At 68.0% G+C, this 53,555-nt stretch carries 67 protein-coding genes, 1 tRNA gene and 1 pseudogene (1 of these 69 running past the window's edge); 25 read left to right on the forward strand and 44 right to left on the reverse strand.

The genetic code is table 11. The annotated features are described in order from the left end of the window. Positions 1-496: 496 nt before the first annotated feature. Positions 497-794, forward strand: a pseudogene (locus tag KAH28_RS16630) (ATP-binding protein); the annotation flags it as partial. 647 nt (positions 795-1,441) lie between these two features. Here KAH28_RS16630 and KAH28_RS16635 read toward each other — a convergent pair. Then, the gene (locus tag KAH28_RS16635) at positions 1,442-2,002 is read right to left on the reverse strand and encodes a methyltransferase (RefSeq protein ID WP_290578580.1); all 561 of its coding nucleotides are present in this window, start codon (positions 2,000-2,002) and stop codon (positions 1,442-1,444) included. Between the two features lie 117 nt (positions 2,003-2,119). Here KAH28_RS16635 and KAH28_RS16640 point away from each other — a divergent pair, with 117 nt between their 5' ends. Next, on the forward strand, positions 2,120-3,124 hold the full coding sequence (locus tag KAH28_RS16640; protein WP_290578582.1) for an adenylate/guanylate cyclase domain-containing protein: 1,005 nt from the start codon (positions 2,120-2,122) through the stop codon (positions 3,122-3,124). A 46-nt stretch (positions 3,125-3,170) separates the two neighbouring features. Here KAH28_RS16640 and KAH28_RS16645 read toward each other — a convergent pair whose 3' ends face one another. From KAH28_RS16645 to KAH28_RS16660, 4 genes are read right to left on the reverse strand one after another with little or no spacing between them, the layout of a single operon-like run. Next, positions 3,171-3,503, reverse strand: a complete 333-nt coding sequence (locus tag KAH28_RS16645) for a P-II family nitrogen regulator (RefSeq protein ID WP_043764676.1) — start codon at positions 3,501-3,503, stop codon at positions 3,171-3,173. A gap of 14 nt (positions 3,504-3,517) precedes the next feature. Next, the gene (locus KAH28_RS16650) at positions 3,518-6,616 is read right to left on the reverse strand and encodes a CusA/CzcA family heavy metal efflux RND transporter (protein WP_290578586.1); all 3,099 of its coding nucleotides are present in this window, start codon (positions 6,614-6,616) and stop codon (positions 3,518-3,520) included. Between the two features lie 15 nt (positions 6,617-6,631). Next, entirely contained in the window at positions 6,632-8,017 is a 1,386-nt protein-coding gene (locus KAH28_RS16655; protein ID WP_052367351.1) for an efflux RND transporter periplasmic adaptor subunit, read from the reverse strand. An 11-nt stretch (positions 8,018-8,028) separates the two neighbouring features. Further along, positions 8,029-9,297 (reverse strand): TolC family protein, encoded by a 1,269-nt coding sequence (locus KAH28_RS16660; protein WP_084191251.1) that lies wholly within the window; start codon positions 9,295-9,297, stop codon positions 8,029-8,031. A gap of 213 nt (positions 9,298-9,510) precedes the next feature. Between KAH28_RS16660 and KAH28_RS16665 the strand changes: the two genes are divergently transcribed. Continuing rightward, positions 9,511-9,972 carry a hypothetical protein gene (locus KAH28_RS16665; protein WP_290578590.1) on the forward strand — a complete coding sequence of 154 codons (462 nt, stop codon included), beginning with the start codon at positions 9,511-9,513 and terminating at the stop codon, positions 9,970-9,972. A 199-nt stretch (positions 9,973-10,171) separates the two neighbouring features. Here KAH28_RS16665 and KAH28_RS16670 read toward each other — a convergent pair whose 3' ends face one another. The 35 genes from KAH28_RS16670 to KAH28_RS17495 form a co-directional block, all read right to left on the reverse strand. Continuing rightward, on the reverse strand, positions 10,172-10,702 hold the full coding sequence (locus KAH28_RS16670; protein ID WP_290578592.1) for a phage virion morphogenesis protein: 531 nt from the start codon (positions 10,700-10,702) through the stop codon (positions 10,172-10,174). Beyond that, positions 10,699-11,838 carry a phage minor head protein gene (locus KAH28_RS16675; protein WP_290578594.1) on the reverse strand — a complete coding sequence of 380 codons (1,140 nt, stop codon included), beginning with the start codon at positions 11,836-11,838 and terminating at the stop codon, positions 10,699-10,701. Before KAH28_RS16675 ends, KAH28_RS16670 begins: the two co-directional genes overlap by 4 nt. Next, positions 11,828-13,405: a DUF935 domain-containing protein gene (locus KAH28_RS16680; RefSeq protein WP_290578596.1), complete on the reverse strand. Its 1,578-nt coding sequence runs from the start codon at positions 13,403-13,405 to the stop codon at positions 11,828-11,830. The genes KAH28_RS16675 and KAH28_RS16680 overlap by 11 nt, the downstream gene beginning before the upstream one ends. Then, positions 13,405-14,802, reverse strand: coding sequence for a terminase family protein (locus KAH28_RS16685; RefSeq protein ID WP_290578598.1), 1,398 nt, complete (start codon positions 14,800-14,802; stop codon positions 13,405-13,407). Before KAH28_RS16685 ends, KAH28_RS16680 begins: the two co-directional genes overlap by 1 nt. After that, entirely contained in the window at positions 14,799-15,308 is a 510-nt protein-coding gene (locus KAH28_RS16690; protein ID WP_366918222.1) for a phage protein Gp27 family protein, read from the reverse strand. Before KAH28_RS16690 ends, KAH28_RS16685 begins: the two co-directional genes overlap by 4 nt. Positions 15,309-15,336: 28 nt before the next feature. Further along, positions 15,337-15,633, reverse strand: coding sequence for an ArsR family transcriptional regulator (locus tag KAH28_RS16695; RefSeq protein ID WP_290578600.1), 297 nt, complete (start codon positions 15,631-15,633; stop codon positions 15,337-15,339). Beyond that, the gene (locus tag KAH28_RS16700) at positions 15,630-16,013 is read right to left on the reverse strand and encodes a DUF2730 family protein (protein ID WP_290578602.1); all 384 of its coding nucleotides are present in this window, start codon (positions 16,011-16,013) and stop codon (positions 15,630-15,632) included. The genes KAH28_RS16695 and KAH28_RS16700 overlap by 4 nt, the downstream gene beginning before the upstream one ends. Further along, complete coding sequence (locus tag KAH28_RS16705; protein WP_290578604.1) at positions 16,010-16,417, reverse strand: hypothetical protein; 408 nt, start codon at positions 16,415-16,417, stop codon at positions 16,010-16,012. Before KAH28_RS16705 ends, KAH28_RS16700 begins: the two co-directional genes overlap by 4 nt. Beyond that, a complete protein-coding gene (locus KAH28_RS16710) occupies positions 16,407-16,727 on the reverse strand; it encodes a hypothetical protein (protein WP_290578606.1) in 321 nt (106 codons plus the stop codon). The genes KAH28_RS16705 and KAH28_RS16710 overlap by 11 nt, the downstream gene beginning before the upstream one ends. After that, positions 16,717-16,980 (reverse strand): hypothetical protein, encoded by a 264-nt coding sequence (locus KAH28_RS16715; protein WP_290578608.1) that lies wholly within the window; start codon positions 16,978-16,980, stop codon positions 16,717-16,719. Before KAH28_RS16715 ends, KAH28_RS16710 begins: the two co-directional genes overlap by 11 nt. Then, positions 16,977-17,177: a hypothetical protein gene (locus KAH28_RS16720; protein WP_290578610.1), complete on the reverse strand. Its 201-nt coding sequence runs from the start codon at positions 17,175-17,177 to the stop codon at positions 16,977-16,979. The genes KAH28_RS16715 and KAH28_RS16720 overlap by 4 nt, the downstream gene beginning before the upstream one ends. A 14-nt stretch (positions 17,178-17,191) precedes the next feature. Next, on the reverse strand, positions 17,192-17,638 hold the full coding sequence (locus KAH28_RS16725; RefSeq protein ID WP_290578612.1) for a D-Ala-D-Ala carboxypeptidase family metallohydrolase: 447 nt from the start codon (positions 17,636-17,638) through the stop codon (positions 17,192-17,194). 156 nt (positions 17,639-17,794) lie between these two features. Then, positions 17,795-18,121 (reverse strand): hypothetical protein, encoded by a 327-nt coding sequence (locus tag KAH28_RS16730; RefSeq protein WP_290578614.1) that lies wholly within the window; start codon positions 18,119-18,121, stop codon positions 17,795-17,797. Then, positions 18,114-18,551, reverse strand: coding sequence for a Mor transcription activator family protein (locus KAH28_RS16735; protein WP_290578616.1), 438 nt, complete (start codon positions 18,549-18,551; stop codon positions 18,114-18,116). The genes KAH28_RS16730 and KAH28_RS16735 overlap by 8 nt, the downstream gene beginning before the upstream one ends. A gap of 4 nt (positions 18,552-18,555) precedes the next feature. Next, entirely contained in the window at positions 18,556-18,999 is a 444-nt protein-coding gene (locus tag KAH28_RS16740; protein WP_290578618.1) for a phage protein GemA/Gp16 family protein, read from the reverse strand. A 2-nt stretch (positions 19,000-19,001) separates the two neighbouring features. Further along, positions 19,002-19,226, reverse strand: a complete 225-nt coding sequence (locus KAH28_RS16745; RefSeq protein WP_290578620.1) for a hypothetical protein — start codon at positions 19,224-19,226, stop codon at positions 19,002-19,004. Beyond that, positions 19,223-19,411 carry a hypothetical protein gene (locus KAH28_RS16750; protein ID WP_290578621.1) on the reverse strand — a complete coding sequence of 63 codons (189 nt, stop codon included), beginning with the start codon at positions 19,409-19,411 and terminating at the stop codon, positions 19,223-19,225. The genes KAH28_RS16745 and KAH28_RS16750 overlap by 4 nt, the downstream gene beginning before the upstream one ends. Continuing rightward, positions 19,408-19,776 (reverse strand): hypothetical protein, encoded by a 369-nt coding sequence (locus tag KAH28_RS16755; RefSeq protein WP_290578622.1) that lies wholly within the window; start codon positions 19,774-19,776, stop codon positions 19,408-19,410. The genes KAH28_RS16750 and KAH28_RS16755 overlap by 4 nt, the downstream gene beginning before the upstream one ends. Positions 19,777-19,793: 17 nt before the next feature. Further along, positions 19,794-20,315: a host-nuclease inhibitor Gam family protein gene (locus tag KAH28_RS16760; protein ID WP_290578623.1), complete on the reverse strand. Its 522-nt coding sequence runs from the start codon at positions 20,313-20,315 to the stop codon at positions 19,794-19,796. A 120-nt stretch (positions 20,316-20,435) separates the two neighbouring features. Then, positions 20,436-20,852, reverse strand: coding sequence for a hypothetical protein (locus tag KAH28_RS16765; protein WP_290578625.1), 417 nt, complete (start codon positions 20,850-20,852; stop codon positions 20,436-20,438). Position 20,853: 1 nt separating this feature from the next. Next, entirely contained in the window at positions 20,854-21,396 is a 543-nt protein-coding gene (locus KAH28_RS16770; RefSeq protein WP_290578627.1) for a hypothetical protein, read from the reverse strand. A 23-nt stretch (positions 21,397-21,419) separates the two neighbouring features. Further along, positions 21,420-21,800, reverse strand: coding sequence for a hypothetical protein (locus KAH28_RS16775; RefSeq protein ID WP_290578629.1), 381 nt, complete (start codon positions 21,798-21,800; stop codon positions 21,420-21,422). Further along, entirely contained in the window at positions 21,800-22,468 is a 669-nt protein-coding gene (locus tag KAH28_RS16780) for a DUF2786 domain-containing protein (RefSeq protein WP_290578631.1), read from the reverse strand. The genes KAH28_RS16775 and KAH28_RS16780 overlap by 1 nt, the downstream gene beginning before the upstream one ends. Beyond that, complete coding sequence (locus tag KAH28_RS16785) at positions 22,465-22,773, reverse strand: hypothetical protein (protein WP_290578633.1); 309 nt, start codon at positions 22,771-22,773, stop codon at positions 22,465-22,467. Before KAH28_RS16785 ends, KAH28_RS16780 begins: the two co-directional genes overlap by 4 nt. After that, a complete protein-coding gene (locus tag KAH28_RS16790) occupies positions 22,770-23,108 on the reverse strand; it encodes a hypothetical protein (protein ID WP_290578635.1) in 339 nt (112 codons plus the stop codon). Before KAH28_RS16790 ends, KAH28_RS16785 begins: the two co-directional genes overlap by 4 nt. Continuing rightward, the gene (locus KAH28_RS16795) at positions 23,105-23,416 is read right to left on the reverse strand and encodes a hypothetical protein (RefSeq protein WP_290578637.1); all 312 of its coding nucleotides are present in this window, start codon (positions 23,414-23,416) and stop codon (positions 23,105-23,107) included. Before KAH28_RS16795 ends, KAH28_RS16790 begins: the two co-directional genes overlap by 4 nt. Then, entirely contained in the window at positions 23,413-23,850 is a 438-nt protein-coding gene (locus KAH28_RS16800; protein ID WP_290578639.1) for a hypothetical protein, read from the reverse strand. The genes KAH28_RS16795 and KAH28_RS16800 overlap by 4 nt, the downstream gene beginning before the upstream one ends. A gap of 17 nt (positions 23,851-23,867) precedes the next feature. After that, positions 23,868-24,608: an ATP-binding protein gene (locus KAH28_RS16805; protein WP_290578641.1), complete on the reverse strand. Its 741-nt coding sequence runs from the start codon at positions 24,606-24,608 to the stop codon at positions 23,868-23,870. Then, positions 24,605-26,401 (reverse strand): Mu transposase C-terminal domain-containing protein, encoded by a 1,797-nt coding sequence (locus KAH28_RS16810; protein WP_290578643.1) that lies wholly within the window; start codon positions 26,399-26,401, stop codon positions 24,605-24,607. The genes KAH28_RS16805 and KAH28_RS16810 overlap by 4 nt, the downstream gene beginning before the upstream one ends. Positions 26,402-26,404: 3 nt before the next feature. Next, complete coding sequence (locus KAH28_RS16815) at positions 26,405-27,427, reverse strand: hypothetical protein (RefSeq protein WP_290578645.1); 1,023 nt, start codon at positions 27,425-27,427, stop codon at positions 26,405-26,407. A 67-nt stretch (positions 27,428-27,494) separates the two neighbouring features. Continuing rightward, positions 27,495-27,773: a hypothetical protein gene (locus KAH28_RS16820; RefSeq protein WP_290578646.1), complete on the reverse strand. Its 279-nt coding sequence runs from the start codon at positions 27,771-27,773 to the stop codon at positions 27,495-27,497. Positions 27,774-27,791: 18 nt separating this feature from the next. Next, positions 27,792-27,965, reverse strand: a complete 174-nt coding sequence (locus KAH28_RS16825; RefSeq protein WP_290578647.1) for a hypothetical protein — start codon at positions 27,963-27,965, stop codon at positions 27,792-27,794. A gap of 137 nt (positions 27,966-28,102) precedes the next feature. Next, positions 28,103-28,465, reverse strand: coding sequence for a hypothetical protein (locus KAH28_RS16830; protein WP_290578648.1), 363 nt, complete (start codon positions 28,463-28,465; stop codon positions 28,103-28,105). Continuing rightward, on the reverse strand, positions 28,462-28,959 hold the full coding sequence (locus tag KAH28_RS16835) for a hypothetical protein (protein ID WP_290578650.1): 498 nt from the start codon (positions 28,957-28,959) through the stop codon (positions 28,462-28,464). The genes KAH28_RS16830 and KAH28_RS16835 overlap by 4 nt, the downstream gene beginning before the upstream one ends. Beyond that, entirely contained in the window at positions 28,956-29,165 is a 210-nt protein-coding gene (locus KAH28_RS17495) for a helix-turn-helix domain-containing protein (protein ID WP_366918223.1), read from the reverse strand. The genes KAH28_RS16835 and KAH28_RS17495 overlap by 4 nt, the downstream gene beginning before the upstream one ends. An 85-nt stretch (positions 29,166-29,250) precedes the next feature. Here KAH28_RS17495 and KAH28_RS16840 point away from each other — a divergent pair, with 85 nt between their 5' ends. From KAH28_RS16840 to KAH28_RS16925, 18 genes are all read left to right on the forward strand, one after another. Continuing rightward, entirely contained in the window at positions 29,251-29,760 is a 510-nt protein-coding gene (locus KAH28_RS16840; protein ID WP_290578652.1) for a hypothetical protein, read from the forward strand. Between the two features lie 11 nt (positions 29,761-29,771). Further along, positions 29,772-30,611: a hypothetical protein gene (locus KAH28_RS16845; protein ID WP_290578654.1), complete on the forward strand. Its 840-nt coding sequence runs from the start codon at positions 29,772-29,774 to the stop codon at positions 30,609-30,611. 173 nt (positions 30,612-30,784) lie between these two features. Beyond that, positions 30,785-31,768 carry a hypothetical protein gene (locus KAH28_RS16850; RefSeq protein WP_290578656.1) on the forward strand — a complete coding sequence of 328 codons (984 nt, stop codon included), beginning with the start codon at positions 30,785-30,787 and terminating at the stop codon, positions 31,766-31,768. Between the two features lie 671 nt (positions 31,769-32,439). Beyond that, on the forward strand, positions 32,440-33,438 hold the full coding sequence (locus KAH28_RS16855) for a phage protease (RefSeq protein WP_290578658.1): 999 nt from the start codon (positions 32,440-32,442) through the stop codon (positions 33,436-33,438). 37 nt (positions 33,439-33,475) lie between these two features. Beyond that, positions 33,476-33,883: a hypothetical protein gene (locus tag KAH28_RS16860; RefSeq protein WP_290578660.1), complete on the forward strand. Its 408-nt coding sequence runs from the start codon at positions 33,476-33,478 to the stop codon at positions 33,881-33,883. A 50-nt stretch (positions 33,884-33,933) separates the two neighbouring features. After that, positions 33,934-34,830 (forward strand): Mu-like prophage major head subunit gpT family protein, encoded by an 897-nt coding sequence (locus tag KAH28_RS16865; protein WP_290578662.1) that lies wholly within the window; start codon positions 33,934-33,936, stop codon positions 34,828-34,830. 96 nt (positions 34,831-34,926) lie between these two features. Then, positions 34,927-35,190: an HI1506-related protein gene (locus KAH28_RS16870; RefSeq protein ID WP_290578664.1), complete on the forward strand. Its 264-nt coding sequence runs from the start codon at positions 34,927-34,929 to the stop codon at positions 35,188-35,190. A gap of 13 nt (positions 35,191-35,203) precedes the next feature. Next, positions 35,204-35,710, forward strand: a complete 507-nt coding sequence (locus KAH28_RS16875) for a phage protein Gp36 family protein (protein ID WP_290578666.1) — start codon at positions 35,204-35,206, stop codon at positions 35,708-35,710. Next, positions 35,710-36,144, forward strand: a complete 435-nt coding sequence (locus tag KAH28_RS16880; protein WP_290578668.1) for a hypothetical protein — start codon at positions 35,710-35,712, stop codon at positions 36,142-36,144. Before KAH28_RS16875 ends, KAH28_RS16880 begins: the two co-directional genes overlap by 1 nt. Next, positions 36,141-36,398 (forward strand): hypothetical protein, encoded by a 258-nt coding sequence (locus KAH28_RS16885; RefSeq protein WP_290578670.1) that lies wholly within the window; start codon positions 36,141-36,143, stop codon positions 36,396-36,398. Before KAH28_RS16880 ends, KAH28_RS16885 begins: the two co-directional genes overlap by 4 nt. Before the next feature lie 6 nt (positions 36,399-36,404). Beyond that, on the forward strand, positions 36,405-37,385 hold the full coding sequence (locus KAH28_RS16890) for a hypothetical protein (protein ID WP_290578672.1): 981 nt from the start codon (positions 36,405-36,407) through the stop codon (positions 37,383-37,385). Positions 37,386-37,436: 51 nt separating this feature from the next. Then, positions 37,437-37,793 carry a hypothetical protein gene (locus tag KAH28_RS16895; protein WP_290578674.1) on the forward strand — a complete coding sequence of 119 codons (357 nt, stop codon included), beginning with the start codon at positions 37,437-37,439 and terminating at the stop codon, positions 37,791-37,793. Positions 37,794-37,888: 95 nt separating this feature from the next. Continuing rightward, positions 37,889-38,170 (forward strand): hypothetical protein, encoded by a 282-nt coding sequence (locus tag KAH28_RS16900; RefSeq protein ID WP_290578676.1) that lies wholly within the window; start codon positions 37,889-37,891, stop codon positions 38,168-38,170. 84 nt (positions 38,171-38,254) lie between these two features. Continuing rightward, a complete protein-coding gene (locus tag KAH28_RS16905; protein ID WP_290578678.1) occupies positions 38,255-43,672 on the forward strand; it encodes a tape measure protein in 5,418 nt (1,805 codons plus the stop codon). Then, entirely contained in the window at positions 43,672-45,960 is a 2,289-nt protein-coding gene (locus KAH28_RS16910; RefSeq protein ID WP_290578680.1) for a hypothetical protein, read from the forward strand. Before KAH28_RS16905 ends, KAH28_RS16910 begins: the two co-directional genes overlap by 1 nt. Positions 45,961-45,969: 9 nt before the next feature. Next, positions 45,970-46,659: a hypothetical protein gene (locus KAH28_RS16915; RefSeq protein WP_290578682.1), complete on the forward strand. Its 690-nt coding sequence runs from the start codon at positions 45,970-45,972 to the stop codon at positions 46,657-46,659. Continuing rightward, entirely contained in the window at positions 46,656-47,432 is a 777-nt protein-coding gene (locus KAH28_RS16920; RefSeq protein ID WP_290578684.1) for a hypothetical protein, read from the forward strand. Before KAH28_RS16915 ends, KAH28_RS16920 begins: the two co-directional genes overlap by 4 nt. Positions 47,433-47,571: 139 nt before the next feature. Next, positions 47,572-48,588, forward strand: coding sequence for an SOS response-associated peptidase family protein (locus KAH28_RS16925; RefSeq protein WP_290578686.1), 1,017 nt, complete (start codon positions 47,572-47,574; stop codon positions 48,586-48,588). Positions 48,589-48,688: 100 nt separating this feature from the next. On the opposite strand, the gene KAH28_RS16930 is transcribed toward KAH28_RS16925, so the two are convergent. Beyond that, positions 48,689-48,764, reverse strand: a tRNA-Ile gene (locus KAH28_RS16930). 157 nt (positions 48,765-48,921) lie between these two features. Between KAH28_RS16930 and KAH28_RS16935 the strand changes: the two genes are divergently transcribed. The 3 genes from KAH28_RS16935 to KAH28_RS16945 all read left to right on the forward strand — a co-directional run bounded on the left by KAH28_RS16935 (position 48,922) and on the right by KAH28_RS16945 (position 51,076). Beyond that, complete coding sequence (locus KAH28_RS16935) at positions 48,922-50,514, forward strand: peptide chain release factor 3 (RefSeq protein ID WP_290578688.1); 1,593 nt, start codon at positions 48,922-48,924, stop codon at positions 50,512-50,514. A 164-nt stretch (positions 50,515-50,678) separates the two neighbouring features. Next, positions 50,679-50,885: a DUF1902 domain-containing protein gene (locus tag KAH28_RS16940; protein ID WP_290578690.1), complete on the forward strand. Its 207-nt coding sequence runs from the start codon at positions 50,679-50,681 to the stop codon at positions 50,883-50,885. After that, a complete protein-coding gene (locus KAH28_RS16945) occupies positions 50,882-51,076 on the forward strand; it encodes a type II toxin-antitoxin system HicA family toxin (protein ID WP_290578692.1) in 195 nt (64 codons plus the stop codon). The genes KAH28_RS16940 and KAH28_RS16945 overlap by 4 nt, the downstream gene beginning before the upstream one ends. 12 nt (positions 51,077-51,088) lie before the next feature. On the opposite strand, the gene KAH28_RS16950 is transcribed toward KAH28_RS16945, so the two are convergent. Continuing rightward, positions 51,089-52,441 carry an MATE family efflux transporter gene (locus KAH28_RS16950; RefSeq protein ID WP_290578694.1) on the reverse strand — a complete coding sequence of 451 codons (1,353 nt, stop codon included), beginning with the start codon at positions 52,439-52,441 and terminating at the stop codon, positions 51,089-51,091. Between the two features lie 5 nt (positions 52,442-52,446). Further along, positions 52,447-53,112 carry a hypothetical protein gene (locus tag KAH28_RS16955; protein ID WP_290578695.1) on the reverse strand — a complete coding sequence of 222 codons (666 nt, stop codon included), beginning with the start codon at positions 53,110-53,112 and terminating at the stop codon, positions 52,447-52,449. Between the two features lie 54 nt (positions 53,113-53,166). Between KAH28_RS16955 and KAH28_RS16960 the strand changes: the two genes are divergently transcribed. Next, on the forward strand, positions 53,167-53,457 hold the full coding sequence (locus KAH28_RS16960; RefSeq protein WP_290578696.1) for an acylphosphatase: 291 nt from the start codon (positions 53,167-53,169) through the stop codon (positions 53,455-53,457). Here KAH28_RS16960 and KAH28_RS16965 read toward each other — a convergent pair. Continuing rightward, positions 53,435-53,555: the end of an SDR family NAD(P)-dependent oxidoreductase gene (locus tag KAH28_RS16965; RefSeq protein ID WP_290578697.1), read on the reverse strand. It continues 716 nt past the right edge of the window; the window shows 121 of its 837 coding nt (coding positions 717-837); its start codon lies off the right edge, out of view; the stop codon is at positions 53,435-53,437. The genes KAH28_RS16960 and KAH28_RS16965 overlap by 23 nt on opposite strands.

Genomic DNA, 53,555 nt, shown 5'->3' on the forward strand with positions numbered 1-53,555 from the left:
CACCACGTCGTGGGACACGACCCCGTCTGGCTGCGTCGCTACTATCGCGCTGCGTCCAAGCGCTATCCAACTGCGAAGAACCTACTTTCGCTTCTGCAGCAGTCGGATGATCCGGTCGCGCTACCAAGGGCGCTTCGGGATCAAGTCCATCAAGAGTTTGCCGAGGATCCGGAGATGGCAAGGAGCTATCTGAACAGGCTCGAAGCATGGGAGCGAGCGTTTACTGAGCGTCACTCCGCGGGCAGACGCGGAGGCCGGCGCGTCGGCGCCGGCCGCAAACCAGGGGCCAAAGGTGGCTCGGAATCTACCGCGTAAGTGGAAGTGAGCTCCCTTTCGTGTCCCGGTAGATCCGGTCGATGGGCGTGAGCGCCGGTGCGAAGCTGCCCCATTGCGTCGAGGTAAATCTGACCCACGTAGGCGAAGCTGGCGGCCGGATTAGCCATCGGCAGTCGGGCTGTCAGCCAGTACTAACTTCCGCACGTTGTGAGGTTGCTCCAGACTGCTGGTCATCGACGAGTTGGGCTATCTACCCTTCGGGCGAGACCAGACCAACCTCTTCTTCCAGGTCGTGATCCGGCGCTAGGAGCGCGGCGCCATCGTGCTCACTCACCAGCAATTTGCCCTTTTCCCAGTGGTTCATGACCCTGGACGACGACAGCACAGCGACCGCCGCGCCGCGCGCCCACCTGCTGGATTCCAGCCACATCGCTCAGACCAGCGGCGAGAGCTGCCGCCTCAAAGACAAGCGCGAGGCCAGGCACGTCCAACGGTCTGCCGCCAAGACTATCGAATGACCGTCTTGCTGGGTCAGATTTACTTCGGTGCCCAACACCGAAAGTGGGTCAGCTTTCAGTCGGCGTTGAACATTACGCAGCCCAAGCACCTCCATGATGCGCTTTATGTCGTACTGCAGCATCGTGTTTGGCATCTTTCGTGGCGTTACCGAGGCTTTATTTCCGGTGCACAAAGGGTGAAGATGGGTTGGGTCCGGGCGCAAGAACAGGAACGCTGACAACGGTGTTGCCGTCCCCTTGAACAGGGCGCGCACCATTGCAATCGCGCTCTCTACCGGCCGCGAGTGAGGGCACCCGTGACCTATGGAGGCTGTGAATGACTAATACGGGCAGCACCAAGCCGGGAGCTGGCAGGTCTCAAGGTCCAAGCGTCCCTGAAGAAGACGCTTTCGACCGTCTGTACCGGCACTTGAACAGTCCTCGTCAGCGACAGGCGCAGGAAGCCCTTCGTGACGTCACTGTTGAGGATCTTCGGCAGAATTACCAGCCTGGCGGGACTGAGACGGGGGGGCAACTGATCCAAGAATGATCGTACGTCTTTCCTCCGAAAGCTCGCCGCCGGGCGCTACCGACTCTTGCAGGGGCAGCGGCTGAAGCCGCTCGTGGCCGCATTGCGTGACGACCCCAGCCATCGGCGCCAGCGAAGATCATTCCGACGCGGACGGCAAGCCGAGATAACGGGGCACCGAACGCAAATAACGTTCGTAAGCGGCGCCGTGGACATGCCCCAGAAACCGTTCCTCTGAGGGTATATAGGCGACGAACAACGCCAAGGCTACCGACGTGCCCGCTAGCGCGAAGGCGCTATCGCCGGCAATCGCCGCTCCCAGCATCGCAAGGCCCCAGCCCACGTTCTGTGGGTTGCGACTTAAACGATAGACGCCGCCGGTCACTAGGGTCTCCAACTCGCGCCCGGACATCCGGCTGAGCGACGCCATGCGCCCGATGCCGGCAGCAGCCAGCAGCACGCCTACCGCGAGCAGACTGCCGCCGGCAAGCCCACGCAACCAGACCGGAATGTCCAAAGGTGCTATCCCAAGCCACGCCGCGAGGAAGGCGAGCGCCGTGAGCCAGACGTAAAGCGCCCACACGACGATCACGGTTGGAAACGACAACGGCTGTAGTGCCAACTGCTCGCGCAACACGCGCTGAATCGCGTAGCCCCCAAGCAACGCGCCCGCTCCCAAAGCCAACAACCACAAGATCATTTTTCCACCTCCTATTCAATCCAAAGTTTCAGGTATTGAGCTCCCGCATACATGTGAACATGTGAATATATGTTTGTACAATAATGCGAAACCCTTAATCCTTAGAGGCGACTGGTGATGCCGCACCCCATTGCTCGTCTGACATCGGATGCGCTGCAGGCGCAGTTGCAAACGCAACAGCCCCCACTGTTGTTGGATATACGCCGCCGAGCGGCCTTCGCTCACGTCCCGTTGCGCTTGCCAGGCGGCATACCGCTGCTTCTCGATGCTGAACCGATCCGTATTCCGGACGCAGAGCGGATGCGCCCAGTCGTCACCTACTGCCTGTGCAGCGGGGAGGCCTCCAGCCTGCGCGTAGCGCAATGGCTGGTGGAAGCGGGCTACGAATCGGTGGGCGTCCTCGCCGGAGGGCTGCCCGAGTGGCGACGCGCCGGCTACGAAACGCAGGCGGTCGATCTCTCGGCTGGTGCAGCGCTGGCGTGGCAGGACCTGCCCGGCCCAGGCAGCCACGGCGGTCTGGACGCGCACAGCGCACTCGTCCCGCTGGTTGCGGAACAGACGCTTCTGGCGGGCGTCACGCTACCAGTGCGGCGCGAAATGGCCGTGTTGTTCATCGACATGGTGGACTCAACCCGGCTGATCATGAATACATCCGCGGAGCGCGCCTTGTCCCTGGTACAGACGTTCATGGCCGCCGTGACCGAGATAGCCCTGCACCATTGCGGCGACGTACACGACTTCGCGGGCGACGGCGCGCTGCTCTATTTCGCCGGCGCCGGCGAGGCGGTACCCGCGGCATTCGCGCTGCGAGAGCGCCTCGCCCTTGCTCGGCTCGACGAACCCGAGCTCCCCGAGGCGCGCATCTCAGTCGCTTCCGGGCCGCTATTGATCGGCCGCATCGGAGGCGCGCATCGACAAGGCCTTTCCTTCCTCGGCCTCTGCGTCAATATCGCGGCGCGCAGCCAGACCCAGGCACCGCCGGGAGGAATCGTCATCACGGACGACGTCTACCGGGAAACCGAAAGCACCGATCCGGATCTCGCCGGCTGCTTCAAGCCACTGCCAACGACACGGCCCCCGAAAGGGATCGAAACGCAGATGCCGGCGCTGTACCTGGCATAAGTCAGGATCCGCCTTGGCCTACGCGCTCCGCATGCCGCCACGCCGATTATCGTCGCGTCACCGCTGCCTCGCCACGCGCACCATCCGAAATGCGCACCGCCTCGCCCAGGTTGGAGACGAAAATCTTGCCGTCACCGGCATGTCCGTCGCCGGTACGCGCATGGCGAAGGATCGTATCCACCACTGGCTCGGCAAGCGCATCCGGAACATCCAGCTCAAGCTTGGCCATCTCTGCCTTGGCGAGACCGCCGTCATCGGCCGCGTGGCCGTATTCCCGCAGATGCACGACGGCGATCCCGGGCAACCCCGGGATCGCCGCGAGGGCATCCATTACGGCATCACGCATGTTCTCGCGCACATATGCCTTGATTTCCTTCATGACCGTCTCCTTTGTCAGAGCTGCACTTCGCGCCGGGGCTCAGCGAACCAGCGGTAGACCGCCGGCAGCACCAGCAGCGTGAGCAGTGTTGAAGTGATAAGCCCTCCGACCACGACCGCCGCCAGCGGTCGCTGGACATTGGCGCCGATGCCGTCTGCCAGCAGCAGCGGCACGAGACCGAAGATCGAGGTCACGGCCGTCATCAGCACCGGTCGCAGCCTGTGCTCGGCGCCGGTGCGCACGGCCTCGGTGATGCCCATGCCCTGTTCGCGCAGCTGATTGATGTAGGAGACGAGCACCACGCCGTTGAGCACCGCCACGCCGAAAACGGCGATGAAGCCGACGGCGGCCGGCACCGAGACGTAGAGCCCCGTCAGCCACAGCGTCACGATGCCGCCGGTGACCGCGAAGGGCACATTGAGGAAGATCAGCGCCGCATAGCGCAGCGACGAGAAGGCCGAATAGAGCAGCAGGAAGATCAGACCCAGCGTGACGGGCACGACGAGATAGAGTCGCTGCATCGCGCGCTCCTGATTCTCGAACTGGCCGCCGAATTCGACGAAGTAGCCCGGCGGCATGTCGATCTCCGACTCGATGCGTCGGCGCAAATCCTCGACCACGCTGCCCATGTCGCGGCCGCGGACATTCATCTGCACGTAGATGCGCCGGCTGGCGTTGGAGCGGGAGATTTTCTTCGGCCCGGTGTAGAGCGAGATGTCCGCGACCCGGCTCAGCGGCATGAGCGCACCGTCCGACGTTCGCAACTGCAGGCGCCGTATCTCTTCGAGGCCCTTGCGCTGGCTCTCCTGCAGGCGCAGGAAAATGTCGAAGCGCCGCACGCCGTCGAAAACCTGCCCCACGGCGTCCCCACCCACGCCAACCGAGAGCGTACTCAGCACCTCGTCGACGCTGATGCCGTAGCGCGCCAGCGCATCGCGATCCGGCTTGACCACGATCTGGCGCTTGCCGGACTGCTGCTGCATCCGTACGTCGGTAGCGCCGGGCACCTCCCGAGCCAGTGCCTCGACCTTGCGACCGACGGAAGCCAGCTCGTCCAGATCCTCGCCGAAGATGCTGGCCACGAGTTGCGCCTGCACGCCGGAGAGCAGCTCATCGGTACGCAGCTGAATGGGCTGCGAGAAGTTGTTGGCGAGCCCCGGGATGCGTTCCGAGACGCGCTCGGCCATGGCCGACTGCAATTGCTCGTAGTTGCGGCCGCTTTTCCATGCGCCCAGTGGCTTGAGCGTAATCACCGTGGCCACGACATTGACTGGCTCGGGATCGCCGCCCACCTCGGCACGCCCGACGCGCGAGTAGGTGCCGGTGACTTCCGGAAACTCGCGCAGCACCGACTGGATGCGCTTGCCGTACTGTATGGCCGAATCGAGGCTCGCGCCCGGCGGCAGGGTCGAGCGCACCTGGAAGGTGCCTTCGCGCAGCGTCGGCACGAACTCCGAGCCCAGCAGCGGAAACAGCAGCAGGCTGCCCGCGAAGAGCAATACCGCCCCGCCAAGCACAGCCGCCGGCCAACGCATCGCGCCATCCCGCAACGGTCGATAGCCGGCCTTCAGCCAGTGCACCAGCCTCGGTTCGGCCTGGGCGGCACCCTTGCGGAACAGCAGTGTGACCATCACCGGAACCAGCGTCAGCGCCAGCAGCAAGGCGCCCAGCAGCCCGAAACTGATGGTGTAAGCCATGGGCGTGAACAGCTTGCCCTCGACGCCCTGCAGGGTGAACAGCGGCAGGAAGACAATGATGATGATGCCGGTGGCGAAAACGATCGGCCTCGCGACCTCCCGCCCAGCTTCGCCGACGATGCGCAGCAACGGAACGTCCTTGCCCCCCTGTCGCGCCTCCAGATTGCGCAGCACGTTCTCCAGCATGACGACCGAGCCGTCCACCATCATGCCGATGGCAATCGCCAGCCCGCCCAGGCTCATCAGGTTCGCGGAAAGCCCCACGAAGTACATGGCGATGAAGGCCGCCAGCACGGACAGCGGCACGCTGGCCACGACGATCAGGGTAGAGCGGAAGTTGCCGAGAAAGAGGTAGAGGAAGAACAGCACCAGCACCGCCCCCAGCAGCAGCGCCGACTGCACCGTGCCGATTGCCTTGCTGGTGAGCTCGGCCTGCGAGTAGAAGGGCTTGATGCGCAGCCCGTCCGGCAGGGACTGGTTGATGTCGGCGATCTTCTTCTCGACGTCGACCAGCACCTGCTGGGTATTGGTGCCGATCAGCTTGAAGACATAGCCGCCGGCCGACTCCTCGCCATTGGCGATCTGCGCACCACGGCGTATGGCGGCGCCATGGGCGACCTTTGCCACATCGCCGACCGTGACGGGGTTGCCACCCTGCTCGGCGACGATGATGTCGCGGATGTCGTCGAGCCCAGCCTCGCCGGAATCCACCCAGCCGTAACCGCGGATGATGTATTCCTCGCCGCCGCGATTGATGAAGGAGGCGCCCACATTGCGGTTGTTGGCGGCGAGCGCGCGGCGGACATCGGCGACGGTCAGGTCACGCGCCAGCAGCGCGTTCTGATCGAGCCGGACCTGGTACTGCTTCTCGAAACCGCCGATGGAGAGCACGCCGGTCACACCGGGCACGGTGCGCAGCTGCGGCTTGACGATCCAGTCCTGGAAGGTGCGCTTCTCCATCAGCGAGAAGCCCTCGCCTTCCATCGTGTACATCAGGATGCGGCCAAGCCCGGTGGTGATCGGGCCGAGCTGCGGCTCGCCCAAGCCCGGCGGAATCTCTCGCCGGGCCTCCGCCAGTCGTTCGTTGACCAGACGCCGGGCGAAATAGATGTCGGTGCCGTCCTCGAAGTAGACGTCGACGCGCGACAGCCCGAAGATCGATGTCGACTGCACCTTCGCCAGATTCGGCAGTCCGTACATGCTGATCTCGATGGGATAGGAGATCAGCGTCTCCACATCCTCGGGGGACAGCCCCTCGCTGGAAGTGAATATCTGCACCATGGTCGGCGTGGCATCCGGGAAGGCATCCACCGCCAGCCGCTGGAAGGAGAAGTAGCCGCCGATCGCCAGCCCGATGACCGCGACGACGACCAGCACCCGATTCTCGAGCGCAAGTCGCAGGATTGCGTTGATCATGATGTCCGCCTCGCGCTAGTGGCTGTGCGCGGCACTGCGGCCACTGGCAGTGAGCGCGGATTTGAGGTCGAAGGCGCCAATCGTGACGACGCGATCGCCGGGGGACAGTCCCTCGCGAATCTCGATGCGACCGTTGCCTTCGGCGCCGGTGACGACCGGGGCGGCGCGAAACGCACCTTCCTCATCCCCGGGCACGAAGACGAACTGCTCACCGTCGATCGTCTGCACGGCATCCACGGGTACCAGTGCATAACGCGCGCTGTCGCCGGTGGCGATGCGGGCGGTGCCGAACATGCCAGCGCGCAATGCACCGTCCGGATTGGTCACCTCGGCGCGCACTCGCACCGTGCGCGCAGCCTCGTCCAGCTCCCGCGACACCCAGTCCGTGACGCCCTCGAAGGGGCGTCCCGGCAGGGCGCGCAGCGACAGCGTCACGGGCTGGCCCGGTGCCAGACGAGGCAAGTCCTGCTCGTCGGCCTCGATCATCACCCACATGCGCTCGGTATTGACGATGTGGATGGGGGTGTCCTGCGCGGACAGGGTCTGCCCCGGGACCAGATCGCGCTGCTGAATCGTGCCGGCGATGGGAGCAGTCAGTGGGTAACGCGACAGCGGCGCGTCACCGCCGGCGGCAATGCCCGCGATAGCGGCCTCGCTGAGGCCGTAGAGGCGCAGCTCGGCGCGCGCGGCGTCGCGCTCGGCCTGCGCCTGCAGGTAGGTCGCACGCGAGCTCAGCAGCTTCTCCTGACTGATGATCTGCTGCTCGGCCAGCTTCTCGTGCCGCTGATAGTTCGCGCGCTCGGCCGAGAGCTTCGCGCGGGCAGTCAGATACGCCGCCTTGGCGCGTCCCAGGGCGACACTGTCCAGAATGGCAACTGTCTCGCCGGCGCTGACGCTTTCACCGAGATCCCGGGTCACCTTCAGCACCTTGGCCTCCAGCCGCGGCCCGACGCGGGCAATGCGATCCGCGTCGAAAGCCACTGTCGCTGGCGCCTGCACACTGTCGGTCGCCGTGCCGGCCTCGGCTGGCGCAATGCTCAGCGACAACTGATTACGCTGGGCCGGCTCCAGATGTATTGCGCGCTCTTCCTGGGTGTGACTCGCACGGCCTTGCTCTCCACCTTCGTCATGTCCGGCTTCGCCGTGGCCTTCCGTTGCCTCTTCGCCATGCTCGGCCTCGCCGTGTCCGGACGCCTGCGGGCGCCCCGCCTCGCTGCCTCCGGCTTCGTGTCCGCCACTCTGGTGCTTATCCTCTGCGCCGTGCGCCTTGTCTTCGTGGCCGGCATGCGTATTGTTTCCGGCAGGGGCGCTCTCGGCGCTATCGGTACTGCCACCGCAGGCAGCGGTAGCCATCAATGCGCCGGCCACCAGCAGCAGCGCGGCGTTATGTCGTGTACGCATTCGGTATTCCTCTATTCGTTGGCTGGCGCGTTACCGAGGGCGATCAGGCCCCCGGTTGCGCGCTCCAGTTCGGTGCCGGTGGCAACCAGCTCGCGCAGGGCGTCGAGATGGTCGCGCCGCGTATTGATCAGGGTGTCCTGCGCTGTGGTCAGCGCCGGCGCGCCCAGCTCTCCGGCCTGGAAGGCGCGCTGAGTCAAGGCGAAGTTCTCGCGCGCAGCGGCCACCACCTCTTCGCTCATGGCCTGCACCCGCTGTCTCGCGGCCTGCATACCACTGAGCGCGGACAACACTTGCAGCCGGACCTCGCGCTCCAGGGTTTCGCGGTCGAGGCGCGCCGCATCCAGGCCGGCGACGGCTTGCTGGCGCTCCCCGCCGTAGCGGTGAAGCACCGGAAGTGGCAGGGAGACGCCGCCACCGGCAATGCGCGCCCCTTCCTCTTCTTGGTAGAAGCCGAAGACCGTGAGATTGGGGATGACCTGGCGGCGAGCGAGCTGAAGCTCCTCGCGCGCCGCCGCCACGCGCGATGCGGCAGCCGCGAGGTCGTCGCGCTGGGCGACCGCGCGCTCGATCAGGACCTGCTTGTCCGGCATTTCGGGCGCCGTGGGCCTCAGCCGGCCTTCGAGCTGCAGCGGTGCATCCGGTGCCAGCGCCAGCAGCTCGCGCAGCCGGATACGGGCCTGCGCCCGTTCCGACTGCGCGCGCGCAAGCAGCGCCCTGGCGCGCCCCGCACCAATGCGGGCGACATTGGCCTCCATGCGCGTGCCCTGACCCGCATCGAGACGGCGCTGCGCGTAGTCGGCAAGGTCGCGGTTGACGGCCACCACCTCCCGCGCGGTGGCCACGGCGCGCTCCGCCACGAGCGCATCGAGAAAGGCGGCGCGCACGCGCGAACGCATGGCAACCTGCAGAAATCGCAAGTCGGCTTCATCGGCGCTCAGTCGCGCCTGCGCGGCGCGCTGGCGCAGCCCGCTCTGCCCGGCGATCCAGAATTCCTGGCTCAGGCGGATGCCGATATCGGTACTGGCCGATCCGTCCGGTGGATCGCGATCGGCAGCTTCGAGCCCGAGTTGGGGATTGGCGGGCACCGCCCGCTCGGCGTGGACCAGCGCACCCTCGCGCTGGCGCAGCCCGATGCGCGCGGCAATCAGTGTGGGGTTGTTGCGCTCGGCCCAGTCCAGGGCCTGGTTCAAATCAAGCGGTGACGGCGGCTGTGCCGCAGCCGCCCAGCAGGGCGCGCCGGCCAGCAACAGGCCGGCAAGGCGCATCAATCGGAATGCCATCGTGTGTCCTCATCGCGAAAAGCGGTCGCGCCGCGCTTGGCGCGACGCGTTACGGGCGAATAAGGCTCAGGCGATGGGCGGTGTGAAGGGCGGTTCGAGCGCCGGCGGCCGTATCCCGGCGGGGACTGTTGCGTGATAGTCCCCGGCGGGCACGGAAACGAAGAGCGGGATATTGCTCGTCAGTGCCACTAGATGGGCCGAGGCGTGACAGCAATGATCACAGCCCGAGACGAGTTTCCCGCCCTCTGCGTGCGCGTGCGTCTCGGCAACCGTGCTGTCGTGATCAACCGGCAGATCAAGATGCGCAGACCACGCCACCCCGCTCAGCAATACGCTGAGCGCGACGAGCATCGCCATGGTGGGCAGAAAAGAATTGCGCACCTCTACACTATAGCAGCGCTTCCGCCAGCCCTGCTCGTTAGCTGCGACACGCGTTACTCCCCAGCCATCGACGGGCCGGGGCGCGGACGCGTCTCAGTCGTGTACCGGCGCGAAGGACTGCATATAGGAATTGTTTTCGTGGTGCTCTATGCGGATCTAGCCGCAAGCGCTGAGCCTTCAGCAAAAATTTCTGGCCTTCTCGGTAAACCGATTGTGGGACATGCGCCAGGTACAGCGATTGCGCGCTATTTCGACGGCCTTATCGTTTACTGTGCATCCCGACGTTTAGGTTGATACAGACCAAGGTGGCGGGATTTAGCGAGATATAGGGGGAAGAATCGAGACGTGGCGCGGGTTTCCGGCCGGATCGGGGCGCGCGGGCCGGTGAGGTGGTTGCGACACTTGAGTTGCAACAATTGCCGGCATTTTTAGGGTTCAACGCTGGAAAAATTGCTCGTCGAACTGCCAGTAAACGCGGCTCGAACGGCGGGTGCTAGCTGCCCAGGAAGTCCAGGAGCACGTCGCGGATCATCGCGCTGTCGGACTCGCTGATTCCGAGGAACGGGCGTGCCGGGATGTCGCCCCACGGGATTGGCGCGCCGCGCCTGGTGCTACCGAACTCCCCCTTGCGTGCGCCAAACTGATGGACTGGTGCGTACTCCATCGGGCTACCGATCTCGGCGACGTTGCCCGCGACGCGGTAGTTGATCGTCGTCGAGAGCGCGCGGCTCTCACCGATGAGGGGCTTCTTGCCCGCCATGCGCCGCGAGCCGCGCGCGCTGAGGCCGCCGTCGCGCCGGTAGCTGCCGCCGAATCGCCCGAGGTGCGCGAATAGCGTCGACGGCCGGTTCGGCTCCCACTGAGACCCGTCCGGGGCGCGCGACGTCTGGAACCGCTGCTTTGTCGAGTCGACGACCAGCTCGCTGATCTGCTTCAGCGCGGGCGCTGGGTTCCCGGCATCGTTCTGGATGCGCGCGAGGAACTCCTGGGCGCGACGATCTTCGAGCTGCAGATCGACTCTCACAGTCCACCCTCCTCGAGCAGCCGCATCACGTTCTCGTCAGCCCGTGCATCGTCGAGCGATAGGCGCTGGAGCGAGGTCAGCGCCAAACCGCGCCCCGTTGCATTCGTCTGCGCAACGAGAATGTGCGCGCCCGAATCAGCCTCGCCGCCAAGCAGGCGCCCGTACAGGATGCTCCGCTCGCTGACGCGCAGCCGGTGTGTGGCACGGTCGATCACGCTCTGTGTGTCGGCGTAGTCGGTATCGCGCAGTTCAGGGCGATCGCGATCCTGGCGTCGGATGGTCGGGGATGTGAGCATCGCCACACGTTCCCGGGACGAGATCGCGTCCGCATCCTCGTCGGGGATCCGCGCGAGCGGCCAACCGCCATCCGGCCTCTCCCGCCACCGCCGGAAGCGACCGGTCTCTGCGGCCTCGCGGTTCATCGCCGCCAGCAGCGGCGCCGCGATGTCGTACGGACGTCCGGACATCTTCTCCGCCACTGCCGCGCGGATATCGGCTGCGACCGTCTCGCCGGGCATGTAGTCCCAGCCCGGATCGATGGTGCCCTGCGGATCCGGATCCTCACCGGGCTCGTCGAACCGACCGCCCATGCGGCGCGCCTGGGCTTCCGACACCGCGACCACGTAGCAGGAGCAGCCCCAGCCATTCGGCGGGTAATGGGTCTGCCACCACGGATCGTCCGCCGGCAGCACCTGGCGATCGAGCGCCACGTGATGCGGTCGCGGTTCCGCGCTGCCGCCGTGCCGATACATCCAGTACGGCGCCACTTCCTGCAGCTCCGGATCACGCAGCTGCGCCAGGCGCCCGGCCGCATAGCTGGTGCGCATGTTGGTGCCGTAGATCACGCGCGTGCGCCAGTTGCGCTCGCCCGTGTAGGCCCAACCGTGCCGGCCGACGATCTCGTCGAACTGCTGCCGGAACCAGTCGAGCGACCGACCCTCCGCCACCGCTTCGTCGATCGACGCCGCGAAGTCGGCCAGCAGATCGGCTTTCGCTGCGCCAGCGACCGCGAATGCGCGGTCGTGACTGTTGCGCATGAGGTCGGTCCAGCGCTCTGTCGGCACCAGGTTGCCGGTGCGCTCGCGGATCGCCTGAATCTGCTCAGCGAAGGGGAGGCCGACGTCCTCACCCGCCATCGTCGATCTGCTCCGATTCTTCGATGACCGCCTCGCGGCCGTGCGCTCCGGCCGCGGCGAAGGCAGCGGCCATCAGCTCGCCGAGCTGCTGTGTCGGCAGGTCGCCGTAGGCTTCCAGCACCAGGTCGCGCAACTCCTCCAGGCTGCTCGCCTGGTCCACCAGATCCCGCACATCCTCGATCCACTCGCGCATCGGCGCCGCGGCCTCCGACCCCAGCTGGTCGGCGAGCGCCGGTACCGGCGAGGGATCCGCGATGCGCTGCCGCTCCTCGGCATTGCGGGCGCGGCTGAGCGGCGGCGCGGGTTCCGGCGCCGGCGCCTTCGCCGGCGGCGTCAGCAGCTCCTCGTCGTCGTCCGGATCGGGCAGCCCGATCTTGTCGCGGATCGTCGACATGCCCACTTTCAACCCGAACGGCACCAGCCGCGTGACGGCGTCGACCAGCTTTGGCACGTCCTCCTGCTCCGGTACCTGGATCCGGATCCGCGGATAGGCCTTCTGCGGACCGAAGTTCAGGTCGATCAGCGGTCGCACCAGGTCGCGCGTCAGCGTGGCTGACAGCTGCTTCGCGTCGGCCGTCAGCAGGTCGATGCGGACCTCGTTGTGCACCTTCGCCTGCGCCATCGACGATCCGTCGTCGGTGGTCATCGTCTGGCCCAGCACTGCCTTGCTGATCTGCTTGTCCAGGTACGTGCACAGGCGCTCGAACAGCTCCGCGCCGCCGGTGACGTTGCCGACCTGCTCGAACTCGATCTTCATGCTCTCCGGCATCACGGCGGCAGCGTCCGTGCCCAGGTTCGCCACCGCGCGGCGCAGCGCAGCGATATCCTCGCGCTTCGCGTTCGGACCGTACTTGCCCAGGCGGAGCGGCATGCCGAACACCTCCGCAAACGCCAACCAGTCCTTCAGCGCGTAGGCCTTGCAGATCCACGCGAACGCGACGATGCGCGCCAGCCCGCTCTTCACCGGCAGCGCCGTGCGCAGGCGCGGCTGGTGCACCACGAACTTGTACGGCTTCAGCGGCACCCCGAAGGTCGGGTCATCCTCGTGCAGCAGCCGGATCTGGCGCCGCGTGTCGCGGTCCCACGTGAACCACCGCGGGTCCCGGAACTCGTAGCGCTCCGGTACCCACTCCCGGCCGCTGCGGTCCCAGACGATCTCGTTGACAGCGTAGCCCTTGCCCAGGGCATCGAGCTGCTCGGAGAGCATCACGTCGAACGCGTCATCGCGCACCACTGCGCGCACCAGGTCGGCGTGCCGCTGCTCGGCCGCGTCGTCCGTCGCTGCCTCCACCGTCACGTCCAGGCTTTCGATAGCCAGCTTGCGCGTGCCCAACACCGAGTAGTAGTGCTGGTCGCGCTCCTCCATGTCATCGGCGAGCGTCAGATAGTCGTGCGAGCGCCCATCGGCGGCAGCCTCCAGCAGGGTTACCAGCTGCGACGGCGTCAGTCCGCTGGCCGCGCTCTCCGTCCACACCTGGCGAATGCCGGTCAGGCTCGGACCGGCGATCTCCTCCTCGAGGACGTCGAGATCCAGCGGCTCGCCGTCCGGTCCGACAATGCGTCCCATCAGATCACCCCTCGATAGCGGTTGAAGCCGGCCGTGGTCGCAATGCGATCGTCGTCTTCGTCGTCGTCCTCGCGCCGCCGGCCGACGCGCACGGGCTCATAGCGAAACGGCTGGTAGGGCGAGCTGCCCGCATACAGCGCCAAGAACTTCGCCCATGCGCGGTCGGCGTGGCCATCGGTGTCGCCGTCGGCGTCGAAGCGCGGCGCGCCGGTCGGCGTCACCAGCTTGCGCAGGCTGTGCAGATCCGCGCGGATCAGCTGGTCGCCCAGCGGGATCCGCGTCTTGCGGTCCTCGAACACCTGCTTGCCGTTGGTGGCCAGCATCAGCTTGTTCGGGCCGGTGAACTGCACCCCCTCGACCACGTACTCGCCGTAGCGCCGCTGTGCATCCTCCACCGGCTTCTCGCCCATGCCGGTCTGGTCCATGCACAGGCGCATCACCCGGTACCGGCGCATCACCTCGTCGAGGAGCTGATCCTGCTCGCGAAAGCTGATGCGCTGCTTCGCGATCACCTCGCGCGTCCAGAACACATCGCCGATCAGCTCGTCGACCCAGACCACCCACAGATCCTTGCGGCGGCCGATATCGTTGCCGACGTAGCACGGGCCGCCGGTGTAGTGATCCGGATCGCCGGCCTTGTCGTGCTCCACCGCGTTGATCAGGTCGTAGTCGAGCCAGGCGCTGGCCTCGTCCAGCCATTCCAGCAGGTACTCCTGGCGCCATAGATCGTCGTCGCCCAGGCCCTCCCTCAGGTCATCGGCATCGCGATCGAGACCACCCGCGATGGCGTCGTGGATATTGCACAGGTGCAAGCTCCAGCGCCCGGCGGTCGCATGGCCGGTCGCGCGCAACTCATCCTCCACGCCGCCCTGAGTGAGCAGCTCGTAGAACTTGTTGCTCTTGCCGTTGGGCGTGCTGATCACGCGCAACAACAAATCCTTGCGCGAGATGACCGGGAACAGTGCGCCCCAGATCTTCCGGCTGTCGGCGTGGAACGCGAACTCGTCGAGGAGCACGTTCGCCGTGAAGCCACGCGCGGTATCGGGATTGCTCGGCAGCCCGGTGATGCGCGACCCGTTCGGCAGCTTCACCTCCAGCGCCTTGTCCTCGCAGCCGTCCCACTGCACCTCAAGCGCATCGAACGTCGCGCCGTAGAGCTGGAAGTGCGCCTTGATGCCTTCCTCCATAGCCTCGCGCGCCTGGCGCTCGCCGCGCGACAGGATCACCCAGCGACGCTTGCCGCCATTGACCTCGGCATCGAGACAGTCGTCGACAATCTCCAGTGTCGATCCCCAGGTCTTGCCGGTCTGGCGCGCCATCATCCCGGCCTTGAAGCGCGAGTGATCGTCCACCCACGCCTTCTGGCGATCGTGCAGCCGGATGATCGGCTCGCTCATGCCTCGCCCCGGATGACGCTCCGTGCGTAGTCCAGCGTTGGCTTATCCAGCTTGCGCGGCCCCTGCTTCGCGGCATGGCCTTCGTCGAGCTTCTCCAGCAGCTGCTCGCGGAGGCGCTCTTCGACCTTGACCGTGACCTCCTCCGCGCTGGCCAGTCGCTTCATCGCCAGCGCCAGCGCGCTCAACGCACCCACATCCGGCTCCGCATTGGCGCTGATCTGCTCGGCGACCTCGTGCACGGACATGCGCAGCATCTCGATGATGCCGCGGCTCATCTGGCTGTTGCCCGCACCGAACTCCTTGACGAACACCTTCATGATCTCGTTCGTCTGGCGGTGCTTCGCCACGATCTTGTCGAGGCGCTTCTTGCGGCGGCCCAGCGCCGCGCGCGACGGTAGCTCGGCCTCGTCGCCGAACTCTTTGTCGAGCTTGGTCAGGATCTGGTCGAGGCTCAGCTTGCCCTGCGCCAGCTCCTCATCGACAGCGACGCGGATCGGCTCGGGCAACTGATCGATGCTGGACCGGCGTCCCACACTACTCACCCGGGCTCGGGCGTCGGACCCCGGGCACGATGGCCGTCCCTTCAGCCACATCATGGCCGCGGCTGGTGATCACCACCACCTTCACCGAGCCCATCGGCTCCAGCTTCACCAGGCCCTGCTCCTCCAGCCATGCCAGCACGCTGTCGAGCTGGTCTCGTGACAACTTCAGCGCGTACGCCTGGAGCTGATCGCGCAGGATCGAGCTGTTGCTCTGGTAGCCAGCCGACTCGGTCAGCGTGCGCAGGACGCAGAGCCGGGCGTGCTCGACAATGAATGCGGAGTAGCTCACCTCTTGTCGCCTCGCTCGAGCAGGTACTGATTGATCCGGTTGACGGTCTGGTTGATCTGGCCGGTGAGCGCCTCCTGGTGCCGCAGCTGGCCGCTCAGCTCGCTCATGGTTTCACGCAGCTGCTTCAGGTCATCAGCAGTCGGGGCGAACCGCAGCTGCTGCTCCAGCAGCAGGATTCGGCGCTCGTGCAGCTCGTGATCCGCTTTCCGCGCCTGGTCGCGCTCCCTGGCCTCGTACTCCACGCGCTCGATCTCGCTGCTGCTCGTTGCATGGCGCTTCCGCACCCAGGCCCAGACGCTCAAAATCGCCGTCGCGGCAGCGGTGACGATCGTCACGCCGACCCCCCACGCGAACCGCGCCAGATCCCAATCGACGTTCACAGCGCGACCCCCAGCAGGGCCATGCCGAGCACACCCGAGACCAACCGCCACACCCAGATCTCGGCGGCATCGTCGGCCGCGCGCTCGGCGGCGGCCTGTCGGCACGCCGTTACGGCAGCAGCCTGCTCCGACGCCTCCGCATCCAGCGCGATCGCCGCGTCGCGGACATGCTCCGCCTGCTCGGCCAGCGCGAATGCGGCTTCCAGCGTATCCGCCAATCGCTCGGCCTCCGGCAGCGCGTAGCACGCTCGCTCGGAGCCGTCGACCGTCTCCAGCGCGGCGCGCGGCGGCGCGGGGATCTCGATCAGCTCGCCGATCGACACCGGCTCGCGCTCGGGCGCCGGTGGCGTGCTCGCGCACGCGCTCAGCTGCAGCACGAGGATGATGGCGAGGCTATTTCGCATGACGATTCAGCCGCTCCAGCACCTGCGCCGCATTCCGGTGGCCGCGGTCGGACAACGCCTTCTGCCGCTTGGCCAGCTCGCCCGCGACGCGGTCGGCTTGCTTCTTGGCGTCGCGCGCGTCCTGCTGGTGTACGCGTGCGGTGAGCTCCCGGCCAGACACCTCGTTGTACATCTGCTCGAAGGCGCTCCGGCGCGCGCTGCTCCGGAGCATGCGCACGCGCAGGTAGAGCAGCACGCCGACCACGATCACTCCGCCGGCAGCGATCATGGCCGGCAGCCCGCGCAGGAACGTCCAGACCTTACGCAGCACCGGTGCGCTCCGGATCGTCCGGCCGGCCGTGCTTGCACTCGCTGCCACGCCGCCATGCGTAGATCGCGCCCTGCGCGCCGAGCACGGCGGCGCAGTCGGTTCCGGAGAACGTCACCGCCCAGGTGAACCACTCGGTCGTGATCGTGATGCCCTGGAACGTCAGCTGCACAAGAAACACGATCGCGAACGCCGTCCAGACGGTCTTCGTTGCGGAGAACCGGCCGTACTCGGAGATGAAGGCGCGCCAGGTCATTGCTCGCTGACTGCCTCCGCCAGCGTGCGGAAGCCGCTCCGCAGCACCCCGCGCGCCCGCGTGGCCCGCTCGTGGTCGATGCCGGGACCCTCGACGATGGTCCCGACCAGCTCGTCCACCAGGGTGCCGGTCTGCCGCACGATATCGGCGAGCGATTCATCGTCGTCGTGCACGTCCTGCTTCGTTTCGTCCGACATGCGCACTCCTGCGGCTACAGCCGCGCTGCGTGAAGACCGGCGCGCGTGCCGTGCCGGTCGATGGTCAGGAGCTGGCGGCGTGGCACGTCGCCCGCGGCCGCGACGCTGACGTGCGTCCAGCGGCCGAACTCGTGGATCAGCTGGTCGAAGGGCAGCGAGCTGCCCGCGATCCACTCGCAGATCTCGACGGGCTCGTGGTCGACGATGACCAGGTCCGCCGCGAGTGCCTGCATGTGCTGCGAGCGCGGGCTGCCGCCGACGTAGCGGTTCAGCGCCGGGCAGCGGTAGCCGCTGGTGATCTGCACCGGGCCGAACTCGTCGCGCAGCGGCTGCAGCACCTGGTCGACGAGCCGTTGCAGGTTCGGCAGCAAGTCACCGGGGACGGCATTGTTCACACCTCTCCGGGCGGCCGTCTGCGAGCGCTCGAACTCCTCCAGGGCGAAGTTTCGGCTCAGGCGCATCGGGAGGCTCGGATGCTGCTATCCATGCCCCGCATCGTGCCCAGCCAGCGCAGCGAATCCGATGCTAAGTGTGCTTGGCAGGAACGAAAAAGGGCCGGTGTGGCCGGCCCTTCATGCTCGAATGTAGTGGCGCGAGATCGCGCCGTCCAGTCCCGCCTACAAGTCCAGCTTCACGAGTCGCCACAGGTCGTCGCCGCCTTGCTGCACCATGCCGCGGTACTCGTGGCGCACCGTTGCGCCGAATCCGTTCTGCGCGTCGACGTAGCCCGTGATCCGGTAGTGGTGCTCTTCCAGTCGCTCCACCCGCACCTTATTGATCAACGGGAAGTCGGCGGTCGACGGGCTCCTAAGACGCCGCTCGACGTAGCCCTGCATCACCATGTAGGCCTTCACCGAGTTGTCCCGCTCGTGCCACGGCTCGGACTCTCCACATGCCACCAAGATGCTGCACAACAGCGCAGCGGTCATCGTCCAGTTACGCATCGTGCCCCCCCTTGCTTTCGAACAGATCCCCCTGCCGCCGCTTCAGCTCGCGGGCTCGCAAGGCATAGACATGATTCTCGTGCACCCCGTAGCGCAGCGCCACCGCGCGCCCACTCGCGCCTCGGTCCATCTCCGCCATGATCTGCGCATTGCGTAGCGCGCGAGCGTACCGGGCAGCCTTCGGCACCGTGATCGTCTCCGGGGCATACCGTTTGCTGAGCCGCTCCGCAGCGACCAGCCCGATTGCGAGGGCGATAGGGTGCCTGGCATGCATGCCGTGCGGGATGTGCAGCCGCACGCCCGGGTAGTGCTCGGACAGGCGGATCGCCGCCTCGTAACTGCCGACAACCTCGGCGATCTCGAGCAGCTTCGGCGGCAAGAACTGGCGCAACAGATCGGCCTCCTCTTGCTTGGCGGGCGCGCCAGCCATCGCGTCAGCTCCGCGCCTCGCGCTTCGCCCGGCGCCGGGCATCTACCACCAGCGCGGAGATCAACGCGCGCAACTGGTCACGGCTCGCCCATTCCAGACGGGCCGGCGCGGCGTGGCCGTACATCTGGCGCAGCATCCCCAATGCGTACTCTTCGCCACGCTCCTCCCCGAGCAGCTTGAGCACCTTGCCGATCATAGGCGCACGGTCGTCGCCGACGCGATCCCGCACCTTGCGCTTCTTCGTCGCCGTGATCCCGAGATCGCGCGCGCGGCGCTCCATGTGCTGGATCACCTCGCCCCGGCCGTGGGCGTCCAGATCCGCGCTCGAGTGCGCGCGCGCCACCGTCCACAGCACCGCCTCGTACTGATCGCGGTCCATTCCGAGCTGGGCCTTCAGGATGTGGATCCGTGCCAGCTGCTTGCGACGGTCGGGGGCGCGGGCGGCCATGATCAGCGGATCACGCTGTTGGGGTTGCCGGTGGTGCGGGGCGCCTCGCGCTCCAGCTCCGCGACACGCAGGGCCGCGGCCTCGTCGGACCGCAGGAAGCCGGCCACGCACTGCGCGAACGGCTCGGCCTCGTCCGCCGGCAGCGCGCCCTCGGCAACCAGGCGCTGCGCGTAGGTCGCCAGCGCGCGCTCCAGCGTCGGCTCGTCGAACACCCAGGCCCGGCTCATCGCTGCCGCTCCGGTACCGGCCCGCGGTCGCGCAGGCACTGCCCGTAGGGTGAGCGCAGGAACGCGCGGACCGCGACGGCGATGCCCTCACGGACCTTGGGGTGCCCCTCGCCCTGACGCTCGTACGCACCCAGCGCCTCCTCGAGCTCCGCACGGTCGAACGTCCAGCGCTCCGGCGTCATCACGCGCGCCCCTGCCGGCGGGCGTTGCGATCGCGGCGCTCGATGTCGCGCTCGCGACGGCCGGCGATGATCTGGTCGATCTGCGCCTGGCGCCGCGCCTGGACGTGCGGGCGGGGATCCGGCGTCGTCGGGCGGGCGTCGCCGTACGCCAGGTGCCGGAACCAGGCTTCAAGGTCCTGACCGACCTTCGCGGAACCAGCGAGGATTCGAGCAGCGCGCTGTTCGTGCCAACAGCGCGGGCGGCTGGACTTCCTGCCAAGCATCGGGCGGGTTCGGCGCAGCGGAGAAGCGAGGCCGTGCGCGATCACCGCATCGTCGGCGCCTCGATTCGAGGTCGCGCCCAGCGCAGCGAACAGCTTCGCCAGCATCCCGTCTCTCGCGCCGGTCACGCTGCACGCTCCTGGCCGTCGTCCTCGCCTTCCTTCAGCAGCGCGTTGACCAGCTTGTCCGTGCTGCTGTCGGTCGGGCGGATCACCAGCTCGTCTCCGGTCTCGGTGACGCTGCAACCGATGCGCCGGAGGTCGGCCGTCGGCAGCTTGGCGATCGCTTCCTTGACCGGCTCCTCCTTGGTGCGGATGAGGTCGGGGGCACGGTCCGGCAGGTGCTTGCGGATCAGCTGCAGGACCTGCCCGACGCTCGACCAGCTGACCTTGCCCTTCGCCTTCTGGAAGCCGACCTTCACGCCATGCAGCACGCGCGTGCGGCGCTTGGCGAACTGGTCGCTGTGCTCTTCCAGCGTCGCGGCCAGGCGGTCGCGGGCATCGTTGGTGGCGGCCACCGATTGCTTGATGCCGCGCAGGTGCCTGCGGCGGGCGGCAGCGTAGTCCGCCTCCAGCGCCTGCACGCGCTCGGACAGCACCGCGCGCTTGTCCGCGTAGGTCTTCGTCGCGCTTTCGATCTGGTTCATTGCATCCATCGTTGAAGCCTCGATAAACGGAGTTGGTAGGGCACGTGACGTGGACTAGCCGGCGGGATCACGCCCCAGGAGGAGACCTCAGGGGGTGGAGCGCTCCCGCTGCAGGTGTTTTCACGGCACCGCCTGCTGGCCGGCCGGCGGCTCGTGCGGACCGCCGGCTCGCTTGCTCGGGGGATGGGCATCCGGATCCGGCAGCCGGAGCTGGCCGCGGAGATCCGGGAGGGACACGCGGCGCATGGCCGCGACCTGGATGAGCGTCGTCATCGCGCGGTCGGTCAGGTACGCGCAGGTGCGGACCAGTTCGCTCTCATCGGCGGCCATGAAGTAGCCGCTGCTCGGGTGACCGCAGATGTGCTGACCCGCGCGGCGCAGCTCCTCGATGCGATGCCGGAGCTGGCGCTCGTGGCCGGGCGTGGTCGTGCCGCGGATCTCGGTGACAAGGGCAGCCGCGCTGGCGCCCTGCTCGGATCCGACGTGGCGCCGCAGCGCCCACAGCACATCGTCCTGGGATATCGCGTCGTCACGCATGTCAGTCCTCCTGCGGCGAAAGGCCGTACTTACGCCAGATGGCGGCAATGTCTTCGGTGGTGGGCGGCGCCATCCGGAGCTTTTCTGCACGCTCCCGCGCGCCCGCGATCTCCTGGCGGGCGTTGCGGATGCGGTTGCGGCGCTTCTCGCCGGCGGCCTTGACCTCGGCCTCCTCCTCGCGCTCGGCCTTGGCCTCCGCTTTGTCAGCGGAGCCGGTCACGATCTCCGCCAGGTAGCCGTGCCCACTGAGCGGTAGCCGGAGCTTTTCGCGGTTGTCCAGCATCTGCTGCATGGCGGATGCCCATACCTCCGGCGGCGCCGGCCAGAACCGGCCGTGCCGCTCGACGCCGCCGGCCTCGACGAACTCGACCAGCTCCGTCAGCAGCTTCCGCGCGCGCGACCAGGCCAGCGCGCGCTGGCGCGGGCGGAACAGGCCCAGGTAGCGCAGCGCGAGCGGGCCCACCTGGTGCGGCAGCCGCGCACAGAGCTGTGCGACCTCACGGGCATCGGCATCGCTGGTGAACGCATCCAGCGACGCGCTCATGCCGCAGTTGGGGCACACCAGCTTCATGCGTCACCCCCGAACAGATCGCCGACCGCCTTCCCGGCGCGCCGCGTCATGTACGCGTGCTGCGCCCGCATCGGGCCGTCGAGGCGGTTGTGGCAGCGCTGGCAGAGAGCGGCCAGGTTGTCGTCGTCGCAGTTCGCCGGGTCCGGGTCATCCAGGTGCGCGATCGTCAGGACGATCCGCGCCACCTGGTGGCCGTCCACCAGCTCCCAGCTGTCGGCGAGCAGCGGGTCGCTGGTCAGCGTGTCGTCGTCGCGGCGGTAGACGTGATTCGGCACGCCGCAGCGCTCGCAGCAGTGGTTTGCGCGAGCGAGGATCCGCTCGCGGATCTGCGGCCAGTCGGCCGGGTAGCGTGCGCGGTTGGCGGCTGCGATTGGCATCAGCTGCGCGACCCGCCAGAAATCGCGTCGGGCCGATCGCTGCTTCGCACCGCGTTCTGCAGACGGACCTGGCTGCCGTGCGCGATGCCAGCGACCGCAGCATCGGCGTCCCTGTGCGCGATCTTGGTCGACTTCGCCTCAACCGATACCAGGACCGGGTGGTAAACCGACTTGTAGGCTGCAATCAGCTTCTGATCCGCTTCGGTACCAGCGAACGACCGCACTTCAGCGCGCACGGCGCGGACCCAGCCCTCCGCAAACACTCGGCCGCGGCGGATCTTGGTCGCGCGCTTGCAGCGCTTGAGGCCGGTGACGAACGCCGCGCGGTCGCGCTCCAGCTTGCGCACCAGCACGCTGAACGCGTAGGCGGCGATCTCCGGCTTCGGATCCACGCCAACAAACACCCGCTCGTCGCAAGCGCGGAACGTGTCGCAGGCGAATGCATCGGCAACGGTGCGCGCCAGCAGCACGATGTGGCCACGCGGATCGGAGCCGGAAGCGGCCCGCGCTTCGGTGGCGTAGGCAGCCTGCACTTCCGCCTCGCCGATGTTGTGCGCACGCATGAGTGCGCGCGCCTGGCGCAACGCGGTCGCGGCCTCGTGCTCGTTGCCGGAATTCGACAGCGCCAGGCACTTCTGCACGCGTTTGATGGCCTCGGCGCGGGTCACGACAGCACCTCCCGCACCTCGGCCACCGGATAGGCCAGCGGCTCGGCGTCAGCGAACGGCTCGTCGCGCGGCACGATCATCAGCGTGTGGCCGGCGCGCAGGTTGTCGATCGGGTTCAGCACCCGGTACCGGATCCAGATCCACGCCTGGAACGGCCGGCAGTCGACGACGTTGCCTCTATCGTCGAGATCCCACTCGGTGAAATCCTGGCCGTGGTCCTGCAGGTAGACGGTGTAGCGCGCGGGACGCTCCTCACCGGCGGGGATTTCGTCCACATGGTCGCAGGTGTGGGCAGCGGCACTCATGACGCCACCCCGAGGGTCACGGCGTGCGTCGGTACCGGCGCGGCGCTGCGCCACTCCAGCATCACGCCGCGCAGCAACGCGCGGCCGACCCACTGCGAGCGCAGGCCGTGGCCGTCGTGCGTGCTGCGCACGCCGTCGTAGACCGACAGGCCGAGGTGCGCCGGGGGCGCCTGCTGCAGGATCAGCGTGACGCCGTGCGGCGAGAGGTGAGCACCGACGACGCCGGCGCCGGCCTCGTCCAGCTGCAGGGTGACGTCGGCGGCATCGAGCAGCCGGTCGACGGCGTGCCGGTTGCACGGGAACCGGGTCTGTGGGCGCTGCGGATTTCCGGTCATGACGATCTCCGGTTGGGACACGTGGGGCACGCGTGCGCCAACTGCACACGCATCGGGTTCGTGAAGCGGCGCGGGCCGCGCTGGTGCTCGATGCAGCGCTGCAGGGGCAGATCGCCGATCACCGGGCAGTCGACTGTGGCGTGCAGCAGCGCGCCCTCCACCGCGCGCTGAACGCGGTGCAGATCGCCCTTGTAGGTGCCCTTGAGCACCTGGCAGACGACGGTCGTGCTGTAGCCGATGCGCTTGGCGACGGCGGCCTGGCCGTCGGCCGCGGCGGCGCGCTGCAGCTCGTCGAGCCAGGCGGTCATGCGTCACCCCCGGCGCGGCGCTTGAGGTCGGAGACCTCGGCTTCCGGGTCGGCCATGCCGGCACATGCACGCACGCAGCAGAGGGCGCGCTCGTATTCAGCACGCGGCACCGATACCGGCTTGTCGGCGGGTCCGCGCTCGGCGGTCTCGAGGTTCGGGTCGCGCAGGCGGTCCTTCGCGATGCGCGGGGCATACGGCCCGGTATCGCGGACCAGGGCGTAGACGGTGTGCCCGCCGACCACGCCCTCCCGCTTCGGCGTCGCGACGCGCAGGTAGCCCTCGCGCGCCAGGCGCCGCGTGTAGACGCCGGCGTTCGACGTGCTGACCTCGGCCGTGGCCACGATCTCGGCGACCGAGAACTGCCGCAGGCGACGCATGCTGTTCCACATGCGCTGCCGGGCGATCCCGGCCCCCATCGGTGCGCGCTTGCGCATGCCGTCAATGCCCGGCATCAGCGGACGGCGCGCAGGCCCTGTTGGGCGCCCTGCTGGGGCGCCTCTCCGGTGAACAGCGGGCGCTTGCCCCACTCCTGCAGGTTGATCTTCCCGAGCCCGCGCGAGCGCGCGGACTGCTCGATGCGCGCCAGGCCGACGCACACCAGGCGCGTGCTGCCGGCAGACTCGCGGTGCAGATGCTCCAGCAGATCCGGCGCCAGCTCGATCTCGGAGAGTTCGCTGGCGATGCGGCCGGCGTCCTCCAGATCCAGCGGCGCGAACTTCACGTCCTGCATCACGCGGCCGGTGAGCTGCTTGCGGTGGCTGAGCCGCTGGTCGATGCCGCCCATCCCGACCAGGGTCACCGGGCTGGTCGACATATCGTGGATGTCGCGCAGGCTCTCGGTCATGCGCTTCGAATCGACGATGTAGTCGGCTTCGTCGAGGTACAGCGGCCGGCCGCTCATCGCCAACGCCTCGACGATGGCCTCCATCATGTCCGCGCAGCTGCCGCGCGAGTCCCGCCCCAGCTCGCGCAGGATGGCGCGAAACATCGACGCCGGCGTCCACGCCGCCAGCGCACGCACGTAGACGGCGTTGCAGCGGTTGGCGATCCAGGTGATCGCGGTGGTCTTGCCGTAGCCGGTCTCGCCGTGTACCAGGCCCATGCCCGGCATGCCGGGCGAGCGGCGCAGCAGCGCCTCGCCGGCGTCGTTGAGGGCGGCGACATTCTTCGTCAGTACGATCTTGGATTTCATTCAGCAGCCTCCTGGGTGGTGTCGTCGGTGCCGCCGAACGCTTCCTGCAGCGATCGGCGGGAGTGGTACTCGGCGCTGGTCTGGTAGATCTCCAGCCAGCGGGCGTCGTCGGCGTCGAGCTGCTCGGCGGCCTCCAGGCGCATGGCGCGCGCGAAGCGCTCGGCCGGGGATTCCTCGACGGCGAGCTGCTCGGTTTCCTGCGCGTCCAGCTCCGCCGCGCGGCGGAACTGGATGACGTCGTCGGCTTCGAGCTGGCGGGTTTCGGCGGCGGGCAGCAACGGCTTGTGCCGGCCTTCGACTTCCTCCGCCTTGCGGGCGAGCCTCGCCAGCTTTCCGCGGCGGGACTTGTCGCGGGCATCGGCGGCTGCGGAATCACTGGCCCAGCGAGACTTCCCGACCAGCTCGGCGGTGCACACCAGGCGCTGCTGGTCGTCGCGGACCCACACGCGCGATTCGTCGTGCAAGTCGTACTCAACTACCACTTGGCGCCGCTCGTACTGCGCCAGCTCGGCGGCGCGGTAGTAGCGATTGAGCAGCCGCACCTCCCAGCGCCGCACCGTCGCCTGGCGCTGCGGACGCAGCAGCGTGGCCTCGGGCACGTGCAGCTCGTTGCGCTGCAGCTCGGCATCCCACACCTGGTCGGGCGTACGGCCGTCGAGCGCCTCCTTCGGCGTGGCGTTGTAGCTGGCGATGTAGGCGCGAACCGCGTCCAGGTATTGCTGCCAGGTCGGGATCTCGATCTCGCCGCGGCGCACCTTCGTCTCAAGGCGCGAGAGCGCGTCATCCGTGCGGCAATGGCCACAGAAGCTGCTAAATCGCTTGCCGGCGCGCTCCTCGAACCACCTGAACCAGCCCTCGACGAGCCCCTTGCCCTTGGCGTTGCCGGGCAGCGCCTGGCGCAGCGTGATCCCGAGGCGCTCGAAGTAGCCGACCTGCTCGTCCGACATCGCCCGGTTCGCGATGCCCGGGCCAGGGTCGCCGTGCGCCCAGGTCGGCACGTGGTCGTGCGCGCGGATCGCGGCCGATATCGACCACTGCACGGCCTGCGCGGACTCGTCTTCGCACAGCCACCAGCCGACCACCTTCGTGGTGCGCCGGTCGAGCCAGATCCACAACTCCGGCCGGAAGTGCCGGCCCGTGCGCGGGTGCTGTACGTAGACGTCACAGCGGTGGCCGTCGCCCTGGTAGACCTCGCCGGCGACGATCGAATCGAGATCCAGCCGGTGGTGCGGGCGGACGTTCTGGTCGTACCAGTGGCGACCGGTGCGCGCCGGTGCGGTCTCTGCCTGGTTGGACGGCAGGCTCTGGAGGTAGCGACGCACCCGGGACTCGGTGGCCGTGTCGTAGCCCTCACCGCGCAGCCAATACGCCACCGTTGCGTACGCCGGGCGCGTGGGCTGCCGGTATAGCGCGGCGGCGCGCGCCTCCCAGCCGTACTCGCGGCGCGTGCGGCCCTGGCGACGGTCGGCCAGGGCGGTCGGGCCGTTCGCCAGGTAAGCGCGGGTCCAGCGCTCGAGCGTCGGCGCGCTGATCGAATCGAGCAGCGCCACCGAGCGCAGCACGGCGGAGTCGGCCGATCGCGCCTTGATGCGCGCCATCACGTTCTGCGCGGCGCAGCGAACGCTGAGGCCCTGCTCCATGAGGTCCACCACCGGCGCGATGACCAGCGAGCGCAGCTGCACCTGCTCGCGCTTCGCCGCCGGCAGCGCCTCCAGTGCGGTCGGCTCGTGGCGCTGCAGCTGCTGGCGGGAGACATCCGCTAGGCGGCTGGGCAATACGGTCGGCGGCGCCATGCGTCACGCTCCCCGCCGCTGGCGCGGCTTGCTGTCGCGTGCGCCCTTCGGCCTGCCGCGGCCGCGCGGCTTGGCCGCCTCTTCGGTTTCGCGCTGGTGCCGGCGCGCGGCCTTGTCGGCCTCGATGTCGCGGATGATCTGCGCGCGGTTGCGGCTCAGGTGCTGCAGCTCGTCGTCGTCGGCGCGCAGCAGCAGCAGATCGTCGTCGGCGGCGATCTTCTCGCCGAACTCGGCGGCCAGGCGCTTGAGGACGGCCTGCCCCTCGGCAACCACCCCGGCCAGGTTGTGGAAGCAGCTGCCCGCCGCCATGCGTGCCAGCTGTTCTTCATCGTCCGTGGTGCGGCTGGCGCCGAAGACCCACTCGTTGGCGATCTGCTGCAGCTCGGCCAGATGCTGTGCCATCGCCTCGGTGGACAGGTGCACGTCGTTCCGCAGATGGCGGTACCAGGGCGGCAGCGGGTTGCGGGCGTTGCGCTCCTCGACGCCCGACTCCAGCGCCCGGATGCGCGCCTGCGCGGTATCGAGCTCGATGCCGAGCTTGTCCGCGCGCTCGCGCTCGGCCTGGAGCTGCAGGTCGTGGTCGTCTCGCCACTCGCGCTGGTGGTTCAGCAGCTCGCGGGTGCTGGCCTCGGCCACCTGCTCGTAGGTGAGCCCGCGCACTTCCTCGCCGGCGGTCAACGCGCGGATCTCTTCGTCGTCCCAGTCCTGGAACGAGAGCATCTTGTGCGCCCCGATCTCGGCCAGCGCCGAAACCGCCTCCAGCTGCGCGAGGCGGCACGCGAAGCGGTACACGGCCATCATGTGCTGCGCCGTGCGTGCCGACATGCGACGCGCGGCCAGCCCTTCCAGCCACTCGCCGCGCGGCAGCTCGCTCTTCAGGTAGCAGAGGGCGTAGCCGGTGACGATGGCGCCCTGCGCTTGCATGTGGCGGCCGTGGTCGACCACCGTCCAGGCCTCCGGCGCGGCCTCCAGGTCCACCTTCAGGCCAGGCGTCTGCTCCAGGTACTGCCGGAGCCCGGTGGGCAAATGCGCATACGTATGCGCATTTGGTGCGACCGGTGAAGCGGTAGCGGGTACTTCTGCAGGCTGCCGCTTAGCCATTGCGTACCCCAGCGGCTGCCAGGCGATCAGCGTCATCGGCGATGCGGACGAGCGCGTCAGCAAGCGCGCGGCACGCGGCGGGCGTCAGCTCAGCGCCTTCGCCGGGCAGGTGATCGAGCACCGCCAGCGGCGCGCCGTCACGACCGACCGCGAATGACGCGACCAGGCAGCGGCGCGCGCCCGGATCGGGCGACGTCTCGTAGATGTAGGGGTGGTGGTAGCGGGGCAGAGATTGCGGTTGATCTGTCATGTCGATGTTCTCGTCGATCACGCGGCACGGGAGAAGCGGTTAAAGGCGGCCCAGCGGCCGTGTTTCGGGCGCCTGGAATCGCGCAGCGCGGTACACGCGCAGACGGGCCAGCGCCCGGCGCGCGCAATCCAGCCGGCCGGCGGCGACATCGCGGCGGGCGCCATCCAGCTCGAAGCGCGCCATCGCGCGTACGAAGCAGAGGTGGTCTTCCACTTGCTCGGTCGTCAGGCGGGCGACGCTGGACTGGCCCTGAGGGGGTGTTTCCGCGGCCGATGGTTCCCGAGTGGTGCGATGACCCGTGGAGCGGCGCGCAGCGGCGTTGATGGCGGCTCTCATCGTTTAATGCCCGTTTAAATTTGATCGCCGGAGCGCGCCGCTCGGCCGCGGATCGATTGCCAGGGGCGCACGGGGTGCAGCGGGCAATCTCGGCAGCGGCAATCGCGCACCCGGAGCTTCGGGCCGGGGTCCGAATCCCCGCCCACGCACTCGAAGCAGATGCTCTCGACCTCGCGCTTCAGCGACTTGCCCTTGAGGTCGGCAATGGCGGCCTTGTAGTCCGCCCGGAGTGCGGCGCGATCCGGCCCCTGCCGGTCATTGAGTCCGAAGAAGTCACGGTAGTAGTCGCGCAACGGCTTGGCGCGGCTCATCCGCCGCGATTGCGGCGCAGCACTGGTGGACATCGCTGTCTCCTGATGGGTGGAGTGGTGGCTCATCCGCCCAGCCTCCGGCGGATATCGGACTGCTCCCGGCGCAGGCGGGCGGCCTCGATGAGCGACTCGCCGAGGCGGCGCGCATCGGCCTCGCGCGCGTCATAGAGATCGGCGCCGATGGCGCTAGCGAGCACCCGCATAGGCAGGTCGCACTCGGTAGCGACACAGAACGCTGCGACGTAGCGCGCCGGAAACTCCGAGAACTCCTTGGAGGCCGCCGTCCAGGCGTTGAGCTGGCGGAGCGTGATGGGGCGTGCCAGGTCCGGCAGGTACCGGTTCATGGCGTCCACCACCCGCTCGCGGCTCAGCCCGCGGGTGCGCGCCTGGCGCAGTGCGGTGTGGAGCGCGCCCAGCAGCTCGGGGCCGATGTCGAGATCGAGGTGCGGCGGCGGGGTCGGCTCTTCCAGTTGCTGGAAGAGATCGGGCTGATCACTGGCCCGCGAGTGCCGGCTTCCTACCCGTGACCGGCTCCGGCTATTGTGGGAACCTACAGTCACGCGGCCACCCGCTGGCCACGTCCAGGGAACAAGCGCGCCACCGGGATACCGGTCACCTCGGAGAGGCGCCTTGCTACCCGGCTTGAGTAGCCGTGGCCGCGGATGACGTTGGACACGGTCTTGGGAGATAGGCCGAGGTCGTTCGCGACCTGCACGTTCGTTACCCCCTTTCGGAGCAGAGCAATTCGTATATCGACGGGCTTCATTCGCGAACCAGATGAGATGGGATAAACCTCATATGCGAACTGTAGGTACGCAGTTGCGCTCCTGTCAAGCGCAGAAGGTCTTCGTATGAGCACTTTCGGTTCCCGGTTGCGCGAAGAGCGCGAGCGCCTGCGCGTCTCGCAGGAGGTTTTCGGCTCCTGGGGCGGCGTGAAGAAGGGCGCGCAGATCAACTACGAGAGCGGCAACAGGCGGCCGGATTCCGAGTACCTGGAGTCGATCGCGACAAAGGGCGTCGACGTGAACTACGTGCTCACAGGGAAGCGCGTTGTCCCCGGAGCGCTGTGGTTGACCGAAGGCGACCGCGCAGCCGAGGAGGGCGCGCAGTACAGCGTCGCCCGCTGGCCCGCCGGCCCGACGGAGAGCGAGTACCAGCTCTATCGCGAGGTGGTCAGCACGCTCGTCGCAGCGAACGGTGTACCCGTCACGGCAGTCGGCATCGAGCGATTCGCCCAGCAGGCCCTCGGCGTGTTTCTGCGCGTCATGCGGATCGAAGACGATGTGGCCCGGCGCGCCGAACTGCGCGATCTGGTGCTGCTGCTGTCGCCGCCGGCGGAGGCGGGCGCCAACGACCAATGAAGGGGAATGTGATGCTGAGGACAACCGTGTTGGCGTTGACGGGGGCGCTCGTAGCGTGTGGTGGTGGCAGCGATGGCGGCGGCGAGGATCCGCTGTTCGACGAGTTCAGCGCCTATGCCGGCGGCCACGCGTACGAAGGGAGCAGGATCGCGAGCGGCAGCCCTGGCTACGCGCAGGGATGCGGAGTACAGCAGCCGCTCTCGCGCTCCAGGGCGCGAGGTGTCGCCCAGGAAGTCGGTTTGACCGTGGTTGAGGACAACGAGTACTCATTCCGCGCCACGGGCCCGGGAGGCGCCGAACTCGCACTCTTCCGCGCGGGCGAGACCATCGTCTTGATAGAAGACGATGGTCATCGGAATCTCGAGATTCTCCTGCCGTTGCCAGGTTCTCAGGAGCGATGGGGCTTGGTGGATGTGGAGGGCAACGACGAGCCGGCGCTATTCGCGTTGTGGGCGGACGATCGCGTGACCGAAAGCACGGTCAACGCTGGCACCTGCCCGGCACGCGGACCGCAACCCGCTTCCGCCATACGGGGGGCTTGGCTGGGGGAACGTTATCTCTACAACCCGGAAACCCGAATCGGAGCCGCCGAGCCAGCCGAGCTGAATTGCAACGCAAGCGGTACCGGCACTACTTGCTCGTTCTCGGATCGAGAGCCGTTCGCGGTCAGCATGCGGGCGGGAAGCGACGGAATCTGGACGGGCAACACCAGCAGTGACGCCGTGCATCTGATGGGCGCAGTGATGTCGCCTGAAGGGGGCTTCGTTACGGCATTCCGCTGCCCTGAGTCCGCGGTAGGCGATATCGGGGCATGCATGTTCTACACGTTCGCCCGAGTGGCACAGAACTAGTAGGAGGGGGACGATGCATCGAGGACGACTGTACTAGGTATTGGTGGCTCGAACGTAGAGATCCGCACACTCTTCGGCATGGCTCACTGACCGACTGGTCCGGGACGCAGTTGGTGAGGGCGGAGGCCACCGATGGCACTGCACAACTTGGATTCGCGAAAGTAGGGGGCACCATGCATCGTGAACAACGTCAGAAGCGTTTCACGTACTTCCGCGCCGACGCAACGGAGGCGATAAAGCTACAAGCAGCACTCTCGGCGTTCGTCAGCCACTGCGACACTCTGCTGCAGCGCAAGCAAGACATTACGGTTACCGAGGGCTCAACCGTCCGAACCCAGCTCATCAATCACCACGAAGAAGACGGGTTCTTCTTTGGTGAGTTCCTTTCCTTCGAAGCGGGCAAAACACCACAAGCGTTGAACCCGGAGGCATTCGATCAGGAGGAGGTGCCGCTAGAGAACCTACTCGACAACCTGAGCGATGATCAGAGGCGGGAAGTCATCGACGGAATTTGCTATATCGGAGTTCTGGGCGAACACATCGTGATGACGCAAGCTCTGTCACTTGGAGTGAGGGACTTCGAGGGGTACCTCAACCGGATGCTTCAAGCCAGCCCGGACGTGCCTCATGGGACTGTGTTCCAACTGGTCCGTGAAGTGCCGGCTTCAACTCAGGACAAGCTCAAAGGTGCTAAAAGCATCAGCATCGGTAGCCCTCTGGCGACGGTGGTGACCGACACTCGCGAGCACACTGACGACAAGGGTGGACTCAAGAAGCGAAAGAAGCGGATGCTGCTAAAGGACTCGCGCGCAATTGATGCAGTAAAGAGCATCACGGGATGCAATCTCGACGAGTTCACAGCAGACGATGCTCTCGACCTAGCCTCATTGAAGGTCCAGGTGGACATCAGCTATCGGCGCTACAGCGCAAAGCGCGAAGAGAACATGATCGAGGATCTGAGCCGCGCCCTGCGGGATGTCCCAGACGACAACCTATCAATCAAGTTGCACAACCGTGGAGAGATTCGAGGAGATAAGCTCTTCCTCTGGACCATGAAGAGTGTCGAGTACATCGGTGGCGCGGCCGTACGTGAATCAGTAAGGCAGCGCATGCGAGAATGGCTTCGTGAGCTTTCCAGTCAGGGCACGATCTCGTAGCCGGAATGCTCAGGAGGGCGCAATGCCTTATCAACTCTCTGTTCTGCTCACTGCGCTTGGCTTGGCAGTTGGAGTAGTGGCGTATACATGCATACCGGAACCCTCCACGGCGGCAAGCGAGCTAAGCCCGTTCTATGCGCTCTGGAGCGGAGCTGCGTGGACACTGGCCTGTGCTATCGCCTATCGGGTCCTCGACAAACTCGATCAGCTTGATGATGCGGCTTCGTTGTCCCAGTACAAGCGTCAGATCGCCCACATGCGCGGCGCTGCTCTACGCTCGAAGGGACACGAGATCATTGCAACAGCCGTGGTCCAATCTTTAGGCGTTATCGCACTGTTGGCTCTCGAGGTGGCCGAGACCGCTCCGTACGGAGTGGCGATCGCTTGCGGATTCGGATCTGCCGTAGCCGGCTCGTTCGCGGCACTCTTGTCGCTTCGATGGCTTCGGAGGCTCTCTGCGATCGTTAGTGCTGCGAAACGTAGAGATCACGAGTTGAGACGCGGGCAAGACCTAAGCGAGCGCCTCCGTCCCAAGACCAACGGCGTGTAGATCGCGGCAGGGCGCTTGACGGCGCCCCCCCCGCGCCGCAGGCTAGTTCTGCGCCCGCCAAGCGCCCTGCCAAGGACGCTTAGCATGTTCGGCGCCTTGGCAGATCAACAGACTTGGCGGCATGAAGTTGCTCCGTGCCGCGCTCTGTCATTCGCTCCCCTCGGGCCCGCTGCCCGAGCGCATTCCGCTGCTGCCCCTGCCCGATGGCAAGGGGCGCGTGCGAGGCGCTGACGGGCGCACCTGGACGCTGCCTCCCGCTGCCGAGCTGGTAGCGGCGTTCAACCGCCCGCTGCCGCTGGACTTCAACCACAGCACCGAGCTGGCTGCCCCGAAGGGCGGCCCGTCGCCTGCTGCCGGTTGGATCACTGCGCTGGAGCCCGGCAGCGGCGGTGACGACGCCTACCTCTACGGCCGTGTCGAGTGGACGCCGGCCGGCGAAACGGCCGTCAACAATCGCGAGTACCGCTTCTTCTCTCCGGTGTTCCTGCACTCCAAGGGCGCCGAGCAGCGCATTGCGCGCATCACCTCAGCGGCGCTGCACAACCAGCCCAACTTCGACCTGGCGCTGAACAGCGCTTTCGCATCCGCAGACGACGAGGACGTTCCCATGAAGAAGATTCTTGCCGCGCTTGGCCTCAAGGAGGACACCTCCGAGGACGACGCCGTCACCGCCATCAACGCCCTGCAGAGCGAAAAGCAGACGGCGCTGAACGCCGCCCAGGCCCAGCCGTCGCTCGACAAGTTCGTGCCGCGTGCTGACCACGATGCTGCGCTCGAGCGCGCCACCAACGCCGAGCAGGCGCTGGCGGACGAGCGCAAGAAGCAGACGGACGCGGAGATCGACGCCGAGATCGACGCCGCTCTGCAGGCCGGGAAGATCACGCCGGCGACGAAGGATTACCACCGCGCTGCGTGCCAGCGCGAGGGCGGCCTGGCGGAGTTCCGCAAGTACGTGGAGTCCGCACCCACGGTCGCGGACGGCGGCGCCAAGCCGCCGCCGGATCCCGGCAAGTCCGGCGAGCTGACCGACGCCCAGCGCGCCCTCTGCGCGCAGATGGGGATCTCGGAGGAGGACTACCAGAAGTCCCTCGCCGCGGTCACCGGCACCGCGGCCGCCTGAGCGGCGCGCGGACCACTGACACCAGCCAGGAGCTGACATGGCACTCACCACCGACCGCCACACCACCCGCCGCGACGGCGCCGAGAACGTCGACCCCGTCGCCGCGGATACCACCATCTACGTCGGCGCCCTGGTGGTGCTCGATGCCAGCGGCAACGCCGAGCCCGGCAGTGCTGCCACCGGCCTGGTCGCGCGCGGCGTCGCCGCCGAGCCGGCCGACAACGCCGGCGGCCAGGCGGGCGACCTGAGCGTGCGCACCCGCAAGGGGGTGTTCCGCTTCGGCAACTCCGCCGGCGGCGACGAGATCACCCGGGCCGAGATCGGCGACACCGCCTACATCGTCGACGACGAAACCGTCGCCAAAACCGACGACACCGGCTCGCGCTCCGCCGCGGGGACGATCGAGGACGTCGACGACATCGGCGTCTGGGTGCGCTTCGACTAGCGCTGCCCCCGAAACCGCCCGAGCCCGACCCTTACGCCCGAGGACCCGACATGATCCTGAACGCCCAGAACCTCCGAAACCTCTTCGTCGCCTACGACGCCGCCTTCCAGCTCGGCTTCCGCGAAGCGCCCACCGACTGGAACAAGATCGCCACCGAGGTCCCCAGCGTCACGGCCGAGAACCACTATGCCTGGCTCGGCCAGATGCCGGGCCTGCGCGAGTGGATCGGCGACCGCCAGATCAAGCAGATGGCGTCCCACGACTACCGCGTCAAGAACAAGAAGTTCGAGTCCACCGTGGGGGTCGGGCGGGACCCGATCGAGGACGACACCTACGGCGTCTACAAGCCGTTGATGCAGGAGATGGGCTACGGCGCCGCCACCCATCCGGATGAGCTGGTCTTCACGTTGCTCAAGAACGGCGAGACCGAGCTGTGCTACGACGGCCAGCCCTACTTCGACGCCGACCACCCGGTGGGCCGCGAGGGCGAAGGTGGCGTGGTCAGCGTCAGCAATCACGGCGGCGGCTCCGGCTCGCCCTGGTACCTGCTGAACACCCGGCGCGCGCTCAAGCCGCTGCTGTTCCAGAAGCGCCGCAACTACGACTTCCGCTCGCTGAATCGGCTCGACGACGACCACGTTTTCCGCACCGACGAGTTCGTCTTCGGCGTCGATGCGCGCGTGAACGCGGGCTTCGGCTTCTGGCAGATGGCCTACCTGAGCAAGCAGACGCTGAACTCCGCCAATTTCAACGCGGCCTTCGCTGCCATGCAGAGCTTCAAGTCCGACGAGGGCCGCCCGCTCAACTCGACGCCCAGCCTGCTGGTCTGCGGCCCGACCCTCCGTGATGCGGCGCTGGAGACGGTCAAGGCCGAGCGCAACGCCGCCGGCGCCACCAACGTCAACCGCAACGCCGTGGACGTGCTCGTCACGCCCTGGCTCGCCTGATCCCATGCCGAGCGCTGCGAGCAGGGAACGCCGCCGTTCACCCAGGCGTGACCACCGGGGAGAGTCCCGGACCCATTCCACTCAGCGAGCTGACACATGGCCACCATCTACCGCATCACCGCCCACCGCGACGGCCACCGCCGCGCCGGCATGGCGCACAGCACCAAGCCGGTGGACCACCCGGCGGACCGCTTCACCAAGGCGCAGCTCGAGCAGCTGCGCGCGGATCCGCGTCTGGTCGTCCAGGAGGTTGAGGTCAAGGACGACGGCGGCGACGGCTCGGACAGTGGCGAAGGCGGCGCGGCCGCGAAGAAGGCCGCCGCCAAGAAGGCCGCGACCAAGCAGGCTGGCGACAAGTAGGGCCTGAGCCGCCGTGTACCTCACCCCTGCACAGCTCGCCGACGGCCAGGGCGCCCGGCTGGAGATCGCGCAGCTCTTCGAGCTCGACGTCGATCTCCTGGCCGCGACGCTGGCCGGCGACGACCGCAGCGCCTGGACGGCCGACGAGATCGCCGCCGCGGACGCGACGATTGTCACCATCGCGGCGGTCATCACGCGTGCGGACGGTGAGATCGACGCCCACCTGGCGCAGCGCGGCTACACGCTGCCGATGGATCCGGAGCAGTTCCCGGTGCTGGTGACCTGGTCGCGCGCGATTACGCGCTACCACGTGCAGATCCAGCGCGACCGCACCAACGAGGACACCGGCCGCATCGAGCGCGACTACCGCGACGCCCTGCGCGCGCTGCGCCTGGTGGCGGACGGCAAGCTCTCGCTGGGCGCCGGGGATCCGCTCACCCCCGGCAGCACGGAGCCGTCGTCGGTGCAGTCCAGCAGCGCGCCGCGGCGCTTCAGCCGCGCCGCACTCCGGGGGCAGTGATGGCGCTGAGCTACCCGATGGCCGCTGTGATCGAGCGCCTGGAGCCGGTCGAGTCGATCGTGCTGCTGGGCGTGTCCGCCGACCTCAAGGCAGCGCTGGACGGCGCGCCCCGCACCGCCCCGGCGGTGTTCCTGCTGAGCGAAACCACCGGCGGCAACGTCGAGTTCACCGGGCCGCCCGTGCAGCAGGCCCGCACCACGGCCGTAAAGGCGGTGGTGTGGGTGAAGCACCACGGCCGGCCGGCCCAGGTGCGCCAGGAACTGGACGACGTGCTGGCCGATATCGACGCCCGCCTGGCGGGCTGGACCCCCGGCGACGCATTCGCCGAACTCGTCTTCGGTAGCTCACGTGACGAGTTCGCGCACGGCGCCTATTTGGTGGCCCAGGTGGTCTATCAGGCCGGCTGGACCTTCAGCGCGGAGTACCAGGCATGAAGACATTCCCGAGCCCCACGCGCCACGGCAACTGGCGCATACGCGAAGGCGAGCTGGTCGACGAGCCGGCTGCCGAGGCGGCTGCGGACATCGATTCCGATTTCGCGACGGCGCCGGCGGAATCCGATGCAATGGAGCGCGATGCAAGCGCTGCGCAGGAGGCCGAGTCCGCTGGCGACGTGCCCACATCCAAGACCCAACGCCGCCGCCGAAAGGCAGCTGCACAAGCAACCGATCCCGAGCCGACGGAGTAACCCGACATGGCCCAGCCCGCACTCACCAAGTTCACCCGCCGGTCGTTGGCGCTCGCCCTGCAGAGCGCGGAGGGCACGCCCGTCCCGCCGGACAACGGCACGGACGGCATCCGCCTCTACGACGGCAGCAGCGGTACCGAGTTCGACGAGTTCACCGAGAACCCGGACCGCCCGCACTTCACCGGCAACCCCTTCGCGGTGACCAACGAGCGCGCCTTCATCCAGGGCAACTTCCGGCTCTATCCGCCGGAGACGCCCGGCGACTCCAGCGACGGCACGCCGGACTGCCACCGCCTGCTGCTGCCCGGCGGCATGACGCAGGTGCTGGACGATGTCGGCGGCACCACGCGCTACAACCCGGTCTCGTCCGGCATCGCGCTGTCGACGGCGTACTGGTGGCACGCGGGTACGCATCTGCAGGTGGTGGATGCCCGCCACCAGATCAGCTCGCTGATCATGCAGATCGGCCAGCGCTACCAGGGCCAGGTGCGGGTCCAGGGCAGCTACACCGGCATGCTGGAGGAGAACCTCCCCAGCGTCACGCTGCCCGGCACGCTCGGTCCGGTCATCAACAGCGCCAACTCGAAGGCGGCGATCACCGTGCTGCCCGGCGGCTCGCCGCTGGCGGTCTGGGCGAAGAGCCTGTCCATCGACTTCGGCTCGGACCTCAAGACCAAGGAGTACACCGAGTACAAGACCAACGCGATCGACGATCGCCTGGCGAGCTGGACCATGCGCATCGCCCGCACCGCCAAGGCCGACTTCGATCCGTGGGCCCTGCGCTCGGCAGGGACGATGATCCAGGCGTCGATGCGCGTGGTGGGTGCCGGCGACAAGTACTCCGAGCAGGGGATCCGGGGCCAGATCCGGGATATCACCCCCGTCGACATCGATGGCGACTACGGCTGGGAGCTGTCCGGCCCGTGCGTGGCCTCGGACGCCGGCGGCGACGAGTTCTGGATCGAGTTCGGTACCGAGACGCCGTAAGGCGCGTTCGAGCCGGCTTCCAACCTCATTTTTCGCAGCGGAGCAACCAGCATGAGCGTGACGTTCAGCACCAAGCGGTCGGTCGACACCTTCCGCCGCAAGATCGACATCGAGATCCCCGAGGCCGGCATCAGCGGCAGCCTCGAGGTCGACTACAAGGTCAAGTCCAAGCCCGAGATCGCGGATCTGCAGGAGCGCGGGCTGACCGACGAGGAGTACCTGCCGGAGATCGTCGCGGCGATCCACGGCCTCGGCGATCCCGAGACCGATGAGCCGCTCACCGGCCAGGCCGCGATCGACGAGGTGCTGCACGGCCGATTCTCGATGTGGCTGACCCCGCGGATCAGCCAGGAGTACTTCGCCGCCTACAACGAGACCCGCAAGGGAAACTCGCGGCGGCGGCGCTAGCGCTCGCCGGAGTAGCGCCGCCGGAAACAGACGATGACGAGTCCGCGCCTGCTGACCAGCCGCAGCGTCGCGAGGTCAGCGGCGCGGACTTTCTTGTGCGTGAGGAAGCCGACGGCAGCGAGGCCGACGAGCCCGCGGAGATCCCGGTGTGGTGGACGCACTGGACGTCCGTCGAGGTGTTCGAGCGGTGCGAGCTGTCGGTCATCGGCGGCATGTCGGTGCACTACCAGGGCATCACGGCCACCGAGATCCGCAGCGCCTGCGAGCTGCTCCGGGTGCGGTGGTACGAGTGGCCGGACATCGTGGACGACGTGCAGTTCATGGGCCGCACCGTCGCGCGGACGATCAACGCCAAGTCCGCTAACGCGGGGAGCTGAGGCGTGACCACCCAGACCGTCACGCTGCGCCTGGTCGCCAACGGGGATCAGCTGGTCGGCGAGATCCGCGGCAGCCGCCAGGAGTTGGGCCGCTTCGGGCAAGAGGCCCAGCGCGCCGGCAGCTCGGCGAACCGCAGCTTCGACCGCGCCAGCGACAGCGCGCGCCGGACGCACGATCAGCTGGGGGCGTTGCGCAATCAGATTGTCGGCGTGGTCGGCGCTTTCGCGGGCATTCAGGGTGTGCGCCAGATTGCCAGCCTGGCGGACACCTACACCCAGCTGCAGAACCGCATCCGCACGGTCACGGAGGGCCAGGAGCAGCTCGCCGATGTCTCCGACAGGCTGCTCGGCATTGCCCAGCGCACACGGCAATCGTGGGTCGGCACCGCGGAGGTCTATGCGCGCACGGCGCTTTCTGCGGAGGAGCTGAACGTCTCCCAGCAGGACCTGCTCAACTTCGCGGAGAGCCTGAACCAGGCGGCCGTGCTGAGCGGCGCCTCCGCGCAGGAAGCCGAAGCCGCGATGATCCAGCTATCGCAGGGCCTGGCGTCCGGCGAGCTGCGTGGCGAGGAGCTGCGTTCGGTGCTGGAGCAGCTGCCGGTGGTCGCCGACATCATCGCCAAGCAGATGAACGCGACTCGTGGCGACCTCCTGGAGTTCGGCGAGGCCGGCGAGATCAGCGCCAACATCGTGATCGAGGCGTTCCGCAACGCGCGCGAGGAGTTGAGCGAGCGCTTCGCCGAGACCCTGCCCACCATCGAGCAGGGTTGGATGCAGGTCTCCAACGCAGTCACGGAGTATGTCGGCCGCGTCGACCAGGCGACCGGGGTCTCCAGCGCCATTGCCGGCACGCTCGGGGACGTCGCAGAGTCGATCACGCAGCTCAGCGTAGACGTGCAGACGCTGCAGGCGATCATGAACACCGGCGAGGCAGCGTTTTTCGTGGCTCTGGCAGTCGGCGCCGGTCGCACGTCATCCGCGATGGCGGGTGTGGCCAAGCGCACGGCCGAGTCGATCGCGGCGACCGAGCAGCTCAACGCCCGCAATGCCGCCGGCGCGCAGCTGGCGTCATCGCTCGCTGCGGCGCGTGCGCGCGCGACCGCCGCGACCGTCGCGGATACCCGGGCCACCCTCTCGGCAATCACGGCCGCTCGCGCGGAGACCGAGGCGCAGCTGCAGCGGGCGAATGCCTCAGTCCAGGCGGCGCAGGCCGCCATCCAGGCGTCGCGCGCAACGGGTACCGCGGCACAGACCTCCGGGATACTACGCCGCGCCGAACAGGAACTGACGGTGGCCCTGCGCGAGCGCCAGGCGGCAATGGCGCAGCTGGCTGCGCTCGGCCAGCAGCAGGCGCGGGTCAATGCCGCGCTGGCCTCGGCGACCACGGCGAATACCGCCGCGCAGGCGCGCGCGGCGACTGCCAGCACAGCGGCGGCTTCGGCGCTGCAGAGCGTCAGCCTCAGCGGTCGCGCGACGGCGCGCGGCATCAGCATTCTGCGCGGCGGTCTGGCGCTCCTGGGAGGACCGCTGGGCGCGGCCGTGACCGGGCTGACGCTGCTGTTCTTCTGGACACAGCGCAATCAGTCGATCGCCAACGACCTGGAGCCGACGGTTCGCACGGTGCGTGAGCTGGCAGATGAGGCGACGCGCCTTCGCGAGGGCGGCGGCCTGCTGTCCAACGAGCAGGCCGAGGCGATTGCACGCTCCCGCGAGGAAATCGAGCGCGCCGCGCAGGCGGTGGCCATCCTCACCGAGCAGCGCAACCAGGCTTTGAACGCTGGTCAGGACGATGTCGCCGGCGAACTCCTCGAGGAGATCAACGCGATCGTCGCAGGGATCAAGGATCGCTCCGACGCGATCCGGGATCTGCAGGACGCAATTCGCCCGCCAACCGATACGGTGACCGAGTCGGCCGAGGAGGCCTCCGACGAGGTCGCCAAGCTCATCGAGCGGCAGCGCACGCTCGTGCAGGCGCTGCGTGACGGTGCCGAGGCCCAGGAGGCCGAAACCCGGGCTCGGCTCGCGGCCAAGGGAGCGAGCGAACAACAGATCCAGACCTATCTGCGTCTCCAGTCGGAGGAGCAGCAGATCCGCAACCAGCAGGAGCAGGCCCGCCGCGCCGCCGAGGAGGTGCGCCAAGCGCTGGCGGACCTGCGTCAGGACAGCTTGACCGCGGCCCAGCAGGTAACGGCGGAGTTCGAGCAACGCATGGCGACACTGCAGGACCTGCTCGGCGAGAACCTGATCGATGATGCCGAGTTCAGGCAGCTTGCCGACAGCTTCCGCGAGCAGTTCTGGGATCAGATCCGCGAAGACGCCGACGAGGCCACCGACGAGATCCGGCGCACGTTCGAGCGGCGATTCGGCGAGGACCTGTCCGACGCGCTGCTCGACTCGCTGCAGACCATCGAGCAGGTGCGCGAGGCGTTCGGGTCGATCGACGGGCCGTTCACGCAGTCGATCGACCGCATGCTGGCGGGCCTGCAGACGTTCAACGTGGCGGCCGAGCGCACCGGCGAGGCTCAGGTCCAGCTCTATGCATCGGGCACCGCGCAGATGCTCTCCGGCGTGCAGCAGCTGGCGTCACAGGGCTCCAGCGCGTACGAGCAGATCGGCATCGCGGTGCAGGCGCTGCAGAGCATTACGGCCATCCAGGCCATCCTCAACGCGGGCGCGACCGGTGACCCGTTCACCGCGGTCGCGCGCATGGCGACGATGGCGGGCATCGTCGCGTCGCTGGGGGTATCGGTGGCAGGCGCGTTCTCCGGCGGCGGCAGCGGCTACCAGCCCGGCGATATCACCGGCAGCACCGGCCGGGGCACGGTTTTCGGCGCGCCGGACACCGAGTCGGCCAGCATCGCGAACAGTGTGGATCTCACCGCTGAAGCGGCGCAGGAGCTGGTGGGTATCAACACGCGGATGCTGCGCAGCCTGGAGTCGTTGCAGGCGCAGCTGGGCAATGTCGGCAACTTGCTGGTGCGAGAGGACATCGATCCGGCGTCGCTTTCGCAGCCGTCTGCGGGACGCAACCGGCTGGGTGGACTGGCCGCGCTGAACGCCACCGGCCTGGGCGCCAACGGCCTCTTCATGCTGGGGCTGAACAATACGCTGACCGACTTCGTGGACGACGCGTTCGAGACCATCGGTCTCGACTTCGTCGGCGACCTGGTCGGCGGCCTGGGCGATGTGCTCGGCGGCGCGCTGGAAAGCGCCGGCAGCGCCGTCTTCGGCGGCGATCAAGAGCTGCGTGGCTACGGCATCCGGATCATCGGCGGTGCGCTCACCGACCTGATGGAGTCCGTGGTCGCGGACTCGTTCTCGCGGATACGCGAGAGCGGGGGCCTGCTCGGCGGCGGCCCCGACTACCGCACCGAGTTCGGCGACGTGCCGGATGCAGTCGGCAACCAGTTCCGCCTGATCTTCGAGCGCATCGGGCAGGCAACCACCGAGGCCGCCAGCGTGCTCGGCGTGTCGCGCAAGCAGATTGAGTACGCACTGTCGCAGTTCGATGTCGACGAGATCCGGATCGACCTGCAGGGCCGTACCGGCGAGGAGATCAACGAGCAGGTCAATGCGGTCTTCTCCGCGCTCTTCGACGATGTCGCCGCTGCGGTGGTGCCGTTCGTCGATCAGTTCGCGCGTGTCGGCGAAGGTGCCGCGGAGACGCTGACGCGAATTGCGAGCAACCTCCAGGTGGCTGAAGCGGGACTCGACCGAATCGGCGCCGACTACGGCATCCCGCTCAAGCCGGAGACCGCCGCACAGCTCGCCACCAGCCTGGTCGACGCCGCCGGCGGCTACAGCGAGTTCGCGGGGATGACTCAGTCCTTCGTCGACGACTTCCTCTCTCAGAGCGAGCGCCTTGACGTGGCATCCCGCGAAGCCACCGCCGCGCTCGCGCAGATCGGACTCCAGCTGCCCGAGACCCGTGACGGCTTCCGGCAGCTTGTCGAGGGCTTCCAGGTGACCGACGCCGCGTCGGCTCAGACGCTGACGACGCTGTTGCAGCTGGCGCCGGCGCTTGATGAGATCTACTCCGCGAGCGAGCGTGTGCAGGAAGAGGCGCACGACCTCCGCATACGCCTGCTGCGCGCCCAGGGCGAAGAGCAGGCCGCACGCGAGGCCGATCGCCAGCAGCAGCTCGCCTCGATCAACGAGAACAACCGGGCGCTCCTGGAGCAGATTTTCGCCGCGGAGGACGCGGCGCGGGCGGAAGAGCAGCTTCGCCAGGAACGCGAATCGGCCGCGCAGCTGGCCCAGCAGCGTGCCGGCCTCGAGATCGAGTTGCTGCGTGCTCAGGGCAACGAGGAAGAGGCGCTGCGGCTGGAGCGCGAGCGCCAGATCGCGCAGATGCCGACCTCACTCCAGGCGATCCAGCGGCAGATCTTCGCGGAGCAGGACCTGGCCGCGGAGCGCCAGCGGGCGGCGGAGATTGCGGAGCAGTCTCTGTCGGTTCTGCGCGCTTTCGATCAGGCTCCAAGCGCCTTTGAAGAGGTGCTCAACAGCCTCGGGCTGGTGCGGGCAGAGCTGCCCCGGACGGCGGCAGCGATGGGCGAGTTCCTGCTGACACTGAGCGAATCGCAGCGCGCCACCCTGGCGCCGTACATCTCGGACCTGCAGAGCGTCGTGGGGAATCAGGTAGGCGCGGGCAGCTACCAACCGGCCTACGGCAACAGCGGTCAGGACGACGCTGAGCGCCGCCGCCAGGAACGCGAGGATGCACTGCGCCAAGCGTATGAAGCGGAGTCCCGCGAGCTGGAGGAGCGCGTCGACCAGTTCGGCCGCTTCACCGAGTCGCTGCGCGACTTCGGCGTCGAGCTCGACGAGCTGCTGGCCACGGCAGCATCGGGGCCGCAGCGGCTGGGCCAGCTGCGGGCAGAGTTCGACGACGTTGCCAGGCGCGCTCGGCTGGGCGAGGCCAGTGCGCTGGAGGCGTTGCCGGACGTAGGCCGATCGCTGGTCGATCAGATCCAGCGCACAGCCACGAACCGCCTGGAGTTCGACCGCCAGGTAGCGCAGGTGCGGGCGGAGGCACTGGCGGCAGCCGACACTGCCGATCGCCAGCGCAGCATCGCTGAGCAGCAACTCGACGCGTTGACGGACCAGGTCAGCGCGCTGATCGAAATCGAGCAGGCCGTGCTGTCTGTGGCAGAGGCCATCGAGCAGCTCGGCGGGCCGGGCTACGCCACCGGCGGTGTGGCCACGGGGCCGGCCAGCGGCTACGTGACGCGATTGCACGGCACCGAGGGTGTCGTGCCGTTGGAGGGCGGTCGGGCGATCCCGGTGATCACCTACGGCAATCGCAAGTCCGAGGAGCTGCTCGCGGAGATTCTCCGGCAGCTGGAGGCCCTCAACGAAGTGGCCGATCCCGGCTTGTCGACCATCGCGGACCACACCGAGCGGACAGCCAGCGTGCTGCGCCGTTTGACGGACGGCTACCGACTGCGCGTGGCGATCGACCAGGAAGAGAACGAGTTCGTGAAGACGCAGGAGGTTGCGTAATGCGCATGGTCGTGCCAGCGCAGATCAGCGAGACCGAGCTGATTGCCAGCAACATCGTCGAGGACGACGCGCCGGCCTACGACGATGAGGTGACCTACGACACCAGCGACCAGGTGCAGCTCGATCACCGTGTCTACGAATCCACGGCCGATGGCAACACCGATCACCCCGTCGGCTCGGCGAACTGGACCGACCTGGGCCCGACGAATCGGTACCGGATGTTCGACCAGACTTCCACCCGCGTGTCCCTGCGGACGGGGGCGATCGACGTCACCGTGCAGCCCGACCAGCTCATCAACGCAGTGTCGCTCATCAACTGCCGCGGGCTGTCCGCAACCGTGCAGGTGCTGGATGATGACGAGGGCGTGCTCTACAGCAGCACCCGGTCGCTGGTCGAGCACGGCGAAATCAGTGACTGGTGGAGCTACTTCTACGCGCCGATCGAGCAGCTGCGCCAGGTCTCGTTCCTGGACCTGCCGAACATCCGCGGCGCGAAGATCCGCATCCTGGTGACCGCCGGCGGCGCGGTGGCGCAGATCGGCGAGGCGGTTCTCGGCGCCCAGGCGGACACCGGGCTCACCTACTTCGACACGAGCCTCGACGTCGACGACTTCAGCCGGCGGGACGAGGACGACTTCGGCAACGTCACCATCGTCAAGCGCGGGTACCGGGACGTGATCGGCTACAACGTGCGGATCAACACGCCGCAGGTGCAGTCCGTGCGCCGCCGCTTGCTGCTGGCCCGCCAGAGGGTGGTCTTGTGGATCGGTGCCCCCTACCGGGAAGAGACCATCGTGCTCGGCTTCTACGAGCAGCTCCGCATCAGCATCAAGGGCGCGAAGATCACCCGCGCCACTATCGACGTGGTGAGCCTGGTCGTTGAGGACACCGACCCATTCTATGGCGAGGTCGCGGTGAACACGCCGGAGATCCTCACGCCGTCGTTCGGCAGCGATATGCCAGCCAACGGCCGCTTTCTTGCGAGCGCGTTCAGCACCAGCCCGGAGGGCGACGACAGCGCTGCGCACGGCGATTGGGAGATCGCCACCGACCAGGCGTTCGGCAGCGTAGTGCTCAGCACCTACGACGACGTCGCCGCCATCACCAGCTGGTCGCCGGACATGAGCAGCCTGACCGAGGACGCCGAGTATTGGGTTCGCCACCGCCGTGCCGGCACCACCGCCGGCGACAGCGCCTGGGCGACCCCCATCAAGATCGTTGCCCGCCCCGCCGTCACCATCGACACCCCGGCCATCACAACCCCCGCGGCGAGCGCCACCCACGCACTCGACGTGCCCATCGAGAGCAGCGCCTACGCCACCACCGGAGGCGATGGCGACGCCCAGGCGTCGGCCAGCTGGCAGATCGCGACCGATGCGGGATTCACGTCCATCGAGGCCGAGTCGCTGCACGACACCGAGAACCTGACCAGCTGGCTGCCGCCGCCCACCGTGGCCACCGGCGTCACGCGCTATGTGCGCGTGCGGCACGAGGGCGCGCTCACCGGCAACGGCACCTGGTCGCCCGGCGTCGAATGCACGTTCGCCGTGCCGGCGAGCCAGCAGGAATGGACGACGCCGGGCACGTACGAATTCATCGTGCCCAACGGCATCACCGCGCTGGCCGGCCTGTGTATCGGTGCGGGGGCGCAGGGCGCGTTCAAGCTCAACAGCCAGGTTGGCAGCAACCCGCACGGCGGCGGCGGCGGTGCGCTGCGCTGGCGCAACGCCATCGCAGTGACGCCGGGCGAGCCGCTCACTGTCGAGGTCGGCGCTAGCGGCCCGAATGGTGGCGACTGCCGCATCCGGCGCGGCAGTACCACGCTGCTGTGGGCACAGGGCGGCCAGGGCCGCGAGGGCGGCATCGGCACTGCCATCGGCGGCGATGTCGGGGGAGGCAACGGCGGGCGAGGTGGGTACGGCCGCGTCTACAGCACCGCGATTACCGTCGGCGGTGGCGGCGGGGCCGGCGGTTACCAGGGCGACGCGAACAGTGAAACCGGCGGCGCGGCCAGTAATGGCCCCGGCTCGCACACCCAATCCCTGCCCGCGATCGCCACCGGCGGCGGGGGCGGCGGCCTTGACGGGGAAGGCGCCGCCGGCGCCACCAATAGCGCCGAGGGCGGCTCCGGCGGCGAGAACGGAGCCAGCTCCGGCGGCGACTACGGCGGCGGCGGACCCGGCTATTGCTACACCAGCGGCGCTCCCGTCCCCGGCGGCGCCGGCGCCGTCCGCATCCTCTGGGGCGCGGGCCGCGCGTACCCCGACACCAACACCGCAGACGTGTAGGAGCTGATCATGGCTGCACCCGACCCCTCATCCGCACCGCCCACCCCGCCGTCGAGGCTCGACGACGGGCCGGCGTTCTCGTCGAAGGCCGACGCCTTCATCGCCTGGTTCGCCCCATTCTTCAGCTACCTCACCGCGGCCGTCACCTACATCCAGACGCAGGTGCAGGCCGTGGTCGACGCCGGCCTGGACAACGCCGCGCAGAACGCCGCCGACGCCCAGGCGGCGGCCGGCACGGCATCGAATGCCGCCGATGAGGCTGTCGAGGCCCGGGATGAAACGGAATCGCTGCGCGACGATGCCCAGGACTACCGCGACCAAGCCCAGGCCGCCGCTGCCCAGGCCGCCGCTGCCCAGGCGAACGGCTGGGAGGTCGTGCAGGACCTCGGCACGGTCAACGGCAGCGTCGCCGTCGACCTGTCCGCCGGCACCTACATCGTCGCGAGCATCGACGACGACGTGACCTGGTCGTTCACCAACCCGCCGCCCGACGAGGCCGCCGGCGGCATCACGATGGAGCTGACCGACGCCAGCGGCGGCACCGCCGTCCACACCTGGCCGGCCGGCACCAAGTGGCCCGGCGGCGCCGCCCCCACGCCCACCTCCGGCGGCACCGACCTGCTCGCATTCGCGATCCGGACCGATGATGCGAGCGCCGTCACGCTGGTCGGCACGCGGGCGCTGGAGAATGTCCTGTGAACAACCTCGGCCTGATGCTACTAGCCGCAGCTGGGGCAGGTGGCGGCCCAACGAACCCCGATTTCGCTGGAGGAGAAGGCACGGAAGGCAACCCGTACCGCGTTGCCAACGCGACCCAGCTGGACAATATTCGGCACTACGGCGGAGCCCACTTCGAGTTGATCGCAGACATCGACCTGGTAGCAGCCGGCATCACAAACTGGGAGCCAATCAGGGCCGATTTCGTGCTCGACGGGCGCGGGCACAAGATCACGAACTTCAATTCCGACGGCACGAACAGCGACCGGCATGCTGGATTCAGTGACGCAACCACCCATTCAATCGAGATTCGGAGGCTCGCAATCTACGGTGGGGCCGCGGGCATCGTCGTATCCAGCGCGCGCTATTGTGGCTACCTCTGTGTCGGTGCATATAACTCGCCAAATTTCGTACTTGAGGACTGTCTGGCGGTCGGGAAGTACACCACTGGAGGCGACCGCGGCACAGCGATTCTCGGCATCGCAAATCAGCCCACCACGGTATTGCGACGCTGTGTCGCAATCTGCGAAATGGTTGACGGGCCCGGGAGAGGCGGAGGGGTCTACTACGACTTTAGCTCGACCCAGACTGTCGAAAACTGCTTCTTCGACTCAGATCTGCGCGGCGATTCAGACAGCGACGGAGGTATCCCGAAAACGTCGGCAGAGCTGACCAACCAGGCGACGTACACCGGATTCGACTTCGTCAACACGTGGCAAATGGGCGCGTCTTACGCCGAGCTACGCGTCGCATGACAGCCAGAAAGGGACAGCGACCGCGACGTGCGCCAACACGCCGCGGCCGCCAATACACGGCGCAAAGGGCCGTGCACCAGCCAAGGCTGCCCCGCCGTGCACACGGCACGGGGAGCCTATCACCGAGAGATCGGAGGCGATGCACAGCCCCAACCCCATCATTCCGTGGATAGGCGGCAAGCGCCGACTGGCGCCGCACATCCTTCCCCTGTTTCCCGACCACGCCTGCTACAGTGAACGGAATCACCGGCGGGCTGACTCGGTGTGCCGCAGCGATGCACAGCAGGCGCAGCCGCGCTCGGACCTCCACCTCTTGCGCCGCCGACCAGTCGCGCTCAAGCGCACCCGCGGCAGCCATCAGCGCGTCGCGCAAGGCGTCGTCGCTGTAGTGCATATAGGGATTCGAGCGTGGACGGTCGCGGGTCATGGCAGCCGGAATGTACACCGGTGGGCGCCGCGTTTCGCGCGCGGCATACTGCCGTTCATGTGTGGCCGATACGTCACCCCGGCAGAGCGCGAGATGGAGGCCGCGATCGCGGCGCGCAACCGCGCACCCTATCCGGCCTGGGCGCGCGCCTGGAACGTCGCGCCAGCCATGCGGATCCCGATGGCGCGCCTGGACGGCGAGCGCGTCATCGATGCCGCCAAGTGGGGTTTCATTCCGCACTGGTGGCGCGACGCCAAGCCCCCGCGGTTCAACACCAACGCCACACTCGAGAAAGCGCCGACCAGCGGCATGTGGCGCCACGCCTACCGCCACCAGCGCTGCCTGGTGCCGACGCTAGGCTGGTACGAATGGTGCCGGGAGGAGCTGGTCGACGAAGAAACCGGCGAGATCCAGACCGTCAAGCAGCCGTACTGGCACCACCGCGGCGGCGCGGTCTTCTGCCTGGGCGGCATCTACTCCGCGATCGAGATCGACGGCGAGCCCCGCCTGACGGTCGCAATCGTCACCCGCCCGGCGGAGGGCCCGGCCGCCGACATCCACAGCAGAATGCCCTGGGTGATCCCGGCAGGCGCGAACGACGCCTGGCTGAACCCCGAGGTCTCCGACCCGGATCAGGACAGCTACGAATTCGAGGTCGAGATCAGGCGCGTCAGCCGCTACGTCAACAGCTCACGCCACCAAGGCGAGCAGTGCGTTCAGGCGGCCTAAAAATCGCCCTAAAATGCCTGTCGCAACTCAAGTGTCGGAGCGTTGCAAGTTAAGTGTCGCGTTACATACTGCACAGCTGGATGGTTGCTGGAAGCGGGTTTGGTGGGCCCACCAGGATTCGAACCTGGAACCAAAGGATTATGAGTCCTCTGCTCTAACCGTTGAGCTATAGGCCCGTGCAATCGCCGGACGCGATGCCATTCGCCGTTGCGCGGGCACAACGACGCTGCCCGACCCGACCGCCGGGGAAGGTTAGCCGATTCACCGCTTTTGTCGCTGCCACCCCGGCATCCATTACAATCCCGCGCCCCCCAGCCGTGCACCTTTACGCCGATGGCCTCCGTAGCCCAAGAGGTCGCCCGCCGCCGGACCTTCGCGATCATCTCGCACCCCGACGCCGGCAAGACCACCCTCACCGAGAAGCTGCTGCTGTTCGGCGGCGCCATCCAGATGGCGGGCACCGTCAAGGGCCGCAAGTCCGCGCGTCATGCGACCTCGGACTGGATGCAGCTGGAGCAGCAGCGCGGCATCTCCGTGACGACCTCGGTGATGCAGTTCCCGTATGCCGGCAAGGTCATGAACCTGCTGGACACGCCGGGGCACGAGGACTTCTCGGAGGACACCTACCGCACGCTGACGGCGGTGGACTCGGCGCTGATGGTCATCGACGCGGCCAAGGGCGTGGAGCCGCGCACCATCAAGCTGATGGAGGTCTGCCGGCTGCGCGACACGCCGATCATCACCTTCGTCAACAAGCTGGACCGCGAGGGCCGGCCGCCGCTGGAACTGCTCGACGAGATCGAGAAGGTGCTCGGGCTGTCGTGCGCGCCGATCACCTGGCCGGTGGGCATGGGGCACGAGTTCAAGGGCGTGTATCACCTGCTGGAGGACTGCTTCTATCTCTATACCGGCGCCAAGGACCGCATCTCGGACATCGAACGGATCGAGGGTCTGCACGCGCCCGGTATTGCCGAGCGGCTGGGGCGGCCGTATCAACAATTGCTGGAAGAGATCGAGCTGCTGCAGATGGCCGGCACCGAGTTCAATCTCGACGACTACCGCGCCGCCAGGCTGACGCCGGTGTTCTTCGGCAGCGCCATCAACAACTTCGGCGTCTCCGAGCTGCTCGACGGCTTCTCGGAATGGGCGCCGCCGCCGCAGCCGCGCGAGGCCGAGCCCGCGCCGGTGCCGGCCGACGCGCCGCACTTCTCGGGCTTCGTGTTCAAGATCCAGGCGAACATGGATCCCAAGCACCGCGATCGCGTCGCCTTCCTGCGCGTGTGCTCGGGTGTCTACGAGCGCGGCATGACGCTGCACAGCGTGCGCCTCGGCGCGCCGGTGCGCGTGTCCAGCGCGCTGATCTTCATGGCCGCGGACCGCGAGCACGTGGACCGCGCCTATCCGGGCGACATCATCGGCCTGCACAACCACGGCACCATCGCCATCGGCGATTCGTTCTCCAGCGGCGACCCGGTGGAGTTCACCGGCATCCCGGTGTTCGCGCCGGACCTGTTCCGCCGCGTGGTGCTGCGCGACCCGCTCAAGGCCAAGCAGCTCAACAAGGGGCTGGACCAGCTCTGCGAGGAAGGTGCCACGCAGGTCTACCGGCCGCTGACCAACAACGACATCATCCTGGGCGCGGTCGGCGTGCTGCAGTTCGACGTCGCCCAGCAGCGCCTGCGCGACGAGTACGGCGTCGAGTGCAGCTTCGAGCCCATCAGCGTGCACACCGCGCGCTGGGTGCACGCGGCCGATCAGCGCACGCTCGACAAGTTCCGCGACACCAACCAGCAGCGCCTGGCGCTGGACCACGGCGGGCATCTCGTCTATCTCGCCTCCAGCCGCGTGAATCTCCAGATGGCCGAGGAACGCGCACCCGAGATCACCTTCTCCGACACGCGCGAGCAGAAGGCGGCCGAGGCCTGAGGATGGTGCTGGCCGGCTGACGCCGGGACCCCCTCACCCTGGCCCTCTCCCCCGAGGGCGGGGGAGAGGGGATTCCGAGCGCCTGCTCCATTCTGCATATTCGCGCCATCGCCCTGCGAACTGCCAGCTTGCGTCACCCGCATGGCGCCGCACACAATCCCGGCATGTACACGATCAACATCCGGTTCGACGCCGAAGCTGACGTCTGGGTCGCGGTCAGTGATGATGTGCCTGGTCTCGCCACCGAGGCAGAAAGTCTTGATGCGCTGGAGAGCAAGCTCCACGCGCTCGTACCCGAGCTGCTCGAAGCCAATGCGCTTCCGGCTACCGGAACCTACAGCCTGCGGATTGACTGCCCTATTGCCGCGTGAGTGACCTTGCGCCGGACCTTCGGCGCCTGCTTCGCGACGCGGGTTGCGAGTACATCCGCAGCGGCAAGGGCGATCACGACATCTGGCACAGCCCGATCAACGGTCGTCGATTCGTGGTGGACAGCCGAATCAAGTCGCGTCATACCGCGAATGCGGTGCTCGAACAGGCCGGGTTGTTGAAGGCATTCTGACCCGCCGCGGTCTCAGACCCGCAATCGCCGCCACCCGCCGCCCTGCCACGCGGCCGTGAAGATGGCGGCCTGGGCGCCGCGCCAGGCCACCATGGCCCACCAGACCGCCGTCAGCCCCAGGCCCATGACCGGGCCCAGCAGGTAGGCGGCGGGCAGGAACAGCGCCCACTGCAGCCCCACGCCGACGATCATGACCAGCCGCGCCGCCCCGGCGCCCAGCAGCGCGTGCATGAGGATGAGGCCCAGTGCGTCGACCAGGATGCCGGCGCCGAAGATGCGTAGCGGCGTCATGCCCAGCGCCACCAGCGCGTCCTCGCGCAGGAACAGGGCCAGCAGCGGCTCGGTGGCGAGCAGGGCGAGGGCGGCCAGCACGATGAACACCGGCAGCGACTCGCGGTAGACGGCCCACGGCCAGTGCGCGGCCTCGTCGTGCGCGCCGCGGCCGATGGCCTGGCCGGCCAGCGAGGCGGCGGCGATGCCGAAGCCCAGACCGGGCAGCACCGCCACCAGCGTGAAGGTCACCAGCACGTGCGCCACCGCCAGCTCCTGCGTGCCGATCTGGCCGACGATCCAGAACAGCGCCGTGAAGCCGGCGGCGAAGAGGAACTGCTGCACGGCATTGGGCAGGCCCAGGCGCAGCAGGCCGGCAACGTCGTCGCGGCCGGGCAGGCGGCGCAGCAGGCCGTCTTCGGCGGCCACGCGCAGGCCGATGGCGAAGTGGATGGCGGTGCCGATGATGAGGCTGGCGGCGGTACCGATGGCGGCACCGGTAACGCCCAGCGCCGGCAGGCCGAGGTGGCCGAAGATCAGCGGGTAGCTGATCAGCACGTTGAGGACGTGCACGGCGACGATGGTCACCAGATAGTTGCGCGGCCGGTCCACGGCGCTCCAGTAGCCGCGGAACGCGAAGTTCATGCCCACGAAGGCGACCGCGACCAGCCGGATCATCAGGTAGGTGCCGCCGGCCTGCTGTACCGCCGGGTCGTCGTTGAGCAGCGCCATGATCGACGGCGTGGCGACGATCATGAGCGCGCTCAGCGGCAGGCCGATGGCCAGCGACACCAGCAGCCCGCCGTTGAGCGCGGCGGCGGCCTCGCCTGGGCGGCCGGCGCCGAAACGCTGCGCGGCGATGCTCTGCACCGAGGGCGCCAGCCCGGAGATGAAGGCCACCGTCACGAATACCAGGAAGCTGGCCAGGCCGACGCCGGCCAGCGCGGCGGCTCCGAGCGCGCCGATCATCCAGGCATCGACCAGATTGAGCACGTTCTGCGACGCCATGCCGCCGATGATGGGCAGCGCCTGGGCATGGATGCGGCGACGCCGCTCGCGGGCGCTCGGGCCCGGGTTCCCGCGGCTTTCGGCCATGCGGGTCAGTCGCTGTCGCGGTCGGGCACGCGCTCCACGATCTGCGCGAAGGTGGCGGCGAGGCGCAGCGGCTGGCGCTTGCCGCGCCGGGTCTGGCTGCCGGTCATGAGATGGCGCTCGTCGAGCTGCAGCGTGGTGATCTGCGCCATGCCGTGCGGGGTGGGCGAGGCCCAGCTCTGCACCGGCGGTCCTTCGCGGTCGGGCACGACGCCGATGCGCGCCAGGCCCTCGGGCAGCATCTCGGTGGTATCGCCGTCGCGCGGCGCGGTGGTGCCGCGGATGTCCATCCAGCCCTCGACACGCTGACTCTGCAGCGGTGCCAGCGCGCGGCGCGCCGGGGCGGTGCGCAGCACGCGGTCGATGAGCCCGCCGGCGCGGGCCGTGACGCGTGCCAGGGCGCGGCCGGCCGGGCCGCTGGGTTCGCGCCGGCCCTCGATGAGCAGCGGCGCGTCGGCATCGGCCCGGACGCGGGCGCTGCCGGGCAGCAGGCGCGAGAAGTCGGCGCGCAGGTGGGTGCTCATGCGCAGGTGCTCGCCGTGGGCATCCTCGTGGGTCGTGACCACGCAGTCGAAGGCCAGCCAGTCGCCCGCCTGGCCTCCGCGGGCGGGAAGCCTTAGCCTGAAGTGCGCGTCCTCGTCGCCATCGCCGATCCGGCGCAGCGGCGGACGCACGGCTTTTCGGAACCGATGGAGGATGGACATGCCGGGCAGTAGGGGTCGCCTGCGATGACGGCTGCAGTGTATCGCTTCCGCGTGACCGGTCGCGTGCAGGGGGTGGCATTCCGCGCCCATACCCGCGAGACCGCGCGCTCACTCGGTGTCGACGGCTGGGTGGCCAATCACCGCGACGGCAGCGTGATCGGCGTTGCCGCTGCCGACGACGCCGTACTGGCACGCTTCCGCGACTGGCTGGACGGCGGGCCGCCGGCGGCGCGCGTGGACACCCTGGCGTGGGAGCCCGCCGACGCGGCGCCGCCGCAGCCCGGCTTCGCTATCAGGCCTGACGCGGGCGCGTGAAGCCGCGGGTGGTGCGGCGCACGGCCCGGAAGAAGGCTTCCGGTGAGGCACGCTTGAGCAGCCAGCGCGGCAGGTCCGGCCGCATCAGCACCAGGAAC

Source organism: Algiphilus sp. (genome assembly GCF_023145115.1).
In the GTDB taxonomy this organism is placed as follows: Bacteria; Pseudomonadota; Gammaproteobacteria; order Nevskiales; family Nevskiaceae; genus Algiphilus.

Bases quoted from the DNA above. Each gene is read 5' to 3' on its own strand.
- KAH28_RS16635 (WP_290578580.1), bottom strand. From the start codon at position 2,002: ATGATCTTGTGGTTGTTGGCTTTGGGAGCGGGCGCGTTGCTTGGGGGC.
- KAH28_RS16640 (WP_290578582.1), top strand. From the start codon at position 2,120: ATGCCGCACCCCATTGCTCGTCTGACATCGGATGCGCTGCAGGCGCAG.
- KAH28_RS16645 (WP_043764676.1), bottom strand. From the start codon at position 3,503: ATGAAGGAAATCAAGGCATATGTGCGCGAGAACATGCGTGATGCCGTA.
- KAH28_RS16650 (WP_290578586.1), bottom strand. From the start codon at position 6,616: ATGATCAACGCAATCCTGCGACTTGCGCTCGAGAATCGGGTGCTGGTC.
- KAH28_RS16655 (WP_052367351.1), bottom strand. From the start codon at position 8,017: ATGCGTACACGACATAACGCCGCGCTGCTGCTGGTGGCCGGCGCATTG.
- KAH28_RS16660 (WP_084191251.1), bottom strand. From the start codon at position 9,297: ATGGCATTCCGATTGATGCGCCTTGCCGGCCTGTTGCTGGCCGGCGCG.
- KAH28_RS16665 (WP_290578590.1), top strand. From the start codon at position 9,511: ATGATCACAGCCCGAGACGAGTTTCCCGCCCTCTGCGTGCGCGTGCGT.
- KAH28_RS16675 (WP_290578594.1), bottom strand. From the start codon at position 11,838: ATGGCGGGTGAGGACGTCGGCCTCCCCTTCGCTGAGCAGATTCAGGCG.
- KAH28_RS16680 (WP_290578596.1), bottom strand. From the start codon at position 13,405: ATGGGACGCATTGTCGGACCGGACGGCGAGCCGCTGGATCTCGACGTC.
- KAH28_RS16685 (WP_290578598.1), bottom strand. From the start codon at position 14,802: ATGAGCGAGCCGATCATCCGGCTGCACGATCGCCAGAAGGCGTGGGTG.
- KAH28_RS16705 (WP_290578604.1), bottom strand. From the start codon at position 16,417: ATGCGAAATAGCCTCGCCATCATCCTCGTGCTGCAGCTGAGCGCGTGC.
- KAH28_RS16715 (WP_290578608.1), bottom strand. From the start codon at position 16,980: ATGACCTGGCGCGCCTTCATCTCCGAGTACGGCCGGTTCTCCGCAACG.
- KAH28_RS16720 (WP_290578610.1), bottom strand. From the start codon at position 17,177: ATGTCGGACGAAACGAAGCAGGACGTGCACGACGACGATGAATCGCTC.
- KAH28_RS16725 (WP_290578612.1), bottom strand. From the start codon at position 17,638: ATGCGCCTGAGCCGAAACTTCGCCCTGGAGGAGTTCGAGCGCTCGCAG.
- KAH28_RS16730 (WP_290578614.1), bottom strand. From the start codon at position 18,121: ATGCGTAACTGGACGATGACCGCTGCGCTGTTGTGCAGCATCTTGGTG.
- KAH28_RS16735 (WP_290578616.1), bottom strand. From the start codon at position 18,551: ATGGCTGGCGCGCCCGCCAAGCAAGAGGAGGCCGATCTGTTGCGCCAG.
- KAH28_RS16740 (WP_290578618.1), bottom strand. From the start codon at position 18,999: ATGGCCGCCCGCGCCCCCGACCGTCGCAAGCAGCTGGCACGGATCCAC.
- KAH28_RS16745 (WP_290578620.1), bottom strand. From the start codon at position 19,226: ATGAGCCGGGCCTGGGTGTTCGACGAGCCGACGCTGGAGCGCGCGCTG.
- KAH28_RS16755 (WP_290578622.1), bottom strand. From the start codon at position 19,776: ATGCTGGCGAAGCTGTTCGCTGCGCTGGGCGCGACCTCGAATCGAGGC.
- KAH28_RS16760 (WP_290578623.1), bottom strand. From the start codon at position 20,315: ATGAACCAGATCGAAAGCGCGACGAAGACCTACGCGGACAAGCGCGCG.
- KAH28_RS16765 (WP_290578625.1), bottom strand. From the start codon at position 20,852: ATGCGTGACGACGCGATATCCCAGGACGATGTGCTGTGGGCGCTGCGG.
- KAH28_RS16770 (WP_290578627.1), bottom strand. From the start codon at position 21,396: ATGAGCGCGTCGCTGGATGCGTTCACCAGCGATGCCGATGCCCGTGAG.
- KAH28_RS16775 (WP_290578629.1), bottom strand. From the start codon at position 21,800: ATGCCAATCGCAGCCGCCAACCGCGCACGCTACCCGGCCGACTGGCCG.
- KAH28_RS16785 (WP_290578633.1), bottom strand. From the start codon at position 22,773: ATGAGTGCCGCTGCCCACACCTGCGACCATGTGGACGAAATCCCCGCC.
- KAH28_RS16790 (WP_290578635.1), bottom strand. From the start codon at position 23,108: ATGACCGGAAATCCGCAGCGCCCACAGACCCGGTTCCCGTGCAACCGG.
- KAH28_RS16795 (WP_290578637.1), bottom strand. From the start codon at position 23,416: ATGACCGCCTGGCTCGACGAGCTGCAGCGCGCCGCCGCGGCCGACGGC.
- KAH28_RS16800 (WP_290578639.1), bottom strand. From the start codon at position 23,850: ATGCGCAAGCGCGCACCGATGGGGGCCGGGATCGCCCGGCAGCGCATG.
- KAH28_RS16805 (WP_290578641.1), bottom strand. From the start codon at position 24,608: ATGAAATCCAAGATCGTACTGACGAAGAATGTCGCCGCCCTCAACGAC.
- KAH28_RS16810 (WP_290578643.1), bottom strand. From the start codon at position 26,401: ATGGCGCCGCCGACCGTATTGCCCAGCCGCCTAGCGGATGTCTCCCGC.
- KAH28_RS16830 (WP_290578648.1), bottom strand. From the start codon at position 28,465: ATGAGCCACCACTCCACCCATCAGGAGACAGCGATGTCCACCAGTGCT.
- KAH28_RS17495 (WP_366918223.1), bottom strand. From the start codon at position 29,165: ATGAAGCCCGTCGATATACGAATTGCTCTGCTCCGAAAGGGGGTAACG.
- KAH28_RS16840 (WP_290578652.1), top strand. From the start codon at position 29,251: ATGAGCACTTTCGGTTCCCGGTTGCGCGAAGAGCGCGAGCGCCTGCGC.
- KAH28_RS16845 (WP_290578654.1), top strand. From the start codon at position 29,772: ATGCTGAGGACAACCGTGTTGGCGTTGACGGGGGCGCTCGTAGCGTGT.
- KAH28_RS16850 (WP_290578656.1), top strand. From the start codon at position 30,785: ATGCATCGTGAACAACGTCAGAAGCGTTTCACGTACTTCCGCGCCGAC.
- KAH28_RS16855 (WP_290578658.1), top strand. From the start codon at position 32,440: ATGAAGTTGCTCCGTGCCGCGCTCTGTCATTCGCTCCCCTCGGGCCCG.
- KAH28_RS16860 (WP_290578660.1), top strand. From the start codon at position 33,476: ATGGCACTCACCACCGACCGCCACACCACCCGCCGCGACGGCGCCGAG.
- KAH28_RS16865 (WP_290578662.1), top strand. From the start codon at position 33,934: ATGATCCTGAACGCCCAGAACCTCCGAAACCTCTTCGTCGCCTACGAC.
- KAH28_RS16870 (WP_290578664.1), top strand. From the start codon at position 34,927: ATGGCCACCATCTACCGCATCACCGCCCACCGCGACGGCCACCGCCGC.
- KAH28_RS16880 (WP_290578668.1), top strand. From the start codon at position 35,710: ATGGCGCTGAGCTACCCGATGGCCGCTGTGATCGAGCGCCTGGAGCCG.
- KAH28_RS16885 (WP_290578670.1), top strand. From the start codon at position 36,141: ATGAAGACATTCCCGAGCCCCACGCGCCACGGCAACTGGCGCATACGC.
- KAH28_RS16890 (WP_290578672.1), top strand. From the start codon at position 36,405: ATGGCCCAGCCCGCACTCACCAAGTTCACCCGCCGGTCGTTGGCGCTC.
- KAH28_RS16895 (WP_290578674.1), top strand. From the start codon at position 37,437: ATGAGCGTGACGTTCAGCACCAAGCGGTCGGTCGACACCTTCCGCCGC.
- KAH28_RS16910 (WP_290578680.1), top strand. From the start codon at position 43,672: ATGCGCATGGTCGTGCCAGCGCAGATCAGCGAGACCGAGCTGATTGCC.
- KAH28_RS16915 (WP_290578682.1), top strand. From the start codon at position 45,970: ATGGCTGCACCCGACCCCTCATCCGCACCGCCCACCCCGCCGTCGAGG.
- KAH28_RS16925 (WP_290578686.1), top strand. From the start codon at position 47,572: ATGCACAGCCCCAACCCCATCATTCCGTGGATAGGCGGCAAGCGCCGA.
- KAH28_RS16935 (WP_290578688.1), top strand. From the start codon at position 48,922: ATGGCCTCCGTAGCCCAAGAGGTCGCCCGCCGCCGGACCTTCGCGATC.
- KAH28_RS16940 (WP_290578690.1), top strand. From the start codon at position 50,679: ATGTACACGATCAACATCCGGTTCGACGCCGAAGCTGACGTCTGGGTC.
- KAH28_RS16950 (WP_290578694.1), bottom strand. From the start codon at position 52,441: ATGGCCGAAAGCCGCGGGAACCCGGGCCCGAGCGCCCGCGAGCGGCGT.
- KAH28_RS16960 (WP_290578696.1), top strand. From the start codon at position 53,167: ATGACGGCTGCAGTGTATCGCTTCCGCGTGACCGGTCGCGTGCAGGGG.